We start from the raw sequence: 57,671 nt of genomic DNA, 5'->3' as shown, positions 1-57,671 counted from the left end.
TCGGGATTATAGCTGCTTTTCAAGTATCTGCCTTGAGTGCTGCGATCGCTACATTCATCACTCTTTCTTCTCTCCTATACGATTCACTCGCCAAACATCATCCTTTTTTTGGCCCTTTAAATATGGGTTTGTGCCGTGGTAGTAATTTATTATTAGGCGTAAGTGCTGTACCCGCAATCATTGGAGAACGTTGGTATTTAGCACTAATTCCTGTTCTTTATATTGCTGCTATTACCGCAATTAGCCAGGGTGAAGTTCACGGAGGTAAGAAGATTACGGGAGTAGTTGCACTATTACTGATTGCAATAGTTTTGACGGCAGTTTTAGCTTTAGGGCTATTAGGAGACTATACAGCGATCGCAGCCCTACCATTCGCTATTTTCTTAGCTATCAGAATCTTACCTAATTTTATCAAAGCGGCGCTGGAACCGATAGCCGAAAACATCAGAAATGCTGTGAAAATAGGTGTTTTATCTCTAATAGTCTTAGATGCAACCGTTGCATCTGGTTTTGCTGGTTTGTATTACGGTTTATTAGTTCTAATCTTGTTACCCATTTCGATGAAGTTAGCAAAAGTATTTGCTGTTACTTAAATTTGAATGTATACACCCAGTAATAGCATTAATAGGCTATAGGGGCGCATATATGTGCGCCCCTAACTATGAATATCTAGCAAGTATTTTGTGAAATAGTTTACGCCAAATAAAACAGATTACATATATAAGGAATAAAGCTAGGAAATGAAAATTACAAAAGATGGCAACTTTCATTTAACTTATTGCAGCAATATTCATCCTGGTGAAAGCTGGCTAGAGGTTTTCGCTAATTTAGAAAACTATATTCCCAAACTCAAGTCACGTTTATCACCTACCGAAGCTTTTGGTATTGGCTTAAGATTAGCAGATATTGCCGCAACAGAACTTTTACAAAGTAATAATTTAGCTAAATTCCAAGCATGGCTAACCCAGCATAATTTATATGTTTTCACCTTAAATGGATTTCCTTATGGTGGATTCCATCGGCAGGTTGTAAAAGACCAAGTTTATGCACCAGATTGGTCTACACAAGAACGGGTTAATTATACATTAAACTTGGCAAAAATTTTAGCTGTTCTGTTACCCGAAGAATTAGATGGCGGAATTTCTACACTGCCATTATCTTATAAACCTTGGTGGAAAAAAGACCAAGCAACTTTTGAGGTAGTTCTGAAAGAGAGTTGTTTGAACATAGCATCAGTTACTTTAGAGATGATTCGCATTAACGAAGAAACAGGAAAGATATTACATATTGATTTAGAACCTGAACCTGATGGCTTAATTGAAAATACATCAGAGGTAATTGATTTTTATCAAAATTGGTTGTTGCCAATTGGCGGTAATTACTTATCAGAAAAATTAAATATTGAACAGCATCTAGCAGAAACTAAATTGCTAGAACACGTTCGAGTTTGTTATGACACCTGCCATTTTTCAGTTGAATATGAGGAACCGCAATCTGTATTTGCGCGTTTACAATCAGTAGGCATTAAGATTGGCAAAATTCAAATCAGCGCTGCAATTAAATTAAAAATACCTGCTGAGATTGAAAGGCGTAGTTTGATAGTTGACCGCTTACGTCCTTTTGCTGAATCTACTTATCTTCACCAAGTAATAGAACGTCGCAATGATGGTACACTCCATCACTATCCTGATTTAATAACTGCACTACCACATTTAGAGCAATCTCTAGCTGAAGAATGGCGGACTCATTTTCATGTCCCAATTTTTATTCATGACTATCAAATTTTGCAGTCTACGCAAGATGATATCGCCACCGTTTTGCATCTACTTCGGGCAAATAATGCTTGTTCGCATTTAGAAATTGAGACTTACACTTGGGATGTATTGCCATCAGAAATGAAGATAGATTTACTAACTTCAATTCAGCGCGAGTATGAATGGGTATTAAAAGAATTTGCCGCAAATTAAAAGGAAATTAATTTCATGCAGAAAACTGTTGTTCTAAATGTTGTGGGATTAACGCCCAGTTTACTAGGAGAAAACACACCATTTTTATCTTCTTGGGCTGCGAAAGGCCAGGTAGCGTCAATTGGAAAAGTTTTACCTGCTGTTACTTGTTCGGTTCAGGCTACTTATTTAACAGGAAAATTCCCTGATGAACATGGAATTGTTGCTAATGGTTGGTACTTCCGCGATGAATGTGAAGTGAAATTTTGGCGACAATCTAATAAATTAGTCCAGTCTCCCAAAATTTGGGAAATAGCTAAATCAATTGATCCAACTTTCACTTGTGCCAACCTTTTTTGGTGGTACAACATGTATTCTTCAGTAGATTATGCAATTACGCCGCGCCCGATGTATCCCGCAGATGGGAGAAAATTACCTGATATTTATACCCATCCTAGTGATGTGCGATCGCAAATTCAATCTGATTTAGGTGATTTCCCTCTGTTCGATTTCTGGGGGCCAAAAACTACCATTAGTTCTAGTCAATGGATTGCCAATTCTGCAAAATGGATTGAGGAACGCTACAGCCCGACATTATCACTAGTTTATTTACCACATTTAGATTACTGTCTGCAAAAATTTGGTAACAATCAAACACAAATTCAAGCTGATTTGCGAGAAATTGATGCTGTTTGTGGTGATTTAATTGAATATTTTGAAGCACGCAACACTCAGGTAATTATTCTTTCTGAGTATGGCATTACCCCAGTTTCTAAAGCTGTGGATTTAAACCGCGTACTACGGGAAAATGGTTTAATTGCTATACGAGAAGAATTGGGACGAGAACTGCTCGATTTTGGTGCTAGCATTGCCTTTGCTGTCGCCGATCACCAAATTGCTCATATATATGTGAACGATCCGGCATATATCCCGAAAGTGCGATCGCTTTTAGAAGCGACTGAAGGCGTAGCGCAGGTATTGGATGAAGAGGGTAAACAAGCCTACCACCTCGATCATCCTAGATCGGGGGAGTTGGTAGCGATCGCTCAAACTGACGCTTGGTTCACCTATTATTATTGGCTTGATGACGCAAAAGCGCCTGATTTTGCTAGAACTGTAGATATCCACCGCAAACCTGGTTACGATCCTGTAGAACTTTTCCTCGATCCACAGATTAAATTTCCTCAAGGGAAAATTGCTCTCAAGTTGCTTAAGAAACAATTGGGTTTCCGCTACTTAATGGATGTGATTCCTTTGGATGCTTCCTTAGTTCGTGGTTCTCACGGTAACGTTACCACTTCTTCTGATGAAGGGCCTCTATTTATCACCCATCAAACTCATTTAGTTGAGGAAAATCGAATTGAGGCCACAGATGTTTGCTCGTTGATTCTCAAACATTTAAATCAGTAAAGACGGCGGTTAGAAACCAGGTCTACACTAAACTTTACCCACTTCCGTGGGTTAAACCAGTTGCTCAAGCCCTTTGTTCCATGTAGGCTGACTTTGTTTGTCTAGCTGCGAATCAACTTTACCCAGGCTTAAGGTTGACATTAATGCATAACTATGAATGGTAACAGATTCCAAAAAGACAAAACAATTTGGTGGCAATTAAAAGTCATATCGAGTATGCTTTGTATATGAACTCGTTATGACTATGAATTAATTAGCTCCATTAATGGGCAACCGCCTATCTGTTGGCTAAATTTTACTTTGGCAATCTCAAGAACTTAACGGAGAACTTCTTTATCTATGACTGAACCCCAAAACTTGACAACTGCTGACGGTATTCCTGTTAGTGATAACCAGAACTCACTCACTGCTGGAGCGCGTGGCCCTGTATTAATGCAGGATTTCCACCTCTTAGAAAAGCTGGCTCATTTCAACAGAGAACGTATTCCTGAAAGAGTTGTCCATGCTAAAGGTGCGGCTGCTTTCGGTACTTTTACTGTTACTAATGACATCACTCGCTACAGTAAAGCTAAACTTTTTTCTGAAGTTGGAAAGAAAACGGAACTTCTCTTGCGCTTTTCTACAGTTGGGGGAGAAAAGGGTTCAGCAGATGCCGAGCGCGACCCTAGAGGTTTTGCCATCAAGTTTTATACTGAAGAGGGCAATTGGGATATTACAGGTAACAATACCCCGATTTTCTTCATCCGCGACCCCCTCAAGTTTCCTGATTTTATCCATACCCAAAAGCGCAATCCTCAAACCAATTGCAAAGACCAGAATGCAAAGTGGGATTTTTGGTCGCTCAGTCCAGAGTCGCTTCACCAAGTAACGATCCTTTTTTCAGACCGGGGAATTCCGAAAACCTATCGCCACATGGACGGCTTTGGTAGCCACACCTTTAGTTTGATTAATGCTGAAGGCGATCGCGTTTGGTGTAAATTTCACTTTAAGACGCTGCAAGGGCATCAAACCTTAACTGAGGAAGAATCAGCCAAAATTAAGGGCGAAGATCCCGATCATGCGACTCACGATTTGTTTGAAGCGATCGCTCAAGGTGACTATCCCAAATGGCGGATGTGTATTCAGGTGATGACTGAGGAGCAAGCAGCCAAACATCCAGATAATCCCTTTGACTTGACCAAAGTTTGGAAGCACTCAGAATATCCTCTAATTGAAGTCGGGATATTAGAGCTAAATCGTAACCCTGAGAATTATTTTGCCGAAGTAGAGCAAGCCGCTTTTAGCCCTAGTGCAGTGGTTCCTGGCGTTAGTTTCTCTCCAGACAAAATGCTGCAAGCTCGAATTTTTTCTTACCCAGATGCTCAACGGTATCGCTTGGGTGGTAACTATCAGCAACTACCTGTTAATCAGCCCAAATGTCCAGTGATGCATTATCAGCGAGATGGCTTCATGGCATCGGGGAACAACCACGGTAGCGCTCCTAACTATGAACCCAATAGTGCTGAGGGTACGCCCAAAGAAAATCCAGCTTATGCAGAGCCACCTAACCATTTGGGCGATGTCACAGTCGATCGTTACAATCATCGTGAAGGAAACGACGATTACACCCAAGCAGGTAATTTGTATCGGTTACTAACTCCTGAGCAGCAAGAGCGTCTTGCTAAAAATATCGTCGGCAGTCTCTCTCAAGCGAGACAGGACATCCAAATGCGCCAACTTTGCCACTTCTTCCGGGCGGATGGTTCTTATGGTCGTCGTGTAGCTGAAGGATTAGGGATTTCAATCGATCCTTCAATGCTTCCTGCTATCGCTCAACCTGTAGGCATCTAATCAGGGGAAATAGAATTCGCGGATATGGACACACAAATAGTCCACCTCCGCGGATTAAATTAAGATAAGAGACGCGATGAATTGCCAAGATAAGAGACGCGATGAATCGCCAAGATAAGAGACGCGATGAATCGCCGTCTCTACAGTAATCATTTTTTCGTCTTGACGGCGATTTATCGCGTCTTTGGAATTTAGTAATTTCCATCATAAAAACCTTAACCAAACCCTATTGCCCTGCCTTCTTCAATCACTTTGTTTATTAAAAATTTCTAAAATCTGTCGGCAAATCTGTTTGAGTTTATCCTCGATTTCATCAGAAGGTGAAGATGCGCCGACAACACTCCAGTTTTCTACAGTAGAAAGTCGCCATGCTTCACCGCGATGATCGAATCCAGCTACCTCCACGCCGATCGCACGGCGGGAATTATTGATTGGATCTTGATAAAATCGGATTTGAATTAAAATACTGCGACTTCGCCAAGATTTGCTAATACCTGGAAAGTGAAAGCCAATATCTATAGAATCTGGATCGACTAACTCCCTAGTTTCCGGGTCATTTTTCCAGGGTTTGAGATCGGATTTGGCATCAGGAAACTCAGATTTGAACAAATTAACCACTGTAGCAATGTTGCTGGCGAGTTCAAGGTTCGTTGCCTGTTCAGCTGCGTTCACTAAAAAACACTCCTCTATATTGCGTCGGCATCTTCGGGGATGTGAAGACAGAAAAACCGCCAGAAGGCTTATATTATTGGTGTTTCAGCTTATCAATACCTTTGAGATTTAGCAACTCTAAATCATACTTCCCTAACAATCTTAGTTACTAATAGAAGCTAAAAATCGCTTCTTATTGGGACTGGCTAACACCTATTAAGTAATTGTACTTAAAAAAATCTTTAAAAGCAGATGAAACTCTGCTCTTTGGAGAAAATATCAAGATTTTCTGCAAAATCCTTGGCTGACAAGAACGATTAACTGCGCTAGCGATCTAAAATGACACTGTGAATGGGTAAACAAAAAGCAATTAAGTTCAATATACTATGGTGCGTCAACGCTCGATTTTTTCATTGTTTCTAGTACTATTGGCCACATTCCTGATTAGTTGTGGTGGCCCTGGTGTTGCGGTGGCACCTCCGACTTACACAGCAGTACAACTTGAAAAAATTCAGGCTTATGTTCCTGAAATTCAGGCTGTGCGCGATCGCTCAGATGAGTTGACAACCCTAATTAAAAAGGGTGATTGGATCAATGTGCGTAACTTTATACACGGCCCCATAACAGAAGCAAGGTTAAACCTGACTTATGTCACTCCCAACCTTCTACCGAACGACCAACCCAAAGCACGTCAAATAACGCGAGATTTGTTTAACGATCTGGTTAAGCTTGATAAAGCTACTAGTGCTGGTAATCCTCTAGTTGCCTTAAATAACTCCCAAGCTGCTTTCGCAGAGATTGACAAATTTCTCCAACTGCTTCCTAAGACCAGCAGCGAAGCAGAGGCAAGTTAAGCGCAAGCTAAGATGATTTGAGGGGGATGAAGAAGAGACAAGGTAGACAAGGAAGAGGGAGAAGACAAGGGAGAGACTTATTCTAATAATTTCCCCTTGTCCCCCTGTCCCCTTGTCCCCTTGTCCCCCTTGTCCCCCATCTCTCCCACTTTGCCTCAAAACAACAATGAGTCATGTAGTTATTATCGGTTGTGGTGTAGTTGGGGCTGCGATCGCTTATGAACTGAGTAAAATAAAAGGGCTAAAAATCACAGTTTGCGATCGCCAACCACCAGCCCAAGCTTCCACGGGCGCGGCACTTGGGGTTTTGATGGGCGCAATCAGTCAAAAAATCAAGGGCAAAGCTTGGCAGATGCGACAAACTAGCATCGAACGCTATGAAACTTTGATTCCTGAACTAGAAGCTTTAACAGGTCGCAAAATCCCTTTTAATCGCCAGGGAATTCTCAGCCTGGGTTTGGAAGTGGAGAATTTAGCAGTATGGGAAAAACTTGTAGAAGTTCGCCACTCTCAAGGCTGGCATTTAGAAATATGGGACACGGCTAAACTCCAGAATATCTGTCCTCAAGTTGATTGTGAAAAAATTATTGGCGCTGTCTATTCTCCCCAAGACCGTCAACTTGATCCAACTGCACTCACATTAGCTTTAGTTGAGGCTGCCCAGCAAAACGGTGTAACTTTCAAATTCGGTGTGGCTGTTTTGGATGCGCCAACCTCAACACCGGAATTTTGCAATCAACTTGAGACTACAGAAGGAAAAATAACCGCAGATTGGTTTGTAATTGCAGCAGGATTAGGTTCTACATCACTAACAGCAAAATTAAATCAGATAATTGATATCCGCCCCGTACTTGGGCAAGCGTTGCAAATGCGTCTAGGGCATCCATTAGGCAATCCCGACTTTCAGCCAGCGATAACGGGTAACGATATCCATATTGTTCCTGTAGGCGGTGGAGATTATTGGGTAGGTGCAACAGTAGAATTTCCTAGCAATGGTGATGAGATAGCGCCAAATCAAGAATTATTGGAATCTGTTAGAGAACAAGCGATCGCATTTTGCCCAGAGTTAGCCACAGCAACTATTCTCCGCACTTGGTCGGGGTTACGTCCCCGTCCTGAAGGCCGTCCAGCCCCAGTTATTGGTAAATTACCAGGGTTTAGTAACATCCTTTTAGCTACCGGACATTATCGCAACGGCGTTTTACTAGCACCCGCTACAGCTTATGCAATTCGAGAGATGATTAGCGATCGGGGATTAAGCAGTAGGTAAACCTAGCTGTCTCGACTTTAATTATTTCTAGATGCTAAGTAAGTTGGTATAGCAAGGGACTGGGGACTGGGGACTGGGTGAAAAGTCTTTTTGTGTCTAAGTTTTATCATCTGTTGATGTCCTAACCACCAAGACTTGTGCTATACCACTAAATTTATTACCTGTTACAAGTTCTTTAGGTTTATAGGATTACTATTTGATTTTTGAACGAAATTAGGTATTGTAGCGTGTGTTAGAACGGAGTTCGTAACGCACTATTATCACGGGTTTGATGCCGGACTTTTTGCGCTCACATCCTACAGATATTTTCATAAATCAAACCGGATTCCTATACTACTTATCTAGATTTAGCTAGGCGCAACTCTTCAACTTCTTCCACAGTAGTAGCGTGTTGTTGTGTAGGAAAGCTTTTAACAATAACGATGTCTTATAGTGACAGATTAGTAATGTTTTTGATCTGTACTTGAGTGAATAGCTTTGTTCAAATCCCGGAGCAAGTCTTCTTCCGCATCGCGTTCTTGCTTGAGTTCTCTAATCATTTCCTGACTAGAACCAATCAGCAAACCAGCAACTGCACCCACAAGGGCGTATTTTTGCTCCAAGTTTTGATACATTTGACTCGTGTAAGGGCAAGGAAGTAAACCAGCAGTAATAAAACCAATTCCTGCACCCAAAAATGCTGTGACAAAGCCAGAGAAAGCGATCAATCTAGCATTCATTTGCTTTGCTCCAATGCTTATAATTTTGGTGAACTATTAGAAACTACTCTATGTATATTGTCTCAGTGGTTTCTAAAGTTGGAACTTAATCTTTACCTCTTGTAATAGTAGACAGAGCAATTGCATAGAGTAGGGTAGGACAGCTAGTAATACTTGTCGGGTTTTGGGGAAAAGGGGAAGGGGAAAAGGGAAAGAAAAAACCTTTACCCTTTAACCTTTTACCAAAATCCAATTCCGAGTTAAAAATGCTTTACCCGAGCAGTATTGGAACAGCTAGCTGTCCTACCCTACTCATTCAAATTAATATTGCTATATACCCTATTTTCTTTTTCAATGATTAGAATCATTACGTCTGCGATCGTCATCATTTTGCCTGATAATTATAGGCGAATGTTGATGAGCATTCGTTGTTCGCGCACCGTCTCCAACAGGAGAAGGCATCGCTTCTGATTTTCCATCTTGGTTTCCATCAGGCGATGGTGGTTGGGAGCGATTAGTAGGTTTATTCTTCAAGAAACGCTCTTCCAAGGTCTTGATGATCACATACAGCACTGGAACAATCAGCAAACTCAAAATTGTCGCCACGAGTAACCCGCCAAATAAGGCTGTTCCTAATGACCAGCGCGAAGCAGAACCGGCTCCAGTGGCGACTACCAGGGGGAAAAATCCCAGCAAGGAGGCGCTTGAAGTCATCACGATCGGTCGGAACCTTTCTTGGGCTGCGGTTACGGCTGCTTGTCGAATTGTCATACCTTGTTCAAGGGCTTGATTGGCAAACTCGACAATCAAAATCGCGTTTTTTGATGCCAGTCCAATCAGCATTACCAACGCGACGTTCGCGTAGACATCATTTACCAAACCGCGCAATGACAAGGCACTCAATGCACCCAACAACGCTAACGGTACAGTCAACAAAATAATCGCCGGATCGATATAACTTTCATACTGAGCAGCCAGCGTCAGAAATACCATAATGATCCCGAAGCCGAAAATCAAAATTCCTAAGTTACCTGCACTTAATTCTTCGCGGGCGGTTCCAATCCAGTCACTACCAACTCCTGGTGTTGCTGCTTCCCTCACCGCTTCCTGCATTGCTTGAATTGCTTGTCCACTACTGTAGCCGGATGCTTCTCTGCCTTGTAAATCGATCGCGCGGAAACCGTTGTAATGAGAAATTACAGATGGGCCTGTAGTGGGTGTAATTTTTGCAACCTCACTCAATGGAATCATTTGGTTATTTGCCGATCGCACATAAAGCCGCCGAATATCATCTGGCGATCGCCGATAGTTAGCATCTGACTGAACATATACGCGGTAAGTCCTCTGTCCCAAGGTAAAATCGTTAACATACTGAGAGCCAATTGCAGCCCCCAGTGTGGAGACGGCTTCTTGGAAATCGATGTTAAGTGCTTCTAAACGAGTGCGATCAAAGTCAATTTCAAATTGTGGTGTACTGGCAGTAAACTGAGTAAAAACACCACCTTTGAGCGCCGGTTTTTGGTTTGCTTGGGCGATCACTGCTTGAGCATTTGCGAAAAAATCATCAATTGTCAATCGTCCATTAGTACGGTCTTCTAGCTGTAATTCAAATCCCCCTAATGTACTAAAGCCTTGAATCGGTGGAGGACTGACGGCGGTAATAATAGCTTCTGGAATCGTTGCAAATTCTTTATTTATTCGAGCTAAGACTCCAGAGGCAGTTTGTTCGGGTTGAGTGCGTTCTTCCCACGGCTTGAGTTTTGCAAAGAACACGCCGCGATTTGAGCCACTACCTGCAAAACCAAATCCTGAAGTGGCGAAAATGTTACTTACCTCTGGTTCTTTTTCGAGAATTTGTTCGAGTTTTTCTATGACTCGATCGGTATAGTTGAGAGCAACTCCATCTGGGCCTTGAATAATCCCTAAGACAATTCCCTGGTCTTCACTCGGAACAAACCCGGTGGGAACATGGGTAAACATAAAGTAAGTTGCAGCTAAACCAACCACAAATAATCCAATTACCGCATAACGAACGCGAATTAAAAAATTCACGATCGCTAAATACTTGTCAATAATCCACTGTAAAATTTGATTGAAACGACCAAAAAACCAACCAAGTGGCCCGCGTGCAGGTTGAGGTGGACGGAGCAAAATTGCAGATATACTCGGACTAAAGGAAAGCGCGTTAAAGGTCGAGATGGCGATGGAAAAAGCAATAATTAACGCGAACTGCTGATACATTTTTCCTGTCGAACCTGGGAAAAATGCCACCGGGATGAAGACTGCCATCAATACTAGCGACGTTGAAACTACCGCGCCGCTAAGTTCATCCATTGCCTCGACTGATGCTTGAAGTGGTCGCATTCCCTGTTCAACTTTGCGGGCGATCGCTTCAACCACGATAATGGCATCATCAACAACTAATCCTGTCGCCAAAATTAAGCCGAATAACGTCAAATTATTCAACGAAAATCTAAACACATAAGCGAATGCCAACGCCCCAATCAGTGAAACGGGAATGGCAACCAGGGGGATAATTGTAGCACGCCAGTTTTGCAGAAACAGAAAAATCACCAGTACCACAAGAGCGATCGCTTCAACTAGTGTTTTTAGCACTTCTTCAAGGGACGCTTGCACAAATCCAACGGTATCGTAGACAATTTCAGCCTTTAAGCCTGGTGGAAAGTCTTTGATTAACTCATTCATTTGAGCCTGAACATTTTTTGAAACATCCAGGGCGTTGCTACCAGGTGACTGATAAATCGCTATCCCAATGGCTGGTTTACCATTATTTCTAGCATTACTGCTGTAAGTTTCCGAGCCAAGTTCTGCACGACCGACATCTCGGAGTCTAACTAAACTGCCATTACTTCCCGCTTGAATGACTAGATTTTCAAAATCTGACGCATTTTGGAATTGACCATTGACTCGCAACGGAATTTCATAACTTTGACCTGGAGGAATAGGTGATTGACCTAACGTTCCGGCTCCTGCGAGAATGTTTTGCGATCGCAATGCTGTGGAGACATCTGCCACAGTTAAGTTTCGGCTTGCCAGTGCATTCGGATCGAGCCATAACCGCATTGCATACTGTTTTTCGCCAAAAATTGTTAAATCCCCCACTCCTGGCGTTCTCAGTAGTTGATCGCGCAAATTCAGATCGATATAGTTACTAATAAACAGCGCGTCATACTCATTATTTTGGGGATAAAGAGCATACACTAACAAAATACTAGTAGAAGATGTTTGCGCCGTCACACCGAATTGTTGCACAGTTGTCGGTAGACGAGGCGTAGCACGGGCGAGACGATTCTGAACGTTAACCTGGGCAATATTTTTATCAATTTGTGAACCGAAATATACTGAAATTTGGCTACTACCTGCTGAACTGTTTGAGGTCATATATTGCAATCCCTCAACGCCGTTAATTTGTCGTTCCAGCGTAGTTGTTACCGCAGTTTCGACAGTTTCCACATCCGCCCCAGTATAAGAAGCTGAGACTTGAACGCGAATTGGCGCAATATCTGGCAAGTAATTGAGCGGTAGCAATGGAATACACACGCCACCAACAATCAGAATTAGTAGGGTACAAACGGTAGTTAATACCGGGCGTTTGATGAAGGTATTCGCGATCGAAAAAATCATACAGGCATCCTGGATTTTATGATAGCGGTTGAACTGGTGCGCCTTCTCTAAGTTTGAGAATGCCAGAAGTCACGATGGTTTCGCCGGATTTCAGCCCGTCGATTACTTGATAATTCGCGCCTTGAAGGTCGCCTAATCGCACTAAACGTTGATGCACAACTCGCTGCTGTTGTCCATTTACAGTTTTGTTTTCAGTGACAAAGACAAAACTTTGTCCACCAATGCGAGAAATTGCGACGGTGGGAATCAAGATACCTGGTTGACGATTCCAAATCACCCGTGCTTGAACGTATTGCCCATCGCGCAATCGCCCTTGGGAATTGCGAAAGCGGGCTTTGCTCAACACTGACTGTTGATTAGAACTTACATTGGGGGAAATGTAGCTAATTGCACCAGTACCAAGCACTTGCTGAGTGGTAGGATCGATTAACTGAACGGGTAAGTTCATTCGTAATTGGCGCAATCGATTTGAGGGTATAGAAAGATTGAGATCCAGTGAATCGTTTTGTGTGAGCGTGGTGATTGTTTGTCCGATGTTGACATAATCTCCGATCTTGACAGGAAATTCACCGACTACACCGTTAATTGGTGCTACCACTTGCTTAAAACCGAGGTTGACTTGGGCTGCCGCCGTACTTGCTTGAGCTTGGCGGATATTTGCCTGTGCTTGCCGGACGGCTGCCCCCGATGCTGCGACTTGTTTTTCAGCTGCTTGCAAATCTGCGATCGCACTTTGTAAATTATTTCTAGCAACGTCTAACTCTTGTCTGGCTATGGCTCCTTCCGTGACTAATTGTTGACTACGATTGAATTGTGTCCGTTGCAGCTGAACATTAGCGGCTGCTTTGGTGCGTTGGGCTATGGCTTGTTGTTGCTCTGCTTGGGCAGTTCCCAAGGCTGCTTGTGCAGAACTAGCAGCTGCGATCGAACTGGCAACATTGGCCTGAGTTTGATCTAAACTTAAGGATGCGATCGGTGTACCTTGCTGCACTCTTTGACCACTCGACACCAGAATTGATTCGATTCGGCCTTGAGTTTGGGGCTGTAGCGTGACTTTTTGTTGTGCTTCCAATGAGCCGACAAACTGGGAACTTTCTTCGATTGTGCCAGTGCCAATTTCCTGAAGTTTCACTGGTAATGGTGGCGGATTTTGAGCATTTGCTGTCGGATCGCTTTTTTGACAAGCACTTGTCAAAGTTGTGAGCATTAGTGCGATCGCTAATGCTGGATTTACGAGTGACAACCTTAAGTATTTAAGTAAATAAGAAACTTTTAGCATGGAACAAAATGCTGATTAGCTAAATACTGTATAAATCTTCCGTCTCAATTATTTGGCAGAAAAAAGCTTAATAACTCCAATTTCTCTCGATATTTAGATATGTTTTTGAGTGTTAAATGTATCTTTCGTCAAAATTGCGGCTTTACCTCAAACAAACTCATCTTTAGAAAATCTCTGGATTAATACTATGTGAGTTTCAGGGATTAAAAAAAATACTAAAGATAGAGATAATTAAATTTGTAGGGTAGATATCAAAGATTTTTGAGGCTAAGATAGGAGTAATTATCTGATTTTGGAAAAAACCTGTAAACCTTTATCTTCTAGAATCCTGTTATCCGTTACCTTTCTAAGACAGTAATTTCAGAAATTAAACTCTATTTCTATAGATATAGATGAGCAATCCACAATTGAATTGAGTAGTAACTTAAAAATACTACCGTAGCTAGTTATAAATAAAAATAGTTCGGTTAATGCAACTCAAAGAAAAAAGTTAGTCCGAAAATAAATAAGCGAGTAATTGAATACAGCTTATAGCGATATCGTAGCCTCTTTAATTCTGCTTACTTTGATGCAATACAGTTCAGTTAAGCATTTATTCCTTCTCTTTCTTCTCTTCCTTTGTGTCCTACCCTTCGGGAAGCCACTTCTATGTCTATGCGCCCTTTGCGGTTCGTTAAAAAATTGACCTTGATAAAGAGTTAAGCCTTAACTGAACCGTATTGTACTTTGATGGGGAAGCAAGCTACGCGATCGCTAACGATGATTTTGAATTACTGACTATCATTTATTCTTAGGAATAGACCCTTCAATTCCCTCGACATACCAATCCATCGCCAGTTGTCCGCGATCGTCCAATACCTTACCCTTTGGTACTTTCACTACCCCTTTTTGGTCTTTCACTAACCCATCAAAAGGATGTGCAGTACCTTGAATAAACTCATCGCGCTTCGCATTCACCAGTTGTTGTACATCCGCAGGAATCGCTTGATTCATCGGGGAAATATCCACCATCCCTTCAGCAATCCCGTCCCAAATATTTTGAGATTTCCAGGTATTACTCATTACAGCCAAGGCTTTATCTGTATAGAATTTGCCCCATTTATTAATCACTGATGTCAAGTGAGTTGTTTGACTAAACTTACTCATATCACTGTTGTAGCCAAAAGCATAAATACCTTTTTCCTCAGCTAATTGGACAACAGCACCAGAATCGGTATGCTGTGTTAGTACATCTGCACCTGAATTGATTAAAGCTTGAGCGGCCTCTCTTTCTTTAGCTGGATCGTACCAACTTTGTACCCAAAGTACCTTAACTTTTGCTTGGGGATTTGTTAGTTTTACTCCTTGAGTAAATGCATTGATTCCTCGAATTACTTCGGGAATTGGGTATGCAGCAATAAAACCGACTACATTTGATTTTGTCATCTTGCCAGCAATCATGCCAGTTAAGTAACGTGGTTCTTCAAAACGTCCTAGATAAGTGCCAACATTAGCAGCACGTTTGTATCCTGCACAGTTTTCAAAGATAACATCACCAAAGTCTTTAGCAACTTTAATTGTTGGGTTCATATACCCAAAGGAAGTTGTAAAAATCAACTTGTTACCATCTAATGCTAGTTGGCGAATCACCCTTTCAGCATCAACACCTTCGTTGACATTTTCAACAAAGGTAGTTTTTACCTTATCGTTAAGATTGGCTTCCATATCTCTGCGTCCTAAGTCATGGGCATAAGTCCAACCAAAATCACCCACAGGGCCCAAATAAACAAATCCCACCTTGAGAGGTTCATTTACCGCCACAGGTGACGCTGAGGGAAGCATCTCACCCTGCAATTTGGAATTTTTGCCTTGAGTGCAACTTGTTAAGGCAAAACTAGATCCTGCTAAAGTGACATACTTTAGAAAATTCCGACGATCCATATTTTATCGATGGGGTTTAGTTGCTGAAAAATATTTCTTTAATTTCTAGTAACGACAGACACACTATTGACTTAATTTTAGCTCTTGTTTTTTACCATGAACTTACTAACAAAAGAAAGCAAATAATGGTTGAATTGGGCATGGGGCATTGGGCATTGGGCGTTAGGCATTGGGAATGTGTACAAGCAGAATAAGGTAAACAAAGGGAACAAGGAGGATAAGTAAAGGTTTATTTTCCAATGCTTAATTCCTAATCCCTTTTGCTAACAACTCCTACAAGGGAATGCAGTTTAATGGAGGTTTTTAATGAATTTATTTGAGCTTTTAGCAGGGGAAGACAATCATTTGGCCCTCGTTACACCTGCGGGGCGATCGCTAACCTATCAGCAATTGCGCGAAAATATTCTTGGACTGGTATCTCAACTTAACAGATTTGGCTTGAAACGGGGGGAACGTATTGCTATTGCCATGACTAACGGTTCACCAATGGCTATTACTTTTTTGGCTGCCGCCCTGTGTGGCACTGCTGCACCCTTAAATCCCAAATACAAGCAAGACGAATTCTCTTTCTACTACGAAGATACCCAAGCAGATGCATTGATTACCTTGTCTGGGGAACCAGAAGCAGCCATTGCCGCGATCGCACCCAATATGATGCTGATTAATGCTAAGGTAAACACTGACGGTACATTAGACTTTGAATTAGTTAAAGAGAAACTTACCCCCTGTTCCCTGCCCCCTGCCCCCTTGCCTCAGTCTGACGATCTGGCGATGATTCTCCACACTAGTGGCACTACTAGCCGTCCGAAACGTGTGCCGATTCGTCATCGCAATTTAATCGCTTCAGCCAACAACATTATTACTGCTTACTCACTCACAGCAGATGACACCACACTTTGCCTAATGCCCCTGTTCCACGTTCACGGATTAGTGGGCTGTTTGCTGTCAACCCTAGCATCGGGCGGCACACTAATTTGTCCCAATGGTTTTAACGCCTTAGAGTTTTGGAAACTCGTAGATACCTACAAACCAACCTGGTACTCCGCAGCCCCAACCATGCACCAGACAATTTTGGCCCGCGCTAGCCGCAACACAGAAATTGTCAAAGCTAACCGTTTTCGTTTCATTCGCTCTAGTAGCGCTTCCTTACCCCCGATTATCATTGAACAATTAGAGGCAACTCTCAATGCTCCCGTGGTGGAATCTTACAGCATGACTGAAGCATCCCACTTAATGACCACCAATCCCCTACCGCCAAAAGAGCGGAAACCAGGTAGTGTAGGTTATGGCTTTGGTGTAGATGTCGGCATTATGGACTCTGAAGGCAACCTATTATCTCAGGGAGACTTGGGCGAGGTGGTGGTAAAAGCACCTAATGTCATCGATGGTTACGAAAACAACCCAGAAGCCAACGCCACAGCTTTTGTCAACGGTTGGTTCCGCACAGGAGATCAAGGTACTCTGGATGCAGACGGCTACCTCCACTTAACTGGACGGATTAAAGAATTGATTAACCGGGGTGGGGAAAAAATTTCTCCGTTAGAAGTGGATGATGTTTTGCTGCGTCATCCCGCCGTCGCTGAAGCTTTAGCTTTTGCCGTCCCCCACAAATCTTTAGGAGAAGATATCCACGCTGCTGTTGTCCTTAAGGGAGAAGCTAGCGAAAAAGAACTTTTAACTCACTGTTCAACTATGTTGGCAGACTTCAAAGTTCCGAAGCAAATTCACATTTTGGATCAACTACCTCGTGGTGCTACCGGGAAACTGCAACGGTTAGCTATGGCGAAATTGCTTAATATAAGCTAAATCAGCGATACACTAAGGAAAATTCCTTGAGGAAGCATCAATGGCACGGCCAAACGGGGTTAAAACTGAAATGTCTGCACAGGAATTGCCTACAATCTCAGATGAAGATACAGAGACAATTGAAGATTTGCCGGAAGCAGTGGAAGATGTGCAAGATATTGACGACATCTTGAACTCACTTAAAACCTTGCTGAGTAGCTTAGAGAAACTCCAAAAAGTCCGGCAGGAAGTGGGCGACATTAAACCGTTAATCGGGCGGATGCTGGATGGGGAACTGGTTGCTGGTGACGAACTTGAGCAACTCAAGACAGGTGTGAGCAGTCTTTCTCGCCTTGTTCGGGCTTATAATGACCATCAAATAGCGTTGGCGAAAGCCCAACCTGCGAGAAATTTGCTCGATCAAGTCCTTAAAGAACGGAAAGCTAATTGAGATAAGAAGCAAGCGATCGCATTTTTTATGGGAATGCGATCGCACCCCTAATTTAATTACCCAGATGCTTAAACGCACAGTCTAAAGGTGGAAATTCCTAAAATTCTGGTCTTTTGGTGATATATCTCTGTCAACTGAAGGTGTTTAATAAATAGTAATAAATATCTACATGAATCAACAATAAGAATTGCCCTTTAAGGAATTTTATTCTTGCACTTCTAAATCCTTGAACAGTTCATCTACATTCATTAATAACATGAAATTACCAGTTCATCGCTGGTTTAGATTTAGTGCAGGTTTCTCTGCACAATGGGTTGAAACTATAATTAGCCAAGCTAAAGAACGAGGAGAAACTACTGTCTTAGATCCATTCTCTGGTTCTGGTACAACCTTACTCGCATCTGAAAAGCTTGGAGTTGAATGTTTGGGAATTGAGAACATTTATTTAAAGTGCTAATTATATAATTTTTAATTCGTAATTAAGTAATGATGAACGTTGCACCCGCCATTGTAATACTAGGTCAAAATAGCGTGACAGTAGCACGCAAAATCATCACTGTCCTACCAGGGGCGACGCTATACGGTTTAGAGGGCCGTACATCGGGAGTTGATGTCAGCTTTACTAATTTTGGCGAGACGTTGCGCGAGTTATTTGCTCAGGGAACGCCGCTAATTGGCATTTGTGCCGCCGGTATTTTAATTAGAACTCTAGCCCCCCTACTCTCGGATAAACGACAGGAACCACCAGTGTTAGCTGTAGCTGAAGACGGTAGTGCTGTTGTTCCCCTATTGGGCGGACTTGGTGGAGTAAACGATTTGGCCCGCCGCATTGCTGAAGTGCTTGCTGTCAAGCCTGCAATTACGACCACAGGCTATTTACGTTTGGGTACAACGTTGCTGTCTCCTCCGCCCGGATACCATTTAGCAAACCCAGACGATGCGAAGAAATTTATCTCAGATGTGTTAGCTGGGGCACAAGTCAAACTCGATGGGATAGCACCTTGGTTAAGCGATAGTAAACTGCCTATAGATCCAAAGGGAGATTTGACCATTCAAGTTACAGAACGTTTGGTGACTCCCACAGCTGACTGTCTTGTGTATCACCCAGCAACGATCGCGATCGCAATTAATGACACAATCGATGATACAATCCCTTTAGTACAACAGCTACTAGTTGATGCCGCACTAGAAAAAGCATCAGTCGCTGGGATATTTGCACCCATCACCGCCGCAGCCAATCCCGCAATCCACGCTGTAGCTAGCGCCTTGGGAGTACCTGCCCGCTTTTTTACCCCAAATCAGCTAGAAAGTTTGTTATCACAAGGTTATAGCACCGCCCAAGCAGCAGCGATCGCAGCTACAGGCACATCTCCCTTATCTTCCTCATCTCCTGACGTGGCGATCGCCATTGCCCCTCAACCAATTGACCCCAACACCATCGGTCAGCCACGCGGACGGTTAGCGATTATTGGCACTGGCCCTGGTGGTTCGCAATGGATGTCTCCAGAAGTCAAGGAAATACTTAAGTCAGCAACTGACCTAGTAGGTTATAAAACTTATTTGGATTTAATCGGTTCTCTGGCTGATGGTAAGCAACGCCATGAGTCCGACAACCGCGAAGAAGAAGCACGGGCAAAAATGGCTCTTGATTTGGCTGCATCTGGGCGATATGTAGCTGTAGTTTCATCTGGCGACCCCGGTATCTATGCAATGGCAACAGCAGTTTTTGAAGTGTGCGATCGCTATGCTAAACCCGAATGGGACACTATCGATATTCATGTTGCACCAGGCATTTCAGCTATGCAGGCAGCAGCAGCAGCCATTGGTGCGCCCCTTGGACATGACTTTTGTGCTATTTCCCTCTCTGATATCTTGAAGCCTTGGTCTGCCATCGAACAACGAATTGCTGCTGCTGCCGAGGCTGATTTCGTAATCGCCTTTTATAATCCTGTTTCCAAAGAGCGTACTTGGCAACTGGCAGAAGCGAGAAATATTTTACTGCAACATAGAACACCGGATACCCCAGTAGTATTGGCGCGTAACCTCGGCAGACCAGGACAGATGGTGAAAGCGATCGCACTTGACCAGCTAACACCAGAAAGCGCTGATATGCGAACAATTATTCTCATTGGTTCCACAAAAACCCGAACCATCAAACGCAGCGATGGTACTCTCTGGGTTTATACACCGCGTCGCTATATCGAACAGTAAGTACGAGATTAAAGCCATCCTACTAGCTGCTTTAGCAAGGACAGCTTTCTTATGGATATATCGCTTCCTATCTCCTAGCAAGCGATGCATTTGTGACTGTTAGACCTCAAGGTGCGATCGCAGATCGTCCAGTGGAGATGTCGAGTTAGTAGGAATCACTGGTTTTGTTGATGTTGGCTTGTCAGGAATAAACTCAAAGCGAATTCGAATTTTACCTTTTTGCCAGCCGCCACCCTGAGCTAGTAAAAGCTTACAGTTTACACCATTGGTAGCCCAGGCTGAAGCCTTATCTTCTTGTAAACTGGTGTTCTTATACACCAAATACTTCAGACGTTCCATCAATTCTTCACCTGTCGATGTTGAAGCCCCCACCAAATTAGCATCCTGAGCCATAGAAACAACATCTTCATCAGACAGAAAAATTTGATTGCTCATTTAGATTTTCTCTTTCGTTAACACAACATGACAGATCAAGCGCCAACTCGATCCGCCTTCCCTAAGTTTTCCCATTGGCTACCAATTACTAAGAAATAAAAATGGCGATCGTGACTATTACGTTAATTTCACTCCTGCTATCTAAGGAAGTGCGATCGCGGCTTATGATTAATAAATGTAAACTTATGTTACACTTGGTTACGAGTCAGGAATCGATCGCAACCGAAATCTGACACCAAGCTGATTTATTAAACCTTCCCACAGAACTGACAAAATGACTCTATCGATTCGTCCCGATCTAACTTCTGCCGATCAGGTACTGTCATCTTTAGCGACTGAGCAAAAGGAAAATGTCACAGAAGCCCAAATGATGCAGGCCGTGCGTACTTTGCTGATTGGATTAGGAGAAGATCCAGACCGCGAAGGACTAAAAGATACTCCGAAAAGGGTGATGAAAGCTTTACAGTTTCTCACCAAAGGATATCATGAATCTTTGGATGAACTGCTAAACGGAGCAGTATTTACAGAAGATGCCAATGAAATGGTATTAGTACGGGACATCGATATTTTCAGTTCCTGCGAACATCATATTTTGCCAATTATCGGTCGCGCTCATGTTGCTTACATTCCTAATGGCAAAGTAATCGGATTATCTAAGATTGCTCGGATTTGCGAAATGTATGCACGACGTTTACAAGTTCAAGAACGTTTGACTGTGCAAATTGCTGATGCCTTACAAGGATTGCTCAAACCCCAAGGGGTTGCTGTGGTAATAGAAGCAACTCACATGTGTATGGTAATGCGTGGCGTGCAGAAACCCGGTTCTTGGACTGTCACTAGTGCAATGCGCGGTATTTTTGCAGAAGATGTGCGGACTCGTGAGGAATTTATGAATTTGATCCGGCACAATTCTAATTTTCATTAAATAGTTTTAGGGAAATGTAGAGATTTAACTATAGGAATCATATCTGATTTCTGAAAAATCTAAGTATTTGTAGGGTGTGTTAGGCGTAAGCCGTAACGCACCATTCTTAAGGCTTTGGTGCTGTACTCTTTGCGCTCACACCCTACGTACCCAGTCGTACAAAATCATACTGAATTTTGACTCCTGAGTTCTGAATTCTTCTTATAAAATCGATAAAAATCAATTGTGAATAATTCAGCATTAATTGTCCTTCCTCTATTAGCGTGTATAGTCTTGTCGCCAGTTAGCAAAGCTGATATAGTCCAAAATTCCAACAATCACGCTATCAAAATGTCCTCATTTAACCTCAGTTCCCAAAAATGGAAAAACCGCGTGCTACTAGTCTTTGCACCCTCTGTTGACAACCAGAGTTATCAGCAGCAAATGCAACTATTGCAAGCTCATAACAGCAATTTTGCAGAACGAGATTTAATTCTTGTTCAGGTTTTGGCAACAGATGAAAGCTATGCCAACAGACAGCCAATAGATAAGTCTTCTGCTGCCAAGTTGCGCGATTGCTTTGGGGTTGAGAAAGAAAATTTTCGCGTGATTTTGGTGGGTAAAGACGGTGGTGTTAAGCGCAGTGATGCTACTCCAGTGAAGGCGACAGCAATTTTTAAGGAAATTGACGCTATGCCCATGCGTCAGCAAGAAATGCAAGAGCGAGGCAGAAAATAAAAGGGGAAAGGGTAAAGGGGAAAGGGGAAAGAGGAAAGGGTAAAGGGATGAATAGGTCGCCCACGAGGGGCGAGGTTTTTACCTTCCCCCTTCCCCTTTGATAAATTTTTTTCAAAGAGAAGCTACCGAATGGTAAAACCAGTGATATCCTGATAGGCTTTACTTGCACTGTAAGATTTAATCGGATAATCTGAGCGATCGCAGTCGTTGTCTAAGGAAATCAATGAATAAATTTCTACTGAGTTTGCTTTCTTCTCCTGTGCTGATTAGCTCCATTCTCTCTATGGGAGTCATGCTAAATCAAGCACAAGCTATAGAGCCACAACCCGCAACCCAAACCACAGACCGTTTATCTTGTATCCGCAATAAACATAAAGTGGGTTTAGTATGTGCAAGGGCTTCTGTATTGGCTCAAATTCCTAACTATCAGCGTGAAATCGAGTTTTCTCAAGAAGATGCTCCTATGCTGGAGTTCAATGATGAAGAAAGTAATGTGGCAATCAACTTATTTGGCTGCGATTGTCCTGCCTGTATAAATTCTTTACGTCAGATGCGCGGTGCAACACCCTTGGTATATTAGGATTTTCCACAAATTTAGAGTAGAAAGGCTATAGATATGTGGGTTTCTGAGTTATCCACATACGCCATTCTCTCAATCCGAAGTTAAAAAATATAACAATTTAGTTATATGACTATTAGCCAATCTCACCCCTATCTTTCACCAGAAGAATACCTGGAAAATGAAAAATCTAGCCCGATTAAACATGAATATATTCAAGGGCGGATTTATGCAATGGCAGGGGTAAGTGATGCTCATGTAACAATTACCGCGAACTTAGTTACTTTGCTGAGAAATCACATTCGTGGAACTGGGTGTCGTGTTTACGTTGCTGATATGAAAGCACGCATCGAATCTCTGAATCTTTTTTACTATCCTGATATTATGGTGACTTGTGACCAAAGAGATACTAATTTTGAATATTTTAAACGTTATCCCAGCTTAATTATTGAAGTTTTATCACCTTCCACCGAAGCTTTAGACAGAGGTGATAAATTTAGTGACTATCAAGAATTAGAAACATTGCAAGAATATGTCTTAATTAGTCAAAATCGTCAGCGTATTGATTGCTTTCGGCGCAATTCACAAAGTAGATGGGAGCTTTATAGCTATAGGGTAAATCAAGAATTACAGTTTACCAGCCTGAATTTTTCTTGTTCCCTAACTGATATTTATGAAGATGTCTCCTTTCCCGAAGCTTTTAATCCTACTTCTGCTTAATTTCTATCTAAATTTAAGCTGATTTATTCCACTCGCAAACCAAAGTAGGTCAAAACAAGCTCAGTTGAGCCACTATTGACAACTTCGTGTACTTCTCCCGGTTCTATCGCCACACAGTTACCCGGAAGCAAGGGGTATTCTATACCATCAATGTGAATTGCTCCCGAACCGGCTTCCACAAAGAATACTTCGCACATATCTTGATGCGCGTGTGCTGGTGCAGTTTGTCCGGGAGCAAAACGCGCTTGAGAAAAGTTAGTCAGGTGAGGCAAATCGCCGAAGCGTAGCATCACCTTTTTCTTGATTTCGGGATTGTGAGAGACAGACTCTTCTGGCAAGTCTTTCAGAGAATTGGTAATCATTCGGGTCTTAAATCGTTAGATAATTCCACAATACCCCTAGATCCATCAATCCTTACTCGTTGACCATCTTGCAAAAGCCATGTAGCACCCCGAACATCCATTACAGCAGGAATACCATACTCACGAGCCACGATCGCACCGTGAGAAAGCCGTCCGCCAACTTCGGCAATTAGTCCTCCAGCCCTTAATAGTAAAGGGGCCCAGCCGGAATCTGTATAAGGTACAACTAGAATTGTATCTCGGTCAATTTCTGGGACATCTTGTAAATTTCGCAACACCTTGACTCTGCCTTCAGCTTGCCCGTGACTGGCTCCAATACCTTGTAAAATTTGGTCAGAGTAGAGCGGAGAAGGAGCTAAGGGGTGAGGGGGCGTATTGCCGTAGACTAAAAGGGGTATTTGAATAAACTCGCTATCTTGAACAAATTGCGATCGCCTCGATTCTACTAATTTATCTAACTCCTCAATTAATTTAGAATCTTCACCCCCAACTAAACGTTGCACTTCATCAAAGTGGAGAAAAAAGATATCTCCGGTTTTCTGGAGTAAGCCGGATTTCAACCAAATCTTCTCTAAAGCGACAAAACTCCAACGCAATTCAGCTAATAGCCGTGAATAAACTTCGGTAACTCTCCCTTTAATATCTACGCGCCGTTGCACAAATCCCCGTTTGCGTTTACCTGCAAAGATGCTATTAATCGCGTCTTTAGCGCCTGATTGGGGATCGTTCCCCTGCATTAACTGGACAAACATCTGCTTAATCATCTGGGGATTTTCCCGCCAAGTAGGAACGGAGATATCGGTTCCCACTTCACTTAAATAGCCGTAATCTTGAAGCAATTCATCAAATGCTTGCAGGATTTTCTCTCCCTCTGGGGTTTGCTTTAACTGCTCAAATACCTGCTGTGGTTCAAACTCAACTAATACCTGCTTGGCATCTGTAGCTATTGCACTGAGCGATCGCAATGCCGCCACCTCTGGAGTCACGCTATTATCAATTTGGCCATCCTTCACCCGAAAAATTGCCTGTCGCAGGGCAGCACTTAAGGGAGCTAAAATGCTGTAATATGTCCCGTGGCGTAACAACTCCAGAATAAAGTCAATTCTGATTAGCAGCTTGGTTGGTTCCAAACTATCTACATTTTCTTGTGCCAACTGCGACAACCCAGGAATAAACCGTTGGTGATAATCACGCTTGAAGTCCTTTTCTAAGTTTAATTCCCGCTTCAGTAACTTCCCTAGCCCTGGCAAATTCTCCCAGGTTGACTGCAAGGATGGTTTACTTAATTTTGCTCCTCTGGTTAAAAATTCCAGACTTTCCGGTGGCAATCCCATACGGAGAAAGATATTTCCTAAGAGGGATGCATTGAAATAAGCTCTGGAATAATGCAGAGTTGCCGTTTCATTAAAATCTAACCCCAAAGCGCGATCGCCTAAAACTATAGTAAAAAATTCTCCCCAAACTCCACAAGTTAAAGGACGATTAATTGACCATGTTAAAGGGTGAATTACTCCGGGAATCACTTCGGCAGCGATTTTGCGTGTCCAAATTGGCAGTAGAGTAGTAATGGGTCGAGATTGCAATACCCACAGCGTTTGACCGTCATAACTCCATTCAATATCTTGAGGAGTGCCATGATAGCGTTTTTCGAGCCGATGAGCTAAGTACGCAACTTGCTTGATTAATGCTGGTGGGATTCGTCCAGTCCCCTCTAATTGCACAGAGGGAGATTTTTCTGTTTCAACGACAAAAGCGCGATATTGCTCTGGTGTGACTTTTCCCGAAACGATTTGCGTGGGGCTACCGGGAAGGGCTTCAATGATGATTGCATCACCTTGTTGAGTAATGGGATCGCGGCTGAAAGCAACGCCAGAATATACACTTTGGACTTGTTGTTGAATCAGCACAGCCATTGCTGTATCATTTGAACCGCGATCGCGCCGATATTGTACAGCAGATGGATGATTATAGGAAGCTTGAACTTGAGCGATCGCTTGCTGTAATCCCTGTGGACTAGTAACATTTAAAACTGTTTCATACTGTCCAGCCGCAGAAGCCTGTTCTGAGTCTTCGCCAATGGCCGAGGAACGCACTACCAAGGGGGATAATTCTGATGGTTGAAGAAATTCTGTCAACACTTCAGGATCGTCAACTGCGGGTAACACCCACCCTTTCGGAACTGGATAACCCCAGCGCTTAATTTGGGATAGCGTAGCCGCCTTTTCTCCCACAATGGCAGCATCCAACTCTTCATCTAAAGAAACCATAGCGCGCTCGCCGCGTAAAAATTCCAACATCCCTTGCGATTCTGTTTGCGCCTGTTGAACTGGTAGATTCATATCATCAGGAATTTTTGTATAAATCCATCCCATTAAACCAGCTAAGGCGACAGCAGCAAAAATTCTTGGAATATCGCTAATGTGCAAAATTGCCACAAACAACGGAAACAGAAGCAAAACCCCAAATTTTACCGTCTTTTTTGATTGCAGAACTGTAAAGCTAATACCTGCAAAGAAAAAGACAAATATTGCCACAAGGGGGTCGTGTACGACAAATCCCCAAACCACATTTGTCGTACCTGCCCCTTTACCTATCCAAAATCTACCAATTACCAGAGCAATTAGGGCAATCAATTCCCAAAACGATCCCTCTGGAAAGAAAACGCGGGTGAGAAAAACTGCTGCAATTCCTTTAAAAGCTTCTGACAAGACTGCCAGAATTCCGACAAACTTACCGCCGTGGTAAAAAGCAGCTGATACACTAATATTTCGCGTACCAACTTTTGATAATTGCTTACTCGTGAGCGCGTAAGTAATCCAGCTAATAAGGGGTAATCCGCCCAAGAGGGGGCAGATAATTAAAATAGCTAAGACACCCCAAGGTTCAAACATTCTGAATTTTGGATTTTAGATTTAAATTTTCCATCTAAAACCTCAAATCTAAAATCTAAAGTTTTTCTGAAATTTTTAATGGTAATTAGGGCGCTCTTATAGCTTTTCCTAATCAAATGAGGTACATCATAGCCCCATCCTCGCTTGCGGGAAGGGGGTTGGGGGTGGGGTTCTTGTATCTTACCAGACCGGGAAACGCTATATTTAGGCGATCTTATTTATTAGTCATAGAATGGACACTTGGCTACAACGTAAACCGTTTTGCCAGTGTCCTTCTAAGCTACTAATGGTTTTAGTTTAGCGCGTATGCAGCTTGCAGCGCCCAGATAATGAGAGCAGCGATCGATCCCAGAAGCAGCACGGTAGAGATAGTGACTACTTTTGGGGAATCTGCACCCTCAAATTTCATAATCCCTCGGTTTAAATCGGACATAGCTTTGTAATCCTCTGTTTATTGGAGCATGAAACATTTGTCCGTTTTGATTGTAGTCCCTCTATTTACGGATGATGTTAAATTCCTAATATTATTTTGTTTAAGCTTCGCAATTTTTCCAACCCCACAATTACTTATTTCTTCAGAGGTATGAGTAGTGAGTAATGAGTAATGAGTAATGAGTAGTGAGTAATGAGTAGTGAGTAGTGAGTAGTAAGTGAGGATAAGGAGAATAACCATGCCCAATGCCCAATGCCCAATTCCCAATTCCCAATTCCCAATACCGAGCAATATGTACTAAAATCAATGACTTGAGTCACAAAGAGAGCAATCATGGCATCCATCCGCGAGTTGCACCAACAGCTAGTTAAGAAAGAACGTTCCGCCGTTGAAATTACCCAAGAAGCTTTAGAGCGCATTCAAGCCTTAGAGCCGAAATTGCATAGCTTTTTATGTGTGACGGCAGAAAGGGCATTAGAGCAGGCGGGGGCTGTGGATGCCAAAATCGCTGCTGGCGAAGAAATCGGGCTGCTAGCAGGCATTCCTATTGGGATTAAGGACAATATGTGTACCAAGGGAATCCCTACAACTTGCGCCTCCCGAATTTTGGAAAATTTCGTGCCGCCTTATGAATCAACGGTGACGCAAAAACTGGCGGATGCTGGGGCGGTAATGGTAGGCAAAACCAACTTAGATGAGTTTGCAATGGGTAGTTCCACAGAGAACTCTGCCTATCAAGTGACGGCTAATCCGTGGGATTTGTCACGAGTTCCAGGTGGTTCTTCGGGGGGTTCTGCGGCGGCGGTGTCATCTGAAGAATGTGTAGTTGCTCTCGGTTCTGATACTGGTGGTTCGATTCGCCAACCTGCATCTTTCTGCGGTGTGGTGGGGATGAAGCCAACTTATGGTTTGGTTTCGCGTTATGGTTTAGTGGCTTACGCTTCGTCTTTGGATCAAATTGGCCCATTTGCAAACACGGTAGAAGATGCGGCAATATTATTAGGTGCGATCGCAGGCCACGATCCTAAAGACTCTACCAGCCTGAAAGTTGCCATTCCCAACTACGCCGCCCGCTTCAAACCAGACTTCAAACCCAGAGGTCAACTAAGGATTGGGATTATTAAAGAAACTTTTGGTGAAGGTTTAGATTCTGTAGTTGAACAAGCTGTTACTAAAGCAGTAGATGTATTACAAAGTTTGGGAGCAGAAATTCATATAATTTCTTGTCCGCGCTTTCGTTATGGCTTACCCACCTACTATATAATCGCCCCATCCGAAGCATCGGCAAACCTGGCTCGTTACGATGGCGTTAAATATGGCTACCGCGCTCCCGATGCCGATAATCTGCTATCGATGTACACTCGTACACGTGCCACTGGTTTTGGTACAGAAGTTAAACGCCGAATTATGATCGGCACTTATGCACTTTCGGCTGGTTATTACGATGCTTATTATCTGAAAGCGCAAAAAGTCCGCACTCTAATTAAGCAAGACTTTGAAAGAGCTTTTGGTGTGGTTGATGTGTTAGTTTGTCCCACATCTCCCACAACAGCATTTAAAGCAGGGGAAAAAACTACTGACCCCTTGAGCATGTATTTAACTGACTTAATGACTATTCCTGTGAATCTTGCTGGTTTACCTAGTTTAAGTTTGCCATGCGGTTTTGACGATCGCGGTTTACCAATAGGATTACAGCTAATTGGCAATGTACTGCGAGAAGACCAATTGTTTCAAGTAGCTTACGCTTATGAGCAATCCACTACTTGGCATCTGCGGAAACCGCAAATATCTTGAAAATGGAATTGGGAATTGGGAATTGGGCATTGGGCATTGGGTATTCTCCTTGTCCCCTTGTCCCCCTGCCCCCTGCCCCCCTGCCCCCTGCCCCCCGCCCCCTGCCCCCTGCCTACTTATTAGTGACTATTGACTGTTGATCAATGACTTCTGGAGTCGGGGATTCAGATGTCATTTGTGGTGGATTTAGTATATGTAAAAGACCAGCAGATGCAGTTACTAATAAGAAAATGTAGGTGAGAACGAGAGGTATATATGTATTTGGTTTGTTATCTAAATTCTTGTAGTCATTCTTGGAGTCTTGGCGGACTACATTGCTGATAAGAGTATGTGATAAAGCATTTCCATCCAGCCCTAAAGCATCTCCATAGCGACGGATGAATCCTTGAAGAAAAACAGGTTCAGGTAATTCTTCAAATCGTTCTTCTTCTAAAGCCTGCAAAACACCTGCTCGAATCAGGGTTTGAGCAGCTATTTCTTCTATGCGTATGGATTTTTCTTGTCTTACTTGTCGCAAATGTGTGCTTATTTCTTTTAGCTGCTCTACTTGAGCTTGATTTAAGAGCGTCACAGTCTTCTCCTGTATGGGCTAATTCTACTATTAGGGAGAAGACTTAAAATTGCATACGTATTTTTACTGGATAATTGATTTTAGCCAATTTTTTAATCTGTAGCTAAAGTCTAGATTTTAAAATGCTCAGACTGCTACTCATACGTGCTTTTTTTGTTATAAAAAATACTTTTCGTGTAATAGATTTTGCATAAAAATTAAAATGCTGCAATTTATAATATAAGTATTTTCCGAACTTCTAATCTAGGCTGGGATAGTTAGAGCGATCACTATAAGTAAGTAGGTCAAATTAAATGTAAAACCTCACCTGCTTCCGGCTTCCCTCTCCTTAGAAAGACTACCGTGTATACACAACTCTTAAAATTCAACCTAACGCTTGATTTCGTCATCTACCTTGAGGTTGTGCGATCGCTTGCTAGAGGTTGTCATTGCGTTGGCAAACAGCGTCTCGTAGAGAGGAGGAACGACGAACGCAAGTGCGTGTCTTAGCGGTGTTCATAATCTTACTTTTCTTCTGTTGCAGTTGCTCGTCGTTAAACTATAGGGCTTCTCTTTGAATGTCCTACTACAATCCAGTTTTATCGTAATAAACATTGTGATTACGCATCTGTGGGAAAATGCGATCGCCAGCCATCAAGTTTTATGTCTAGTCTCTAATATCACGACATTCATTCTTAACATCGTGATATTCATAAGTTATATCTCGATATTCATCACCAACATCACGATTTTACTTATTGATATCACGACATTTATCCTTAACATCGTGATATTCATCACTAACATTGAAGCGATCGCCAGCAACAAAACCAAGTATAACATCCTAAATCAGGAAAACTACTTAATTTGGTGAGCTAAGTTTGTTTAACAAAGTACACTTATTCGCTAATTTTACTCACTCAGTGCTGAGTTAAAAGACCCTTGTAAGTCGTGCGTAATCTTTTTATAGAGAGAAGGTTGATACCCGCGCATAATGTGGGCGGGTATCAACTCTTGCCATTCATCCTATAAGTAGAGCGATGTGAATAATTCAAGGTTTGTAGTGTTCGCGCAGCGTCTCGTAGAGAGGACTTTAGTCCTCTTATGAGGGCCGAAGCCCTCACTACGAACTAATTTCAATATTTTTACATTACTTAATCTAGTTTGATTTATTCTCACCGACTTACTTAACTGTGTGCAACTCTATGGCAAATATTTGTTTTTTTAACCTCTCCCTAGCTGTTCCTTAACATTACTAAGATAGTTTTAGTTTGGTAAATATGAATTAATACTATTAATTTATGTAATCTTTTTTATTACAGTCATCCATTTTTTTCTGATGGTATTGCGATCGCTCAAGCTGGGAAGTGCATCTTTGCAGTTCACTTTTTGTAATGCTTAGTAAAAATCCGATGGCGGGAAGCGATCGCTAATTGTTCTTTATAGCTACCATAATTTGCTGAGTTCTCACTATGGATAAAGCTTGAATGATTGCACCTATATAAAAATCATCAGACAATACGATTTTGCTACGGTTGCAAATTATTCATGAGTAGCAGATTTCAGGCAATTTTCAAATAGCATAAAACTCTTTAGTACAGCACGGCGTAAATAAACTACCCGTTTGAAATGTCTAAAATCCTAACCTAATAGTAATTACGAATTACGAATTCACGTAAGTAGTACTTCCACTATTAGGAGTTTCAAGTTAGATAAAACTCAAAATAAATTGAAGGAGACGTTATTAATGGCTTTGACACAAGGCGATATTGCTTTTATCTCTTTCAATGCCGATGAAGATGGCTGGTCTATTGTCACCTTTGTAGACATAGATCCGAATACCATAATTTACTTTACCGATAACGAAGCTACTAGCCTTACAGCTTTTAACACTGGCGAGTCTTATTTTCAGTGGAACTCAGGAGTTAATACAATTACTGCTGGCACTGTAATTCGCTTCAGTGCAATTGACAATGCTACTAATTTAGCAGCCTCAATCGGGTCATTTAATCGGGTTAGCGTTTCTGGTAGTAGTAACTATGGACTGAGTGCAACTAATGAGACTATTTATGCTTATCTCGGTTCGAGTGCTGATAGTCCGACTGTATTTTTGTCAGGCATATCAAATGATACTAATGCCCAAGGAACAACTGATTTAACTACTGCCGGTTTAACTATTGGCACTAATTCAATTTTACTCAATAGTAGCGCTGATTACGGCGTATATAATGGCGCACGCAGTGGACAATCCAGTTTTGCAAACTACAAATTGCTTGTTAACAACGTCAGCAATTGGACGGTGGATACCGTTAATGGGGACTATGCTAATACAGTTCCTAATACTACAAACTTTGCGATCGCTAGTGGCAATCCCACAGTCAACTTATCTGTAAACACTAACTCCGGAACTGAAGCAGGTACAACCCAAATTATCGTTACAGCTACAGCTTCTAGTGTTGTTTCCGGCGATCAAACAGTTAACTTAGGTGTAACCGGAACTAACATCACCGCCGGAGATTACAACCTCAGCAACACTGTTATTACAATTCTCAACGGACAAACAACAGGTTCCGTCACCTTTACCATTGTTGATGATGCTCTGATTGAAGGGACAGAAACCGCTAGGTTAACCATCAGCAACCCTAGCACTGGTATTACACTAGGCAGCACTACTACTCAAAATATCACTATTACTGATAATGATGGAGTCGTGGGACAAGCACCAACTATTCAACTAAACACAGCTAGTACCACAGACCTTTTAGATGCTAATGGTGCTTTATCGACTATTGGGGCGGGGGCAATTAGCGGCGTAATTGGCAACGTTAATGACCCAGCAAAGACACTGGGTGTCAACTTTACGATCGCCGATTCTGATACTCCGGTAGAAAATTTGACTGTTACAGTCACTAGCAGTAATGCAGCAGTGGTTCCTAACGGGAACTTAACGCTAACTGGCACTGGCAGCAACCGTAATTTGAAAATTAATCCTGTAGGCGTTGGTACTGCCAATATTACAGTAACAGTTAGTGATGGTGCTAGTAGTGCCAATTATGCGATCGCTTATGCAGCATCGGCCAATGATGGTACTGCCACAACTCAATTTTTAACGGGTACAAGCGATGCTTCTACAGCCATTCCTGTAGGCGGGACATTCTTCTTAGAAGCTGATGACGAAAATCAAGTTTTGCGCCTTTACGATTACAGCAAGTCGGGACTTCCTGTAACTGGTTTTGACTTCACTAGTTCTTTAGGGCTGACCCAGACAGACGGTTCTGGCGTGTTAAGAGAAGTGGATCTCGAAGCTTCAACCAAAGTAGGTAATCGCATTTTTTGGTTAGGATCGCAAAGTAATAGCGATGATGGTAAGAATCGCCCTAACCGCGATCGCATTTTTGCCACTGATATCACTGGTGCAGGAGCATCCACCACACTCAGCTATGTGGGGCGCTACAACTTTTTAAAAGAAGACATCATTAACTGGGATGTTACCAACGGGCACGGCAAGGGAGCAAATTACTACGGCTTGGCTGCTAGTGCTGCAACTGATGTCGGGTCAAAGCAATCAAATGGATACAATATTGAAGGCTTGGAAATTGCCCCCGACAATACCACAGCTTATATTGCCTTTCGTGCCCCCCAAGTTCCCCTCTCTGGACGAGCTAACGCACTCATCGTTCAAGTTACTAACTTCACCAACCTGATCTCAACTAGCGGTGGTACACAAGGTTTAGCACAATTTGGCGCTCCCATCGAATTAAATTTAGGCGGGCGGGGTATTCGGGAAATTCGCAAGAATGCTAATAACCAGTACGTGATTATTGCTGGCCCAGCTGGAGACGCAGGAGCAGCCCCCAACGATTTCCGCCTTTACACTTGGGATGGTAATCCCAATAGCCAACCGCAATTACGTGCGGCAACATTCCCTGCTAACTTCAATCCTGAAGGAATTATCACCATCCCTGATAATTTAACAAATACTTCTCAAATTCAATTTGTCAGTGATGATGGCAACAGCATCCTCTACAACGATGGGACATCTGCTAAAGATTTATCGGAGAACAATTTCAAAAAGTTCCGCACCGATAGCATTACACTTGGCACTGTAGTCCTCACTCCTCGGATTCATGATATCCAGGGCGCATCTCACATCTCTCCGTTAAACGGCCAACAAGTAGGTGATGTTGGAGGAATTGTTACAGTCATCAAATCTAATGGCTTCTACTTACAAGATCCTAACCCAGACAACGACGATCGCACTTCCGAAGCCATTTTTGTCTTCACCTCATCAGCGCCAACCGTATCCGTTGGAGATTCTGTATTAGTCAATGGCACAGTCACAGAGTTTCGTCCAGCTAACAATGCCAATAACCTGACGACTACAGAAATTACTAGCCCCACAATTGTTAAACTCTCCAGTGGAAATGCTTTGCCAACTGCGACAATTTTGGGTAATGGCGGCAGAACTATTCCAACGTCGGTAATCGATAACGACACTACGGGAAATATCGAAACTGGAACGACTACCTTTGATCCAGCCCAAGATGGCATTGATTTCTACGAAAGCTTAGAAGGAATGCTAGTACAGGTAAATAATCCTGTAGCAGTTAGCCCGACAAATTCTTTTGGAGAAACTTGGGTACTAGCAGATAATGGCGCTAATGCCACCGGACGTACAGCCCGTGGCGGTATCGTTGTTAGCTCTAATGATTTTAATCCAGAGCGAATCCAAATTGATGACACGCTGTTTACTGGTAGCTCACCCAAGGTTAACGTTGGTGCAACTCTGGGCACAATTACGGGTGTAGTTGATTACAACTTCAGCAACTATGAAGTTCTGCCTACCTCGGTAACAGTGATTTCAAACACCCTAACCAAAGAAGTTACTAATTTAGCTCCCACCACCGACCAACTGACAATTGCTACCTTCAACGTCGAAAACCTTGACCCCAGCGATGGCGCAACCAAGTTTAATAACCTTGCCAGCCGCATTGTCAATAACCTGAAATCACCAGATATCATTTCTCTAGAAGAAATTCAGGACAATAACGGGGCAACCAATGATAGCGTAGTTGATGCTAGTACAACATTCCAAACATTAATTGATGCGATTGCTGCTGCTGGTGGCCCTAGATATCAATATCGGCAAATTAACCCAGTGGATGATACCAACGGCGGTGAACCTGGGGGAAATATCCGCGTCGGTTTCTTATTTAATCCCGATCGCGTCAGCTTTGTAGATCGCCCGGGTGGTACTTCCACTTCCAGCACCACAGTCACAGACCTTGGAGGTGTTTCTGCTAGTCCAGGTTTGATTGACCCTACCAACTCAGCGTTTAATGCTAGTCGTAAGCCGTTAGTTGGTGAATTTAATTTTAAAGGTGAAACTGTTTATGTAATTGGCAACCACTTTAATTCTAAAGGTGGCGACCAACCATTATTTGGCCCGAATCAACCGCCAACCCTCAGTAGTGAAGTACAGCGTCAGCAACAAGCTACCTTGGTGAAAAACTTTGTCCAAAATATTTTAGCGATCGACCCTAATGCAAATATAGTCGTAGCGGGTGATTTGAATGACTTTGAGTTTTCCAACCCTGTTAGCACCCTAGAAAGCGCTGGACTGACTTCCTTAATTGAAACTCTGCCTCAAAATGAGCGTTACACTTACAACTTTGAAGGCAATGCTCAAACCCTTGACCACATTTTAGTTAGTAGCAACTTACTTGGTAAGCTAGATGCTTATGATGTAGTTCATGTCAACTCAGAATTTGCCGATCAGGATAGCGATCACGACCCTAGTGTGGCTCGGTTTAATTTAAACGATGCTCCCACAGCAATAGCGTTGAGTGCTACAAATATCAACGAAAATGTTCCAAATAATACAGTTGTAGGTACGTTTACTACTACTGACCCCGACACAGGCAACGTCTTCACTTACAGTTTAGTTCCTGGGACTGGTGATACAGATAACGCCGCCTTTGCGATCGCAGGCGACAGCTTGAAAATCAACTCTTCCCCAAACTTTGAAGCCAAATCTTCTTACAGCATTCGGGTACGCAGCACCGATAATGGTGGACTTTCCGTTGACAAGCAGTTGACAATCCAAGTTAACGATGTCAACGAAGCGCCAACAGCCATAGTTGATACAGTCAACATTGCCGAAGACGCAACTACATCTAATTTGTATACCAGCTTGCTCAGTAACGACACTGACCCCGATGGCGGAGATACGAAAAACATCATTTCTGCTAACACCACAGGTACAAAAGGGCAAGTTTCCTTTAACCCAACCACACAAAACTTGACTTACACAGCCTCAAGTTTTAACTCTCTATCTCAAGGGCAGATTGCAACTGATAGTTTTAGTTATGCGATCGCAGACAGTAAAGGTTTAGAATCGACTGCGATCGTTAACGTCACCGTCACTGGTGTTAATGATGCCCCCACACTGGTGCAACCGATTGACGACCAAATCATCTCTACCAACAAACCGTTTTCCTTCAATGTCAGTGATAAATTTGCTGACATCGATCAAGCTGACAGCCTCAGCTACAGTGCTACGGGTTTACCCACAGGCTCTAGTATCGTTGCAAACACAGGTTTAATATCCGGCACTATTTCCCAAGTCGGAATTTTTGCAGTTACAGTTACCGCGAATGATGGCAAAGGTGGCAAAGTTAGCGATAGCTTTGACCTGACCGTTGCCAATAATAAAGCGACAACTGGCAATGATATTATCTTTGTCAGTGAACTTACAGGTTTAAACCAATACATAGTCAATGCCCTAGCTGGGAGCGATCGCATCATCGGCACTAATACCAGTGAGTTAATCGACGGTGGAACAGGCAATGATTACATAGATGGTAAAGGTGGTATCGACATCCTCCTTGGGGGTGATGGCAACGACACAATCTTTGGTGGACTTGGCAGTGACATGATTTCTGGCGGGAATGGTAGCGATCGGCTAACTGGTTGGGGAGGCGGCACAAATGAAATTGACCTCCTCAACGGCGATCAAGGTGCAGATACCTACATCTTGGGTGATGCCACTTCAGTTTTCTATGCCAATTCCGGCAAAGGTGACTATGGCGATATTGTCAACTTTCAAACAAGCGATCGCATTCAACTTAAGGGAGTTGCGACCAATTACTCATTAGGATCAGCATCAGCGGTATCTCTTGATAAATCTGCCGTGGGCATCTTCACCAACAATGGTGCGGAATTGATCGCTGTTATAGAAAACGGGTTAAACCGCAACACCAATTTGGCAACAGATACTCGTTTCGTCTTTATTTAACACATCGTTTTTCTCACTCAGAGATACAGAGAAAGAATTTGAAATCAAGACCATTGCAACAAACAAATCTCTCTCAAACTCTCATTTCTCTGCGCCCTCTGCGTCTTGGCGGTTCGTTATTCCTAATTCCTCCATAAGCCCAATTTTCCAAAACACTCTAACATCTTGAACAACTTATGGTTATAACAAACACAATTCGCTTTTCTCAGTTCAATGCTTCCTTAAATCGCAACGCAGAAGGAGACTTAGTAACCGATCTCTCCACCTCCGATAATCCCCAAGCAAAGGCAGTTGCAGAAATCATCCAACGTAATAACCCAGACGTACTCCTGATTAATGAATTTGATTATTCCCCAGAAGCAGTTCAACTATTCAAACAAAATTACCTTGCAGTTAGCCAGAATGGTGCAACTCCCGTTGACTACCCCTACTTTTATATCGCCCCTTCCAACACGGGTATTGCCTCTGGCTATGACTTAAACAACAACGGCACAGCAGTTACAACCCCAGGCGCAGCCGGATATGGTGATGATGCCTTTGGATTCGGTAATTTTTCTGGTCAATATGGGATGTTGTTGCTGTCCAAATATCCCATTGACACCGCCAACGTCCCCACCTTCCAAAACTTTCTTTGGAAGGATATGCCCAATGCTTTGCTTCCCGACGATCCGACAACACCAGAACCAAATGATTGGTATTCTGAGGATGAATTAGCAGTTTTACGCCTTTCCTCCAAAAGTCACTGGGATGTACCCATCGAAGTAAACGGCGAGACAATTCACGTCCTCGCTAGCCACCCGACACCACCAACCTTTGACGGGCCAGAAGACCGCAACGGCAAACGCAACCATGATGAAATCCGCTTTTGGGCAGATTACATAACCCCTGGTAAAGGCGATTACATCTATGATGATGCAGGTAAAACGGGCGGTATTTCTGCTGGTTCAGACTTTGTAATTATGGGCGATCAAAATGCTGACCCCGTAGATGGTGATAGTTATGACAATGCTATCCGGCAACTGTTGCAAAATCCCAATATTAATACTAATGTTATCCCTACCAGTCTTGGCGGCCCCCAGCAAGCAGACTTACAAGGTGGTGCAAACGCTAACCAAAAAGGTAATCCTAGCTTTGACACCGCAGACTTTGCCGATACCACTCCGGGAAACCTGCGAACAGATTACGTGCTACCCTCTGCTGATCTGCAAATTGCCAACTCAGCAGTATTTTGGCCGCTGAATACTGACCCAACATTCTCCCCAGTCGGTACTTATCCCTTCCCCAGTTCTGACCATCGCTTAGTATTCGCAGATGTGCAAACTAAGCCAACTGAAGCGGGTAAAACTATTCCTAATATTGAATTTGAGGAACAGACTACTTTTGCTACTGGCTTTATTCCTAGTGGCGCTGCGGGAAGCGTGAATGCTGTACAAACTCCATTGGGTGGATTGTCTGGCGTTACCTACGACGCAGTTAATAACCGTTACTACGCTATTTCAGACGATCGCTCTCAAGTTGCCCCAGCCCGTTTTTATACCTTCAATACTGTTGATGGGGTAACTTTTACCAATGTCACCACCCTAAAAGATACCAACGGCAACTTTTTTGCAACCAACAGCCTTGACCCCGAAGGTATTGCTTTAACCAATAAGGGGACGGTCTTTATCTCTTCTGAAGGTGAAGTTAATCTTGGTGCAGGTCGTGTTAGCAATCCCTTTATTAAAGAGTTTTCGTTAACTACAGGCGAAGAAGTGCGATCGCTATTAGTCCCCAGCAAATTCTTACCAGTAGTTGCAGATACCAATAATGATGGTGTTGTAAATACTGGAGATACGCAGACATTAGGTGTATACAATAACCTAGCATTTGAAAGCCTGACAATCACACCCGACCAAAAAACCTTATTTACCGCCACTGAAAACGCCCTATCCCAAGATGGATTAAGGGCTTCACTTACCAGTGGTAGCCCTTCCCGAATTCTGCAATACAATCTGGTTACTGGACAACCAGAAAAAGAATACCTCTACATTACCGATGCGATTCCCGAAGCACCAAACCCTAGTACAGGTTCTGCTGATAATGGTTTGGCGGATTTACTAGCAATAGATAATCGTGGTACTTTCCTCGCGTTAGAACGTTCCTTTGCTCAAGGTGTAGGTAACACCATCAAAATTTACGAAGTTTCTTTGCAAGGTGCAACAGACATCAGTTTCTACGATTCTCTGAATAATTTGAGTGCTGAACAACTAGCAGCGATTAAACCCGCCCAAAAGCGTCTGCTGTTGAATTTAAACGATCTGAATTTGCGCACTGATGCAAATCATCCGATTACAGGAGTGGATAATATAGAAGGTCTTGCCTTCGGCCCCAAATTAGCAGATGGTCGTCAGTCCATTGTGCTGGTGAGTGATAACAACTTTGGTAGCACTCAATTTACTCAAATCCTCACCTTGGATGCAGATTTAGTTCCCACTGCTGCACCTACAGTAGAAACCCGTCCTGATTTACTTGATGATCCGGCACTTCCCACATCTCAACGGGCTGATGCTGACGATCCTGCCATTTATGTTAATGCCACCAATGCTGCTGATAGTCTAGTCTTGACTTCAGTCAAAAATGCTGGATTGCGGGTTTATGATTTGTCTGGTAATTTGTTGCAGACAGTTAATCCCGGTGGTATTCGCTACAACAATATTGATTTGCAATACGGTTTCAAATTAGGCAATCAATCTATTGATATTGCTGTTGCTAGCGATCGCGGTAATGATAAACTAGCAATCTTCAAAATTAACCCAAACCCTGGCGCTGACGGCAATTATCTCGAAGATATCACCGACAGCAATATTGGCACTATCTTCCAAACCTCACCTTTTGAACCTCCCTATTCCACATCAACTCGCAGTTCTTACGGACTAACTTTATACCGTAGTCCTGTAACTAATGATTACTATGTCTTTACCAGTCGTCGCCAAACTGGAGACATAGCCCAATTCAAACTAATTGACAAAGGTAACGGCAAAATTGGAGCGGAGCTGGTGCGGGAATTCACCATCCCCTCACCCACAGCAGCAGACCGTTCTCCCCAAACAGAGGGTATGGTCGTTGACCAAGAAACCGGCTTTCTCTACATCGCCCAAGAAGATGTAGGCATTTGGAAATTCAATGCAGAACAAAATGGTAGCACAACAGGTAAGCTGATCGATCGCGTTCGGTTTGAAGGCGGTTCTCACCTCACCGATGATGCAGAAGGGTTGACCATATACTACGGCAAAAACGGCACAGGTTATCTGCTAGCATCCAGCCAAGGTGATAGCACCTTTGTTGCTTACACCCGTGAAGGTAACAACGAATACGTGGGTAACTTTGCCATTGGTAACAATGGGTCAATTGACAGCGTACAAGAGTCAGACGGCGCAGATGTGATTAACGTGCCACTAGGGTCTAACTTCCCATTTGGTTTATTTGTTACTCAAGATGGTTCCAATGAACCTGCAAAGACAATCGATGGTGAAAACGTCAGTTCTAACTTCAAACTTGTGCCTTGGGAGAATATAGCCAACGCCTTCCCCAATTCTTTAAATATTGACACCACTAGTTACGATCCACGAAATCCCGTTGCTCAACCCAAGCTGACAATCTATGAATTTGAAAACCTACCCAAATTAGGTACAACCTCTGAAAATCAAGATATTTTCTTAGGTGGTTTTTCTGGGTTGTATTTCCAAGGGTTTGCAGCAAACGGCAACCTAAAATTTGTTACCCATACAGACCGTGGCCCCAATGGAGAACCTGATGGTGTCAAAAGACCATTTTTCTTACCCGACTTTCAGCCAGAAATAGTTAGCTTTGAACTCAACCGCACCACAGGCGAAATCAGCATTACCAAGAGAACTGGACTATTCCGCCAAGATGGGACAACTCCATTAACGGGATTGCCTAATTTGCAAGCTGGAGCAAATGGTACTGCTTATACTGATGAAATTGCCGTTGACTTAGACAACAATGTTTTAGCTAACGATCCTTTGGGTGCTGATTTAGAAGGAATTGTAATTGCCGAAAATGGAGACTACTGGATGGTAGACGAATACCGTCCGGCAATTTACCACTTTGATGTTAATGGTAAACTGCTTGAGCGCTTTATCCCTCAAGGAACTGCCGCCGCACCTAACCCAGACAAACCCACCGGAACTTATGGTACAGAAGTATTACCAAAAGTTTATGCCCAACGCCGCAATAACCGGGGATTTGAAGCTGTAGCTTTGGAAGGTAATAAATTATATGCCTTTATCCAAAGTCCAATTGATAATCCCGATGTTGGCAATGATGCCACTTCCAAAGCTTCTCTCAACCTGCGAATTCTAGAGTTTGATATTGTCAGCAAGGAAGTAACAGGAGAGTATTTATATCGTTTAGAAGGTTTACCAGGAACCGATAAGCTTGGCGATGCAGTTTCCTTGGGTAACGACAAATTTGCAGTAGTTGAACGAGACGACAACGGTACATCTGCTGGTAATAAACTAATTTACCAAATTGATTTAGCTGGGGCGACCAACATCAACAACCCCGCTAACTTTAACTTGCCAGAAGGTAAAACCATTGAACAACTTAACACTGCTGAGTTAGCTGCTGCTAATATTACTCCCGTCAGCAAGAGCCTAATCGCTAATGCTGCTGAGTTGGGTTATACCGGGGTAGAAAAATTAGAAGGTTTGGCACTGGTAGCACCAAACACTCTTGCTTTGATTAACGACAACGACTTCAACGTTACAGGTAATACGCCTACTGAGAAACTCGGAATTCTCGAACTACCCAATAACTTAACAACTGTAGAGCCTACTTTCCCCAACGGTTTTGGTTCTAGCAACAGCGATACTGTCAATCTTGAGTCAGGACAATTCTTTAGTGCAGGTGACGGAGCAGACTTTATCGAAGGTACTGAAGGTAACACAATCGAGGCTGGTAAGGGTGATGACACTGTGCTTACAGGGAGTGAATCTTCAGTATCAGGCAATGACGGTAAAGATCAAATATTTATTGGTCAAAATGGCCCAGCTAAAAATACCAGTGCTGATGGTGGCAATGGTGATGATGTTATTACCGTAGTGGAAGCCAGTGGTAGTAATAATTTGTTTGGGGCGGAAGGTGATGATACTCTCACAGTAATTGAAGGTTCTCGTCAATCATTATTCGGTGGCTCAGATAACGATACCCTTCGTAGTAGCGGTAGCAATAACCGTCTCTACGGTGGTTCTGGAGATGACAAAATTTTCTCTAACGTTAATGACTCCCTAAGTGGTGGCGATGGCGATGATGTGCTATTTGCAGGTCAACAGGGCAGTAATCGCCTCAGTGGTGGTACTGGTGCAGACCAATTCTTGATTGCTAACGCCAGTCTGCCAGCTAGCAAAAATATTGTTACTGATTTTACAATCGGCATTGATAAAATTGGGCTGGGTGGTATTGGCGTAACCCAGTTTAGTGCCATTACATTATTGCAACAGGGTAATGACACTCTAGTTAAAATCGGAAATACAGAGTTGGTTTCATTACTAGGAATTACCTCAACTAGCCTGACTGCAAATGACTTCGTTTTCTCTCCTAGCATTGTGGCTTAATTTGTTCTAGAACTAATGCCATACACGTAGTAGGGGTAATTCATGAATTACCCCTACCGAGAAATAAAGGGTTGGGCTATTTTTGGCGTAAGTTCAAGACGCGATGAATCGCGTCTCTACAAGTGGTCTATTTGTCGCATTGTTTTTTCAAATGCCAATACTCTTGGGTTAAGCATTGATTTCTTCTCTCTACGTCCTTCTCTAACGAGACGCTACGCGATGGCGTTCTTGGCGGTTCGATAAAAAATTGACTTTTGCAAAGAGTTTTAGCTTGAACCCAAGCGTATTGACTTATGCATCACTCTTCTTCAGATGTAAGCTAAAAGCACAGAAGAAAAGAGTTAACATCCTATGCAGCAGTCCACAAAAGGCAATAACCGGGATTTTTGGCGACAGCTTGCTACATTGGTTGCAATCCTTGGAGCATTTATTATCAACGTCGCATCAAATATTTTCCCACTCAATGGACTAAACATAGGGGAAATTTCCAATACCTTGTTTAAAAATGTCCTGATTATCCCTGCCAATTACGCCTTTGCCATTTGGGGACTAATTTACCTTGGTTTGTTTGCTTTTGGAGTATATCAAGCTTTACCTAACCAACGACATGAGCCTGATTTACGTAAAACAGATTATCTGTTAATAATTGCCTGTATTGCTCAAAGTATCTGGGTATATCTATTCTTGTCTAGACTTTTTGCTCTTTCTATAATTGCAATGCTCTTGATTTTGTTGCCCCTAATTGGTATTTATGTGCAGTTAGAAATTGGCAACAAGCGCGTAACTCGGCTGATGAAATGGTGTATTCACTTTCCAATCAGCATTTATCTAGGTTGGATTAGCGTGGCGACCATTGTCAACATAGCGTGTACCTTGTATTTTCAAGGGTGGAACGGTTGGGGGATTTCTCCTGTAATATGGACTCTAATCATGTTAACGATCGCAACAGCAATTGCAGCAACTCTTCTTATTCAGCGTCGAGACATGGCTTATACAGGAGTAATAATTTGGGCATTGGTAGCGATCGCACTCAAGCACTGGAATAGCCCTATACTCAGAAATGCGGCATTGATTTTAGCAATTATCCTGATTTTAACCGCTACAATTAACAGCTTACGCACCCAACAAGAACATACACCTTGAAGGTAGAGGTAATTCACAATTAGACTTTAGTCTAGAGCAATTCTATGTAGATATAACTATAAAATGTGATAAAAGATGCGTAGAAAAAAGATACAAGGGATTTGCTAAATTAATGTAGGAAGTGAGAGATGAGCGATCGCACTTTTCGGCGACACAACGCAGGTACATCAAATTTTACCAATCCATCCCTTGTCTCACCAACTACTCCCACATTGGCAAATCCAACACGGGGTTTTGCACCAACAAATACTCCACTCACAACAATCACCGAGGTAGCAGACGTTCAAGAAGCCCAGTCTGCTGATGAGCAATCATTAGAACCAGAAGCCATCAAAGAAAAACCTCTTGTTCACGACATAAGTCGCATATCCTTGCGTCGTCTACAGCCGCAACTGACAGTTAGCCAACCAGGAGATCGGTATGAGCAGGAAGCCGACTCGGTTGCCAACCAAATCATGCGGATGGCTAGACCTGAGCCAAATATAATAAATTTCGGTGGGATGAATTCACAAGATATAATGCAGCGAAAGTGTGCAGCTTGTGAGGAAGAAGTACAAACTAAGCCCGCTAATGATGGCAGCGTCCATACTGAGGCTAATATTGAGAGTCAATTGAATAGTAGTAAGGGTGGGGGAAGTCCGTTATCTGCTGAAATCCGAGACTTTATGGAACCTCGCTTTGGTAGTAAATTCGACAATGTGCGAGTACATACTGGCTCAAATGCCATCCAAATGAGTAGGTCATTAGGAGCGCAGGCATTTACTCATGGTAGCGATGTTTACTTTGGTGCAGGAAAATCACCAGGTAATAATGAGTTGACTGCCCATGAATTAACCCATGTAGTGCAACAAACAGGCGCAGTGCAGAAAAAAAGTGATGTTTCCCCAGCGCCAACTCATATTCAACGCGCACCAGACGCAATGCCTCCGAAAAAAGGCACAACTAAAATTGACAAAAAGAATACCACAATTACTGCCTCCGGGAAAAATATTACCGAAGCAATTACCAACTTAACATCACAAGGAAAGGGCGAAGCTGGTAGTGTTACTTGTGCCCCGGAAAAAGATGTCAAAACTTACCAAGCCGATGATAAATCTGATGAAATTGTCTACGAGGCAGACGTTTCAGTAACAGAAACCAAGGCAATGCCCGTCTGGACTGAACTTGACCAACAGTGCGAACCAGTTAAAAAAGAATGGGCAAGGTTTTATAGTGCTTTAGATACCCACGAAAATGGGCATATTAGTATTGATGAGAAAGCTTTTAAAGATTTACACAAAAAGTTGCTTGGTAAAAAGCCCTCAGAAGCCGACAAGATTTTTAACGATACTTATACCAAAGCGAATACTGATAATAGTACTTACGACACTACAACTAAGCACGGGCTGACTCAAGGCACAGGAGTAACGCCAGTACAGTGTGCCCCAGAAAAAGTTTCTCAAAATGAAGAAGAATCAAATGCACAGATAGAAGTTCAAACTAAACAGGTAGAAGCGAAAACGCTACAACGCCAACCCGCTAATGATTTTTTATCTAATAAAACAACTCTGCAAACAAAACTTAGCCCTACTCTCTCAATTACTTCACAACCCCACTCGACCATACAAGCACAACCGCAGACTAACAAAGTACAGATGAAATGTAGTGCTTGTGATGAAGAGGATAGCGTACAACGTAAGACACTTGCCCAGAACATCACCCCCCACAAAGACAACAAATCAATTCAAAAACTGGGTTGGAGCGATATCAAAGATGCAGCAGGAGCAGGAGCTAACTGGGTTGGAGATAAAGCCAGTGCAGGTGCTGAATGGGTTGGAGATAAAGCCAGTGATGTCGCTTCTATGGGCAAAGAAGCCTTTGCTGCCCTAGTTGCGAGAGTTGCCCCAGGTTTAGCTGATTTGATTCGCCAAGGGCCAATGGGGTTACTAGGTGAAAAAATTAAAGACGGTATTAAAACCTGGGTTTCTAGCATCACTGGAAATATCGATATTGCTAGTATAATTGCCCAATTGCAAGGTAGTTTTACAGGAGTCTTTGAAGGGATTCAGGGTGCTGTCAAAGGCGATCCAGCCTCTTGTAGTAATTTTGCCAATAGTTTAAAGGCGTTGCAAGACTTGGGACACGCCTTTATGGAAAATCCTGCCGTTAAACAAATCCAGGCGGTGTTTTCTCAAGTCAAAGGCGTTTTCCAAAAAGTTACCGATTTAGTAATCGCCCCAGCTTTTGATGCCTTGATGAGCGTTGCCGGGGGCGTATTTGATGTTGTTAAAGGGCTGGCAACCACAATCTGGGAATGGGGCGCTCCCGTTCGCAATACTCTAGGCGCTGCCTGGGATTGGGTGAAAGAACAACTCGGCATTGGTGGTGATGGCGAAGGTGGCGTGCTGGGATGGTTGAAGACTAAAGCTTCCCAGGTATGGGCAGAAATTAAAGGCCCACTCGCGCCAGTCCTTGGCCCTTTGAAGACTGTAGGCAGTGTCTTACTGGCTTTTTCACCAGTGGGTTCAATCTACCTCATCGTCAAATATGTTCCCCAGTTAGTTAAAGCAGTGGAGTGGTTATGGGCGCATAAAGACGATAAAGATATTGTCAAAAACGCTCATAAAGAAATGGGCGGTACAATTTTGCCGGAACTACTGAGTACTGTAGAAGGATTTAGCCAAACCATGCAATCTACAGTTAGCAGTTTGGTAAATCAGGCAGTTCAATTAAGTGAAGCAGTTTTAGAATTGCTAGGCTCAATTAGCGGCGTGCCATTATTAAGCATGGCACAAAGCCTAGTGCAGACAGTATCCAATGGTGTAAAAGAATTCATCACCTGGTGTCAAGAAGGATTCCAATCAGCCGCTAAGTCAGTCCAAGAATTCGCCAGCAAAATTGTCACGAAGATTAAACCATATATTGGCGTGCTAACTTCATTGGGATTAGCCATTGTCAATCCGCCAATGATTCCCGTCATCCTAGCGGGTTGGGCTTGGCAAGCTTTGGATGACTGCTACAAAGCCCCAATTATTAATTTCCTCCTAGATATTGTCATTGGTGCGCTTCAAGCTGCACCCACGTTGACCATGCTTGGCCCATTGTGGCCGATAGTTAAAACAGCAGTCATCGGCTTCCTCGAAGGAGTACGGAACCAAGATGACCAGAAGAAAATTGCGATCGCTAATCGGCTAGCTCAGATTATCAGTGGTGGTAGTCCAGGTTTCTTGATGGGATTTGTCAAAGGACTGCTTAAGGGAATTTGGGAGGGTGTAACCGATCCATTTAAGCTGATTTATTTAGCCATTGAAGGACTTGGAAGCTTAGTTTCTTGGTTTGAGAATGCAGCTAGCGATGCCTTAGAGCTTACCCCAGCGATCGCAGGAGCAACTGCCCAAGGCGCAACCCCAGAACAGAATGCAGAGCAACTACCCAATAACGAAAAAGCAGAGATGGGTAAGCGAGTGCAGCAAATGGCTGGAGACATACAACCATCTGTGGCTAAAGTGACAACGGGCTTTATGCCTGCGGTGCAAGAATTCTTTAGTGGCGGTGAGGGATTGACCTTTGCCGATCTGATGCACAAGCTAGGTGCAGCTTGGGCTGGAGTTCAAAACGCAATTCAAGGCGCAGCTAGTCAAATTGCTCAAAAAGTCTTTGACTTCATGCTTAAAGAAGGAGCAGAAGACGAGATTGGTGAAGGGGCGGGTTGGTTAACCGGAACGATCGCTTTCCAAGTGATTCTCGATTTCGTAACTGCTGGAACTTGGACACCTGTAAGTGCTGTTGGCAAAGCTTTACAAGGATTTGCTAAATTCCTTAATTTCCCGAACAAAGTGATGGAAGAAGCCTTTGTTCTATTGAAGAAATTGGGTGGTTTAGTTCTAGATGGCGTTAAGGGTATTGGTCAATTATTGGAGCGTGCAGGCGGTGCTATCAAGGAAGTGCTTGGTTCTTTAGGTGAAATTGGTCAAAAACTGATTACCTTTGCCGAGGAACTGTTAGGGCGTACTAGAGGGGCAGCTGGTGAAGCCGTAGAAAAAGGCGTTGGCAAAGCCACAGCCGAAACCGTCGAGAAGGGTGCAGAGAAAGTTGCAGTAGAAAGTGCAGAAAAAGCAACAGCAGAAACTGTTGAAACAGGCACAGAAAAAGCTGCTCAAGAAGCCGCCGAGAAAGATGCAAATAAAGCGGCTCAAGAAAGTGCCGAAAAAGATGCTGGCAATGCCGCAGAGGAAGCTGCCGAAAAGGATGCTAAAAAAGCAGCAGAATTACCAGCAGCGATCGCCGAAGCAAAATCAATTACAGAAGCAAATGATATTGTCAATACACCAGCACTCGTTCTAATTGGCATTCTGACTGCAACTGTCAAACCTCAATATTCATGGATCAAAGGCTTTGAAGCTCACGTAAAACAACCAGGTCATTACTCGATTCACATGATTGCTAGCGATCATGAAATCGATTCAGACTACACAACTCCAGAAGCAGCGGCCGTTGAAGCGTGGCGTGATAAACTAGAGAAAAAATCCACACCGAGTAACAGCGTCAGAGATAAATTTGAAATTACGCATACAGGACAAGATAACTTTCTTGTAAAAGGTAATGGAGAGAAAGTTTGGGTGGATGGGATTCGCCCATCAGATCAATTTTTACTAGATGCTAAATGTGTTGACAATTTAGCTCGCAGCCCATTTGTTCCAAACTCTAAATGCCCAGATTTCATTCGTAAAAACGCAGTTGCACAAGTTGAAGATGAGTTCCGGCGCTATGCTGCTGTAATTGCTGATTCTTCTACCCCAGTAAAAGGACTTGAGGTTATTGTTAGCGATAAGGCAGCACAACCTTTCTTTGAAGATTTATTAAAAAAATATAATATACCAGGACGTGTGGTTATTCCATAATAATATTAACGAGAAAGTAATTAATGAGCAGCTACTATATATCTCCACCAGAAACAACCAATTGGCAAATTACGCCAGATATTCTTGCTAAGGAATTGAAAGGTCAGTGGAATAGTGCAAAAATTGAAACAATTGATAGCGTCCAAAGTATCCATTCACTTGCTTGGATACTCCAGATTGACAGATGGCGCTTAGATGGAACCCTTACAAAAGAAGGTAATGTAGTCCATCTTGATGGTGACGTTCATGCTTGTGCGAGATTTGCTATTTGGTTCCGAACAAAAGTTCCTATTGAGCAAGAACTTATTTTTTATGATGAGGGTTACTCTTCAGATGTTGTGATTGAATCAGAAACTATCGAGAGCGATCTTGTTCAACCATTTATAACTTCTTGATACTTAAAGCAAAATCAGCCAAGTTTTACGTAAGAACTATTCTGAAAAATAATGGCAATCAAGATAAAACACTATGGGTTGGATAAAAAACTAACGCTACGCGATCGCACCATCTCCCCTTTCCCCATCCACGCGCAAACTCTAACTGTCACAAAACTGGAAGACGAGGTGATTGAATGTCGTCTCACCTTTCAAAGTAATCTAGAATTTCACCAACGCATTGAAACTGAAGCCTTATTCAACCTCAAACCAGAAATCCGTATTCCCCTTTCAAGTGAAGATTTTGCACCTGAAGCAGATATCCAAATTGAAGTTAGTTTACAGCCAGATTTTCTCCCAAATTTTAAAGAACATCTTGCTAATGTAGACAATATATCTATTAATTTACTCAAGTTAAACCAACAACCTGATAATCTCCTATTTGATACAGAAAATTGGCTGTTATTATCAGCTATGCAACTGGAAACATCTACACGAGTTGGCTATCGTACCTTATGGGATTATCTCAGCCCAGCTACTCTTGCCCAAGCTGCCATATCTGGGAAACCTGATCATATTTCCGATGCACTGGGAACTTTTTTCAAAGAATGGACGCAGAATAACTTGTCTACTGTGACTGAAAAAGCCACTGCTGAACTTTTTGATGGAATTGCTCATTTTTTCAAAGGTTTCGCTGATTTCAATCTTGATGAATTAAAGAAAATCTTTAATGATATCGATCGGCAAGTTGCAAAAAATGATAAACCCCCTGCAATTGACAGAACAATTCTTGAGGAAATGCTCAAGTTTTTTACTGAAGATGACTGGAACTTTACTAAATTGCAAGGGGAATCTGTCTTACAACTCCCATTTCAAGGTAAAAATGGCAGATGGAACTGTTATGCCAAAGCTAGAGAAGAAAATAAGCAATTTGTCTTTTACTCACTTTGCCCCATCACTGTACCGGAAAGTAAAAGACAAGCTGTTGCTGAATTCCTCACTCGTGCCAATTACGGTTTGATGATTGGCAACTTTGAACTCGATTTTAGCGATGGTGAGATTCGCTACAAAACTAGTATTGATATTGTAGGCGATCGCCTCACTTTTACTTTAATCAAAAATTTAGTTTACGCTAACGTCACCATGATGGACGAATACCTACCAGGGATTATATTTGTAATTAATGGCGATGTTTCACCCGAAGAAGCAATTAATAAAATAGAATCCATTATATAGGTGTCGTGTTACAGAAAGTGTTACCAAGGGCAAAGTAATAAATAAAGTACCAAATTTTATTGAAGAGTTGGAAATGTATTCACTTGGATTATACTTCAATAAATGAAAAAGGTTAAATACAGACAATTTTTGCTCTTTGGTTCCGACTAAAATTCAATTTTAAACTTTTTTAACAATGGTAAGCGATCGCTAACAGATAAAAACTATAAAATATTAACAAATAATTTAATAGTCAAAGTAATAAAATTGAGTTTATTAAATTTTTAATTGTTTTTATCAGCTTTCATAAATATTACAAATATTACTTTTTTCCTCGAAAGAATTTTAATCGTTTCTTCGGTTTAGCTTATTCTTCCCTTAATCTTTTAATGAAAACATCTTTAGTGCTAGTTAAGTTCTCTCATAACTACTACCAACAGATTTAAGTTCTGAATCTCGTTCTTCCACATTCATTACTCACTAATATCAAGTCCGGGTAATTAGTTATGATTCTCACACTCATTACACTCCATACACTAGTAGATTCGCTAACACTGTGAAATTCCATCATCATTTCTCAAGCTTTCAACAACTCTGAGAAAATGCATTTTTTGGAATTGTATTCTCTGTGTTAATGAAGGAATCGGACTTAACGGACTTGCCCAACTGTAAAGGACTTACGCAAAAATTTAGCCGAAGCCCTGATTTTGAGGTAGGGACAATTCGTGTAAATGCAAAGCGGTTTACCGCAGGGTATTAGCCCTACCGCGTCTAGTTTTGTAATTCTGAAATTTCCCCGTAATTCCGGTTTCTAGCATGAGAACACGATCTACTTTTCTCGCAAGTAAGTAATGAAATGAGAGGACTTGAATACCTTGTGGTGCAGTTAAATACCCAATACCCAAATAACATTCTAAGATTATGGCAATTGAGTTAGTCGGCTTTGCCTCTTTACCTGCTGATACCTATGATGATGGATCAATTTCTGGTAAGGAAATTTCAGCTAATGGCAGAACTGGGCCTTTTCCAGGACAACCAATACAGGGATTTAGTGGCGTACAATTTGGTAACAATAACTCTTTGTACTTCTTGTCAGATAATGGCTACGGTAGCAAAGATAATAGTGATGACTTTCTATTGCGTATCCATCGAGTAGACCCAAATTTTAAGGGGACGGAAAATGGAGATGGTAGTGTTAAAGTTTTAGACTACATTCAACTATCCGATCCTAATAACAAGATCCCTTTCCAAATAGTTAATGAAGGAACTAGCGATAGATTACTGACTGGTGCAGACTTAGATGTAGAATCATTTGTCTTTGATAAAGACGGGACAATCTGGATTGGAGACGAGTTTGGCCCTTACCTGCTGCATTTTGATGCCACTGGTAAGTTATTAGAGGCTCCCATCTCTACACCTGACCGATTCAAAACCTTAGATGGAGAAGCACCTAAAGTCATTGGTCACAGAGGTGCAAGTGGCTATCGTCCAGAACACACCTTAGAGTCTTATAAACAAGCCATTGAGCGAGGCGCTGACTTTATTGAGCCTGACTTAGTAGTTACAAAAGATGGTGTGCTAATTGCTCGCCACGAGCCTGCTTTAGCAGTTTTGAATGCTGATGGTACTGTTAATTTCAGCAATACAACTACAGATGTTTACAAACATCCAGAGTTTGCCGATCGCCTCAAAACAGTAAGCTTAGATGGAAACACAATTACAGGTTGGTTTGCTGAAGACTTCACCTTAGCTGAAATCAAAACTTTACGCGCCGAAGAACGTCTACCTTTCCGAGATCATTCCTTTGACGATCAATTTGAAATTCCTACCCTCACAGAAATCATCGATTTAGTTAAACAAGTAGAAGCCGACACAGGTAAAAAGATTGGCATTTATCCTGAAACTAAGCATCCGACCTATTCAGCCAGTGAAGCCACTTATGTAGGCACTACCGAAAAAATAAACAGAAACACCAGTCAGTTATTGATTGATACGCTCAAAGCAAATAACTTTACTGACCCCAATCGCATCTTCATCCAATCTTTTGAAGTGGGCAACCTCAAAGAACTGCATGATACCATCATGCCTGCGGCAGGGGTAGATATCCCATTAGTTCAATTGCTAGATGCCGGTGACATTGATATCAATGGCAAGATTATCGAAAGTCAGCCTTATGATTTGAAAGTCAGTGGTGACACTCGCACCTACGGCGACTTGCGAACACCAGAAGGCTTAGCTGAAGTTGCCACCTATGCTGATGGCATTGGCCCTTGGAAGCGGATGATTGTTAGCGTCAAAGGTACTGATGCTAATGGTGATGGCAAAGCCGATGATGTGAATGGGGATGGAGCAGTCAATGATGCTGATAAGACAACATTACCTCCCTCTACCTTAATTCAAGACGCTCACAACGCTGGTTTACAGGTTCACCCCTATACCTTCCGTGCAGAAGATCAGTATTTAGCAGCAGATTATAAAGGCAAGCTAGAGCTAGAAATTCAGCAGTTCTATCAATTAGGTGTAGACGCACTCTTCTCAGATTTCCCTGATATTGCGGATAAAGTACGCGATCGCCTTAGAGACGATCCTCAGTATAATGTAGTGCGATCGCCACAAAATCCTGATGTCCTCTCAGGAGACGCTTTTGCTAACCTGGGTAGCTCTAAAGGTTTTGAAGGTGGAGCAATCAACGCCAGTAAAACCAAACTCTACATGCTACTAGAGGGTACAGTTCAAGGCGATGCGGCTGGTGCTTTGCGGATTAATGAATTTGACCTTGCTAGCCACGATTACACTGATAGAAAACTTTACTACAAGCTAGACAATCCTTCAAATTCCATCGGCGATCTTGCAGTTATTAATGATAATGAATACCTGGTCATTGAGCGGGATAATAATCAAGGAGCTTCCGCTAAATTCAAGAAGATTTTCAAAATAGACCTGTCGAAAACAGATGCTAATGGCTATGTAGTCAAAGAACAAGTTGCGGACTTATTAAATATTCAAGACCCTAACGACCTCAATGGGGATGGCAAAACCACCTTTGATTTCCCATTCCAAACCATTGAAAACGTTTTAGTTGTTGATAAGAATACTATTTTGGTAGCTAATGACAACAATTATCCGTTCTCAACAGGTCGTCCTGGGAATGATCCTCAAAATCCAGTTATCGACAACAACGAAATCATTCTCCTGAAGTTGGATAAGTCCCTTAACCTTGCTCCTGGTTTAGGTCAACCCCAAGCTGAAGAAATTAACTTTGGCTCCACTACCAGCGATGATATTACAGTTCAGCCAGATCAAACCTTATTCACAGGTGACGGAGCAGATTTTGTAGAAGCTAGTACAGGTAACACAATCCAAACTGGCAACGGCGATGACACGGTGCTTGTAGGAAGTAACTCATCAGTGTCCACAGGAGACGGTAACGATCAAGTCTTAATTGGTGTAAATAGCCCTGCTAACAACACTACTGCTAATGGTGGTGCTGGTGATGACGAAGTTACTGTAGTTGAAGCCAGTGGTAGCAATAATTTGTTCGGAGGTGCAGGTGCTGATACTCTGACAGTCGTTGAAGGTTCGCGTCAATTATCCTTCGGTGGTTCAGGTAACGATACCCTCAAGAGTAATGGCAGCAATAACCGTCTCTATGGTGGTTCTGGAGATGACAAACTCTTCTCCAGCGTCAATGACTCTCTATTTGGTGGCGATGGTGATGATGTGCTATTTGCTGGTCAACAGGGTAGTAATCGCCTGACTGGTGGTGCTGGTGCTGACCAGTTCTGGATTGCCAATGCTAGCCTACCGACAAGCAAGAATATTGTTAGCGACTTCACAGTTGGCATTGATAAAATCGGGCTTGGTGGTATTGGCGTGACTCAATTTAGTGCTTTAACGCTGTTGCAACAAGGTAATGATACTTTGGTGAAAACTGGAAATACTGAGTTGGTTTCATTATTGGGAATTACATCAACTAGCCTTACAGCAAATGATTTTGTTTTCTCTGCTAGTGTGGTTTAGCTCAAAATTCGAAATTAGTTAACTAACTAATGCGGGGGAGCAATACTCCCTCGTTTTTAGCAACAGAAATAGTAAGAAAAAAGAGGATTTTTTAGAAGTTATATTACCTACTTAAGTAAAAATCAGTAATAATTTTTATACCTAAATTACAGAGATTTCTATCAGTATTAGAATTATAACTTACGCAAAAGACACGTATTAGGAGCAATAACTTGCGGAAAGCCGCTTTGTATATACATGAATTTACACTACTATAAAATCAAACTTTGGGCTATTTTTTCTATAAGTCCATAATATAATCATTGATTAAATTCAAATAATATTTTAGGGAAATTAAATAACCTTATCCCGATTCTATATCTAAGTTATATAGGAATCATATTTGATTTTTAAACGAAATTAGATATTGTAGAGTGTGTTAGAACGGAGTTCGTAACGCACTATTATCAAAGGTTTGATGCGTTACGCTGTCGCTAACACATCCTACAGATATTTTCAGAAATCAAACCGGATTCCTATATTAACTATTACTAAGCGTAAATGCTGAAAAAATCAACTTTGCATCGTAACTTTGAGGGTATGTTTTGCTAGGATATCGTCTTCAATTTAATAGTAGCTAAAATCGTAAATTTACTGAAGGCAAATGCTGAGTTCATCTCATATATTAGGGCGAGCAAATAGTAAGCATTTACTTAAGTAGAATTATGGCAAATAAAATTCTGAATTTCGTAGAAGTTCAAAAAAATGGCATAAATGGTGTCGATGGACTTGATGGTAGCTTCTCTACTACCATCAGCCCTGACGGAAAATTCCTCTATGCGTCTGGCTATGATGACTCGGCTGTAGCGGTATTTGAACGCAATCTACAAACAGGTAAATTGAGTCTTGTAGAAGTTCAAAAAGATAATACGGATGGTGTTGATGGGCTTGCTAATCCTGAAGACCTCACTATCAGTCCCGACGGCAAATTCCTCTATATCCCTGGATATGGAGACTCGGCTGTAGCGGTGTTTGAGCGTAATCTCCAAACAGGTAAATTGAGTTTTGTAGAAGTTAAAAAAGATGATACAGATGGTGTCGATGGACTTGGTGGTGTTGCTGCTGTAACTATCAGCCCCGACGGTAAATTCCTCTATACTAGTGCATCTGATGACTCAGCAGTAGCGGTGTTTGAGCGCAATCTCCAAACAGGTAAATTGAGTTTTGTAGAAGTTAAAAAAGATGATACAGATGGTGTTGATGGGCTTGGTGGTAGCTTCTTTACCGCTATCAGCCCCGACGGTAAATTCCTCTATACTAGTGCATCTGATGATTCAGCAGTAGCGGTGTTTGAACGCAATCTACAAACAGGTAAATTGAGTTTTGTAGAAGTTAAAAAAGATGATACAGATGGTGTCGATGGACTTGCTAAAGTCTCTTCTGTAACTCTCAGCCCCGACGGTAAATTTCTTTATGCTGCTGGATTCGGGGACTTAGCGGTAGCGGTATTTGAGCGCAATCTCCAAACAGGTAAATTGAGTTTTGTAGAAGTTCAAAAAGATGATACAGATGGTATCGATGGACTTTCTGGTGTCACTCATCTAACTGTCAGCCGTGACGGTAAATACCTCTACGCATCTGGATTAGGGGACTCAGCAGTGGCGGTGTTTGAGCGCAATTTACAAACAGGTAAATTGGATTTTGTAGAAGTTCAAAAAGATGATACGGATGGTGTCGATGGACTTGCTGGTGCTAGTTATGTAACTCTCAGCCCCGACGGAAAATACCTCTATGCATCCGGTTCTGATGACTCGGCAGTAGCGGTGTTTAGCGTGCCTTTCAACCATGCACCAGAGGTAACAAATGAAATCCTTGACCAAGAAGCCACTGAAGATAGCGTCTTCAACTTCACCGTCCCAGTTGATACCTTCAGCGATGAGGATGTTGAAGATATCCTGACTTACACTGCAACTCTAGAAAATGATGATTTACTACCCACTTGGTTGAACTTCGATCCTACTACACTTACCTTTAGTGGTACTCCTAAAAATAAAGATGTAGGTAGTTTGAATATCAAAGTCACCGCTAAAGATATTGCTGGAGATGAAGCCAGTGATGTTTTTAAACTCGCGGTTGCTGATACGACTACTAGTATCCAATCGATTACTCTCTTCACACTCATTACAGGTGATATCTTTAGTGTTAAAACTAAGCTGAACAAAAAAGGTGATAAAGGAAAACTCTCAATCAAGATTAAAACCAATACCTCTTTACAGGTGAATGAACTGTGTGTATTTGCTGTTGATGATGAAGAAGGTAAAATTAACGGCATAGCCCCTGGTGCAGAGGGTTATACCAAACTGGCTCTACAGCGTTCAAAGGTAATTTTATCCTCCATTGCCAAGCGGCCCAAGGGTTTTAAAAACGACGACTTAAAAAATATTTTAGAATTCGAGTCTGGTACGAAACTTAGATTTTATCTGGTATCTAATAGTACTACTCAGGCTGTACTGTCTGGACAAACTTCTTTATCAACTGTTGTTTTTTCCTCAGCTACAAATAACAACACAGGAGAAGAAGGGTTTTCTCTCAACTTCCAGGATTTTGTTGTGACGCTTCAAGCAACAGAAGAAAAGGTATCTTTAGGTACTGGTTTGCAAGGTAAATCTCAAGGTGAACTGATTGATTTACGAAGTGTGACACAATTAGTAACAGCTGAGTTTGTAGTCAACAGAGAAGCGTCTTACAACAACTTTGTCGGTTTCTATCAAATAGCTGATGAAAATGGTGGTATTGATACTAATGGTGATGGCAAAGCAGATATTCTCGTTGGGCAAGCTGGTTATGCTGAAGCTGCTGTGCGTGGGCGTGTTGGAAGTATTGATTTAATGGTAGACAATCAAGGTACAGCAAATTACACTGGCAGTTTTGGGGCTGATTCTCTGTTTGCACCATTTATTATTGTGAATGGTAAACCCGATGCTATTGTCAATGGCCATGGCAGGAAAAATGGCCATGGCAATAAAAATGTTTACTTCTCATTTTTGGGTGCTAACTCAGATAAAGTAGATCACATCCGACTGTTGGGAAATAACACCTTTGGTTTTGAGGATCTACCGAATAGTGGTGACAAAGATTATAACGATGTAATTGTGCAGGTAAAATTGACTGTCAATGCTGTTTCCTAATATCAAATGACTTATTAAAACTAAATGAACTCGTCCCGCTTCTAGGTAAGCCTATTTGGTTTCGAGCAATCAAATAGATTCGATTTTAATGAAACGAGTGAATTTATTGAGGTAGGGTAGCACAGTTGTGTTACCCTACTCATTTTTTTGATTTTTGAAAAAATTCTGTACGACAAAAAGAGTCTTCTTTACCCTTTCCTTTTCTCTACCCGATGCTATTCTCGATCGCAATGCCAATCACAATCCGCAGGTTTACTTTGTATTCTGGGTGCTATAGCAAAGGACTGGGGACTGGGTGAAAAGTCTTTTTGCGTCTAAGTTTCATCATCGGTTGATGTCCTAACCACCAAGGCTTGTGCCAACGCCAGTTGCTACAACGGATAGTGCCGAAAGCAAGCAACGAGCATCTGACTCGTTTGCCGCCGACGCTATCGAGCGTTGGGAACCTCCCTTTCGGGTGACGCTCGTTCGCCTTTGGTGTGCCGTAGGCAAGACTCGCTTGCCGCCGACGCTAATACCAGTCGCCTACGGTGAGAAATCCACCTACTGGACTGACACAGCTAAAATGTTGCATTAGAACTAACAGATTCCTCCTCCTCAAAAACTGGATAAAGATGTTGCAGT

36 protein-coding genes (1 of these 36 running past the window's edge) are annotated in these 57,671 nt (G+C 42.4%); 26 read left to right on the top strand and 10 right to left on the bottom strand.

The features are described 5' to 3' along the window. The 4 genes from eboC to RMZ41_RS24085 form a co-directional block, all read left to right on the top strand. On the top strand, positions 1–593 hold the 3' portion of the coding sequence (gene eboC, locus RMZ41_RS24100) for a UbiA-like protein EboC (RefSeq protein WP_322639983.1). 340 nt of this gene lie to the left of the window's left edge; 593 of the gene's 933 nt are visible here — the last part of the coding sequence; its start codon lies off the left edge, out of view; the stop codon is at positions 591–593. Positions 594–740: 147 nt separating this feature from the next. Next, positions 741–1,967, top strand: a complete 1,227-nt coding sequence (gene eboE / locus RMZ41_RS24095; protein WP_322639984.1) for a metabolite traffic protein EboE — start codon at positions 741–743, stop codon at positions 1,965–1,967. Between the two features lie 15 nt (positions 1,968–1,982). Continuing rightward, complete coding sequence (locus tag RMZ41_RS24090; protein ID WP_322639985.1) at positions 1,983–3,356, top strand: alkaline phosphatase family protein; 1,374 nt, start codon at positions 1,983–1,985, stop codon at positions 3,354–3,356. Between the two features lie 339 nt (positions 3,357–3,695). Next, positions 3,696–5,186: a catalase gene (locus RMZ41_RS24085; protein WP_322639986.1), complete on the top strand. Its 1,491-nt coding sequence runs from the start codon at positions 3,696–3,698 to the stop codon at positions 5,184–5,186. Positions 5,187–5,429: 243 nt separating this feature from the next. On the opposite strand, the gene RMZ41_RS24080 is transcribed toward RMZ41_RS24085, so the two are convergent. Continuing rightward, the gene (locus RMZ41_RS24080) at positions 5,430–5,858 is read right to left on the bottom strand and encodes a hypothetical protein (protein ID WP_322639987.1); all 429 of its coding nucleotides are present in this window, start codon (positions 5,856–5,858) and stop codon (positions 5,430–5,432) included. A gap of 365 nt (positions 5,859–6,223) precedes the next feature. Here RMZ41_RS24080 and psbQ point away from each other — a divergent pair, with 365 nt between their 5' ends. Together psbQ and RMZ41_RS24070 are read left to right on the top strand one after the other, a co-directional pair. Further along, entirely contained in the window at positions 6,224–6,691 is a 468-nt protein-coding gene (gene psbQ, locus RMZ41_RS24075) for a photosystem II protein PsbQ (protein ID WP_322639988.1), read from the top strand. Between the two features lie 166 nt (positions 6,692–6,857). Next, the gene (locus tag RMZ41_RS24070; protein ID WP_322639989.1) at positions 6,858–7,961 is read left to right on the top strand and encodes an FAD-dependent oxidoreductase; all 1,104 of its coding nucleotides are present in this window, start codon (positions 6,858–6,860) and stop codon (positions 7,959–7,961) included. Between the two features lie 440 nt (positions 7,962–8,401). On the opposite strand, the gene RMZ41_RS24065 is transcribed toward RMZ41_RS24070, so the two are convergent. The 4 genes from RMZ41_RS24065 to RMZ41_RS24050 all read right to left on the bottom strand — a co-directional run bounded on the left by RMZ41_RS24065 (position 8,402) and on the right by RMZ41_RS24050 (position 15,503). Continuing rightward, entirely contained in the window at positions 8,402–8,680 is a 279-nt protein-coding gene (locus tag RMZ41_RS24065; RefSeq protein ID WP_322639990.1) for a hypothetical protein, read from the bottom strand. 330 nt (positions 8,681–9,010) lie between these two features. Beyond that, positions 9,011–12,304, bottom strand: coding sequence for an efflux RND transporter permease subunit (locus tag RMZ41_RS24060; RefSeq protein WP_322639991.1), 3,294 nt, complete (start codon positions 12,302–12,304; stop codon positions 9,011–9,013). Between the two features lie 16 nt (positions 12,305–12,320). Then, complete coding sequence (locus tag RMZ41_RS24055; RefSeq protein ID WP_409875869.1) at positions 12,321–13,583, bottom strand: efflux RND transporter periplasmic adaptor subunit; 1,263 nt, start codon at positions 13,581–13,583, stop codon at positions 12,321–12,323. Between the two features lie 780 nt (positions 13,584–14,363). Beyond that, positions 14,364–15,503 carry a BMP family ABC transporter substrate-binding protein gene (locus RMZ41_RS24050; RefSeq protein WP_322639993.1) on the bottom strand — a complete coding sequence of 380 codons (1,140 nt, stop codon included), beginning with the start codon at positions 15,501–15,503 and terminating at the stop codon, positions 14,364–14,366. A gap of 306 nt (positions 15,504–15,809) precedes the next feature. Between RMZ41_RS24050 and RMZ41_RS24045 the strand changes: the two genes are divergently transcribed. The 4 genes from RMZ41_RS24045 to cobJ all read left to right on the top strand — a co-directional run bounded on the left by RMZ41_RS24045 (position 15,810) and on the right by cobJ (position 19,950). Further along, complete coding sequence (locus tag RMZ41_RS24045; RefSeq protein ID WP_322639994.1) at positions 15,810–17,309, top strand: acyl--CoA ligase; 1,500 nt, start codon at positions 15,810–15,812, stop codon at positions 17,307–17,309. 40 nt (positions 17,310–17,349) lie between these two features. Then, positions 17,350–17,739: a hypothetical protein gene (locus tag RMZ41_RS24040; protein WP_322639995.1), complete on the top strand. Its 390-nt coding sequence runs from the start codon at positions 17,350–17,352 to the stop codon at positions 17,737–17,739. Positions 17,740–17,926: 187 nt separating this feature from the next. After that, entirely contained in the window at positions 17,927–18,196 is a 270-nt protein-coding gene (locus RMZ41_RS24035) for a DNA methyltransferase (protein ID WP_409875866.1), read from the top strand. A gap of 29 nt (positions 18,197–18,225) precedes the next feature. Continuing rightward, on the top strand, positions 18,226–19,950 hold the full coding sequence (gene cobJ, locus RMZ41_RS24030) for a precorrin-3B C(17)-methyltransferase (RefSeq protein ID WP_322639997.1): 1,725 nt from the start codon (positions 18,226–18,228) through the stop codon (positions 19,948–19,950). Positions 19,951–20,049: 99 nt separating this feature from the next. On the opposite strand, the gene RMZ41_RS24025 is transcribed toward cobJ, so the two are convergent. Next, a complete protein-coding gene (locus RMZ41_RS24025; protein WP_322639998.1) occupies positions 20,050–20,385 on the bottom strand; it encodes a KGK domain-containing protein in 336 nt (111 codons plus the stop codon). A gap of 274 nt (positions 20,386–20,659) precedes the next feature. On the opposite strand from RMZ41_RS24025, the gene folE reads away from it, so the two are divergent. From folE to RMZ41_RS24005, 4 genes are all read left to right on the top strand, one after another. Beyond that, positions 20,660–21,310 (top strand): GTP cyclohydrolase I FolE, encoded by a 651-nt coding sequence (folE, locus tag RMZ41_RS24020; protein ID WP_322639999.1) that lies wholly within the window; start codon positions 20,660–20,662, stop codon positions 21,308–21,310. Positions 21,311–21,535: 225 nt separating this feature from the next. Next, a complete protein-coding gene (locus RMZ41_RS24015; RefSeq protein ID WP_322640000.1) occupies positions 21,536–22,027 on the top strand; it encodes a DUF4174 domain-containing protein in 492 nt (163 codons plus the stop codon). A 223-nt stretch (positions 22,028–22,250) separates the two neighbouring features. Then, positions 22,251–22,607 (top strand): hypothetical protein, encoded by a 357-nt coding sequence (locus RMZ41_RS24010; protein WP_322640001.1) that lies wholly within the window; start codon positions 22,251–22,253, stop codon positions 22,605–22,607. Positions 22,608–22,715: 108 nt separating this feature from the next. Continuing rightward, on the top strand, positions 22,716–23,306 hold the full coding sequence (locus RMZ41_RS24005; RefSeq protein ID WP_322640002.1) for a Uma2 family endonuclease: 591 nt from the start codon (positions 22,716–22,718) through the stop codon (positions 23,304–23,306). 23 nt (positions 23,307–23,329) lie between these two features. Here the strand turns inward: RMZ41_RS24005 and RMZ41_RS24000 are convergent, their stop codons facing one another. The 3 genes from RMZ41_RS24000 to RMZ41_RS23990 all read right to left on the bottom strand — a co-directional run bounded on the left by RMZ41_RS24000 (position 23,330) and on the right by RMZ41_RS23990 (position 26,992). Next, positions 23,330–23,668, bottom strand: a complete 339-nt coding sequence (locus RMZ41_RS24000; protein WP_322640003.1) for a cupin domain-containing protein — start codon at positions 23,666–23,668, stop codon at positions 23,330–23,332. Further along, entirely contained in the window at positions 23,665–26,559 is a 2,895-nt protein-coding gene (locus RMZ41_RS23995) for a glycerol-3-phosphate acyltransferase (RefSeq protein ID WP_322640004.1), read from the bottom strand. The genes RMZ41_RS24000 and RMZ41_RS23995 overlap by 4 nt, the downstream gene beginning before the upstream one ends. A gap of 292 nt (positions 26,560–26,851) precedes the next feature. Beyond that, positions 26,852–26,992 (bottom strand): hypothetical protein, encoded by a 141-nt coding sequence (locus RMZ41_RS23990; protein ID WP_041565237.1) that lies wholly within the window; start codon positions 26,990–26,992, stop codon positions 26,852–26,854. Between the two features lie 333 nt (positions 26,993–27,325). Here RMZ41_RS23990 and gatA point away from each other — a divergent pair, with 333 nt between their 5' ends. Then, entirely contained in the window at positions 27,326–28,786 is a 1,461-nt protein-coding gene (gene gatA / locus RMZ41_RS23985; RefSeq protein ID WP_322640005.1) for an Asp-tRNA(Asn)/Glu-tRNA(Gln) amidotransferase subunit GatA, read from the top strand. Positions 28,787–28,898: 112 nt separating this feature from the next. Here the strand turns inward: gatA and RMZ41_RS23980 are convergent, their stop codons facing one another. Beyond that, the gene (locus tag RMZ41_RS23980) at positions 28,899–29,357 is read right to left on the bottom strand and encodes a helix-turn-helix domain-containing protein (RefSeq protein WP_322640006.1); all 459 of its coding nucleotides are present in this window, start codon (positions 29,355–29,357) and stop codon (positions 28,899–28,901) included. 595 nt (positions 29,358–29,952) lie between these two features. Here RMZ41_RS23980 and RMZ41_RS23975 point away from each other — a divergent pair. From RMZ41_RS23975 to RMZ41_RS23925, 11 genes are all read left to right on the top strand, one after another. Then, positions 29,953–30,210 (top strand): hypothetical protein, encoded by a 258-nt coding sequence (locus RMZ41_RS23975; RefSeq protein ID WP_322734331.1) that lies wholly within the window; start codon positions 29,953–29,955, stop codon positions 30,208–30,210. A gap of 873 nt (positions 30,211–31,083) precedes the next feature. Next, entirely contained in the window at positions 31,084–36,633 is a 5,550-nt protein-coding gene (locus RMZ41_RS23970; RefSeq protein WP_322640008.1) for a putative Ig domain-containing protein, read from the top strand. Positions 36,634–36,809: 176 nt separating this feature from the next. Continuing rightward, complete coding sequence (locus tag RMZ41_RS23965) at positions 36,810–42,248, top strand: phytase (protein ID WP_322640009.1); 5,439 nt, start codon at positions 36,810–36,812, stop codon at positions 42,246–42,248. A gap of 42 nt (positions 42,249–42,290) precedes the next feature. Further along, complete coding sequence (locus RMZ41_RS23960) at positions 42,291–42,491, top strand: hypothetical protein (protein ID WP_322640010.1); 201 nt, start codon at positions 42,291–42,293, stop codon at positions 42,489–42,491. 108 nt (positions 42,492–42,599) lie between these two features. After that, the gene (locus RMZ41_RS23955; protein WP_322640011.1) at positions 42,600–43,391 is read left to right on the top strand and encodes a tryptophan-rich sensory protein; all 792 of its coding nucleotides are present in this window, start codon (positions 42,600–42,602) and stop codon (positions 43,389–43,391) included. 128 nt (positions 43,392–43,519) lie between these two features. Continuing rightward, positions 43,520–48,271 (top strand): DUF4157 domain-containing protein, encoded by a 4,752-nt coding sequence (locus RMZ41_RS23950; protein ID WP_322640012.1) that lies wholly within the window; start codon positions 43,520–43,522, stop codon positions 48,269–48,271. Positions 48,272–48,294: 23 nt separating this feature from the next. Then, positions 48,295–48,666 (top strand): hypothetical protein, encoded by a 372-nt coding sequence (locus RMZ41_RS23945; protein ID WP_322640013.1) that lies wholly within the window; start codon positions 48,295–48,297, stop codon positions 48,664–48,666. Between the two features lie 51 nt (positions 48,667–48,717). After that, on the top strand, positions 48,718–49,881 hold the full coding sequence (locus RMZ41_RS23940; RefSeq protein WP_322640014.1) for a YbjN domain-containing protein: 1,164 nt from the start codon (positions 48,718–48,720) through the stop codon (positions 49,879–49,881). Positions 49,882–50,778: 897 nt separating this feature from the next. Then, positions 50,779–53,880, top strand: a complete 3,102-nt coding sequence (locus RMZ41_RS23935) for an esterase-like activity of phytase family protein (protein WP_322640017.1) — start codon at positions 50,779–50,781, stop codon at positions 53,878–53,880. Between the two features lie 704 nt (positions 53,881–54,584). After that, positions 54,585–57,047: a beta-propeller fold lactonase family protein gene (locus RMZ41_RS23930; RefSeq protein WP_322640015.1), complete on the top strand. Its 2,463-nt coding sequence runs from the start codon at positions 54,585–54,587 to the stop codon at positions 57,045–57,047. 355 nt (positions 57,048–57,402) lie between these two features. Then, positions 57,403–57,624, top strand: coding sequence for a hypothetical protein (locus tag RMZ41_RS23925; RefSeq protein WP_322640016.1), 222 nt, complete (start codon positions 57,403–57,405; stop codon positions 57,622–57,624). Positions 57,625–57,671 lie beyond the last annotated feature (47 nt).

This window comes from Nostoc sp. DedVER02 (assembly GCF_034530675.2).
Lineage (GTDB): Bacteria > Cyanobacteriota > Cyanobacteriia > Cyanobacteriales > Nostocaceae > Nostoc.
Note: the sequence above shows the minus strand (reverse complement) of the source record. Positions and strands in the feature narration are given on the sequence as shown.

Excerpts from the sequence above, each read along its gene's own strand:
- RMZ41_RS23990 (WP_041565237.1), bottom strand. The coding sequence starts at position 26,992 with ATGTCCGATTTAAACCGAGGGATTATGAAATTTGAGGGTGCAGATTCC.
- RMZ41_RS24065 (WP_322639990.1), bottom strand. The coding sequence starts at position 8,680 with ATGAATGCTAGATTGATCGCTTTCTCTGGCTTTGTCACAGCATTTTTG.
- gatA (WP_322640005.1), top strand. The coding sequence starts at position 27,326 with ATGGCATCCATCCGCGAGTTGCACCAACAGCTAGTTAAGAAAGAACGT.
- RMZ41_RS24045 (WP_322639994.1), top strand. The coding sequence starts at position 15,810 with ATGAATTTATTTGAGCTTTTAGCAGGGGAAGACAATCATTTGGCCCTC.
- RMZ41_RS24055 (WP_409875869.1), bottom strand. The coding sequence starts at position 13,583 with ATGCTAAAAGTTTCTTATTTACTTAAATACTTAAGGTTGTCACTCGTA.
- RMZ41_RS23930 (WP_322640015.1), top strand. The coding sequence starts at position 54,585 with ATGGCAAATAAAATTCTGAATTTCGTAGAAGTTCAAAAAAATGGCATA.
- RMZ41_RS24090 (WP_322639985.1), top strand. The coding sequence starts at position 1,983 with ATGCAGAAAACTGTTGTTCTAAATGTTGTGGGATTAACGCCCAGTTTA.
- RMZ41_RS24000 (WP_322640003.1), bottom strand. The coding sequence starts at position 23,668 with ATGATTACCAATTCTCTGAAAGACTTGCCAGAAGAGTCTGTCTCTCAC.
- RMZ41_RS24040 (WP_322639995.1), top strand. The coding sequence starts at position 17,350 with ATGGCACGGCCAAACGGGGTTAAAACTGAAATGTCTGCACAGGAATTG.
- RMZ41_RS23940 (WP_322640014.1), top strand. The coding sequence starts at position 48,718 with ATGGCAATCAAGATAAAACACTATGGGTTGGATAAAAAACTAACGCTA.
- RMZ41_RS23965 (WP_322640009.1), top strand. The coding sequence starts at position 36,810 with ATGGTTATAACAAACACAATTCGCTTTTCTCAGTTCAATGCTTCCTTA.
- RMZ41_RS24010 (WP_322640001.1), top strand. The coding sequence starts at position 22,251 with ATGAATAAATTTCTACTGAGTTTGCTTTCTTCTCCTGTGCTGATTAGC.
- RMZ41_RS23970 (WP_322640008.1), top strand. The coding sequence starts at position 31,084 with ATGGCTTTGACACAAGGCGATATTGCTTTTATCTCTTTCAATGCCGAT.
- RMZ41_RS23950 (WP_322640012.1), top strand. The coding sequence starts at position 43,520 with ATGAGCGATCGCACTTTTCGGCGACACAACGCAGGTACATCAAATTTT.
- RMZ41_RS24060 (WP_322639991.1), bottom strand. The coding sequence starts at position 12,304 with ATGATTTTTTCGATCGCGAATACCTTCATCAAACGCCCGGTATTAACT.
- RMZ41_RS24025 (WP_322639998.1), bottom strand. The coding sequence starts at position 20,385 with ATGAGCAATCAAATTTTTCTGTCTGATGAAGATGTTGTTTCTATGGCT.
- RMZ41_RS23945 (WP_322640013.1), top strand. The coding sequence starts at position 48,295 with ATGAGCAGCTACTATATATCTCCACCAGAAACAACCAATTGGCAAATT.
- RMZ41_RS24070 (WP_322639989.1), top strand. The coding sequence starts at position 6,858 with ATGAGTCATGTAGTTATTATCGGTTGTGGTGTAGTTGGGGCTGCGATC.
- RMZ41_RS23955 (WP_322640011.1), top strand. The coding sequence starts at position 42,600 with ATGCAGCAGTCCACAAAAGGCAATAACCGGGATTTTTGGCGACAGCTT.
- RMZ41_RS24050 (WP_322639993.1), bottom strand. The coding sequence starts at position 15,503 with ATGGATCGTCGGAATTTTCTAAAGTATGTCACTTTAGCAGGATCTAGT.
- RMZ41_RS24085 (WP_322639986.1), top strand. The coding sequence starts at position 3,696 with ATGACTGAACCCCAAAACTTGACAACTGCTGACGGTATTCCTGTTAGT.
- RMZ41_RS23960 (WP_322640010.1), top strand. The coding sequence starts at position 42,291 with ATGAATTACCCCTACCGAGAAATAAAGGGTTGGGCTATTTTTGGCGTA.
- psbQ (WP_322639988.1), top strand. The coding sequence starts at position 6,224 with ATGGTGCGTCAACGCTCGATTTTTTCATTGTTTCTAGTACTATTGGCC.
- eboE (WP_322639984.1), top strand. The coding sequence starts at position 741 with ATGAAAATTACAAAAGATGGCAACTTTCATTTAACTTATTGCAGCAAT.
- folE (WP_322639999.1), top strand. The coding sequence starts at position 20,660 with ATGACTCTATCGATTCGTCCCGATCTAACTTCTGCCGATCAGGTACTG.
- RMZ41_RS23995 (WP_322640004.1), bottom strand. The coding sequence starts at position 26,559 with ATGTTTGAACCTTGGGGTGTCTTAGCTATTTTAATTATCTGCCCCCTC.
- cobJ (WP_322639997.1), top strand. The coding sequence starts at position 18,226 with ATGATGAACGTTGCACCCGCCATTGTAATACTAGGTCAAAATAGCGTG.
- RMZ41_RS24005 (WP_322640002.1), top strand. The coding sequence starts at position 22,716 with ATGACTATTAGCCAATCTCACCCCTATCTTTCACCAGAAGAATACCTG.